This window comes from Streptomyces sp. NPDC090994 (assembly GCF_044768905.1).
GTDB lineage: Bacteria > Actinomycetota > Actinomycetes > Streptomycetales > Streptomycetaceae > Streptomyces.
Window position 1 is genome coordinate 55,247 of sequence record NZ_JBIVWS010000020.1, and the last position, 57,310, is coordinate 112,556.

The 57,310-nt window shown below is 70.9% G+C and carries 52 protein-coding genes and 3 pseudogenes (2 of these 55 cut by a window edge); 22 read left to right on the top strand and 33 right to left on the bottom strand.

Annotated elements, in window-relative coordinates:
- The 23 genes from ACIQR3_RS30220 to ACIQR3_RS30330 all read right to left on the bottom strand — a co-directional run.
- Positions 1-563: the 5' portion of an NAD(P)-dependent oxidoreductase gene (locus ACIQR3_RS30220; protein ID WP_403543818.1), read on the bottom strand. Its footprint begins 382 nt before the window's first position; 563 of the gene's 945 nt are visible here — the first part of the coding sequence; it begins with the start codon at positions 561-563; its stop codon lies beyond the left edge, outside the window.
- Positions 560-1,252, bottom strand: a complete 693-nt coding sequence (locus tag ACIQR3_RS30225) for a TylF/MycF/NovP-related O-methyltransferase (RefSeq protein WP_403543819.1) — start codon at positions 1,250-1,252, stop codon at positions 560-562. Before ACIQR3_RS30225 ends, ACIQR3_RS30220 begins: the two co-directional genes overlap by 4 nt.
- A 2-nt stretch (positions 1,253-1,254) precedes the next feature.
- Positions 1,255-1,725 carry an NUDIX domain-containing protein gene (locus tag ACIQR3_RS30230; RefSeq protein WP_403543820.1) on the bottom strand — a complete coding sequence of 157 codons (471 nt, stop codon included), beginning with the start codon at positions 1,723-1,725 and terminating at the stop codon, positions 1,255-1,257.
- Between the two features lie 112 nt (positions 1,726-1,837).
- Positions 1,838-2,713 carry an isocitrate lyase/phosphoenolpyruvate mutase family protein gene (locus ACIQR3_RS30235; RefSeq protein ID WP_403543821.1) on the bottom strand — a complete coding sequence of 292 codons (876 nt, stop codon included), beginning with the start codon at positions 2,711-2,713 and terminating at the stop codon, positions 1,838-1,840.
- Positions 2,710-3,375, bottom strand: coding sequence for a dTMP kinase (locus tag ACIQR3_RS30240; RefSeq protein WP_403543822.1), 666 nt, complete (start codon positions 3,373-3,375; stop codon positions 2,710-2,712). The genes ACIQR3_RS30235 and ACIQR3_RS30240 overlap by 4 nt, the downstream gene beginning before the upstream one ends.
- Positions 3,376-3,379: 4 nt before the next feature.
- Positions 3,380-4,519 carry a hypothetical protein gene (locus ACIQR3_RS30245; protein WP_403543823.1) on the bottom strand — a complete coding sequence of 380 codons (1,140 nt, stop codon included), beginning with the start codon at positions 4,517-4,519 and terminating at the stop codon, positions 3,380-3,382.
- A gap of 34 nt (positions 4,520-4,553) precedes the next feature.
- Positions 4,554-5,381, bottom strand: coding sequence for an NUDIX domain-containing protein (locus ACIQR3_RS30250; protein ID WP_403543824.1), 828 nt, complete (start codon positions 5,379-5,381; stop codon positions 4,554-4,556).
- A gap of 411 nt (positions 5,382-5,792) precedes the next feature.
- Positions 5,793-6,743, bottom strand: coding sequence for an NUDIX domain-containing protein (locus tag ACIQR3_RS30255; protein WP_403543825.1), 951 nt, complete (start codon positions 6,741-6,743; stop codon positions 5,793-5,795).
- 131 nt (positions 6,744-6,874) lie between these two features.
- Positions 6,875-8,821, bottom strand: coding sequence for an ATP-binding cassette domain-containing protein (locus ACIQR3_RS30260; protein ID WP_403543826.1), 1,947 nt, complete (start codon positions 8,819-8,821; stop codon positions 6,875-6,877).
- A gap of 203 nt (positions 8,822-9,024) precedes the next feature.
- Positions 9,025-9,918: an endonuclease/exonuclease/phosphatase family protein gene (locus ACIQR3_RS30265; RefSeq protein WP_403543827.1), complete on the bottom strand. Its 894-nt coding sequence runs from the start codon at positions 9,916-9,918 to the stop codon at positions 9,025-9,027.
- A 70-nt stretch (positions 9,919-9,988) separates the two neighbouring features.
- Positions 9,989-11,137, bottom strand: coding sequence for a GntR family transcriptional regulator (locus ACIQR3_RS30270; protein WP_403543828.1), 1,149 nt, complete (start codon positions 11,135-11,137; stop codon positions 9,989-9,991).
- A 5-nt stretch (positions 11,138-11,142) separates the two neighbouring features.
- Positions 11,143-11,790: a hypothetical protein gene (locus ACIQR3_RS30275; protein WP_403543829.1), complete on the bottom strand. Its 648-nt coding sequence runs from the start codon at positions 11,788-11,790 to the stop codon at positions 11,143-11,145.
- Positions 11,787-12,263 (bottom strand): DNA-binding protein, encoded by a 477-nt coding sequence (locus ACIQR3_RS30280; protein WP_403543830.1) that lies wholly within the window; start codon positions 12,261-12,263, stop codon positions 11,787-11,789. Before ACIQR3_RS30280 ends, ACIQR3_RS30275 begins: the two co-directional genes overlap by 4 nt.
- Positions 12,260-13,510: a GntR family transcriptional regulator gene (locus ACIQR3_RS30285; protein ID WP_403543831.1), complete on the bottom strand. Its 1,251-nt coding sequence runs from the start codon at positions 13,508-13,510 to the stop codon at positions 12,260-12,262. The genes ACIQR3_RS30280 and ACIQR3_RS30285 overlap by 4 nt, the downstream gene beginning before the upstream one ends.
- Complete coding sequence (locus ACIQR3_RS30290) at positions 13,507-14,253, bottom strand: hypothetical protein (RefSeq protein ID WP_403543832.1); 747 nt, start codon at positions 14,251-14,253, stop codon at positions 13,507-13,509. The genes ACIQR3_RS30285 and ACIQR3_RS30290 overlap by 4 nt, the downstream gene beginning before the upstream one ends.
- 129 nt (positions 14,254-14,382) lie before the next feature.
- Positions 14,383-15,639: an acyl-CoA dehydrogenase family protein gene (locus tag ACIQR3_RS30295; RefSeq protein ID WP_403543833.1), complete on the bottom strand. Its 1,257-nt coding sequence runs from the start codon at positions 15,637-15,639 to the stop codon at positions 14,383-14,385.
- 90 nt (positions 15,640-15,729) lie between these two features.
- Complete coding sequence (locus tag ACIQR3_RS30300) at positions 15,730-16,317, bottom strand: GAF domain-containing protein (protein WP_403543834.1); 588 nt, start codon at positions 16,315-16,317, stop codon at positions 15,730-15,732.
- 47 nt (positions 16,318-16,364) lie between these two features.
- A complete protein-coding gene (locus tag ACIQR3_RS30305) occupies positions 16,365-16,952 on the bottom strand; it encodes a GTP-binding protein (RefSeq protein ID WP_403543878.1) in 588 nt (195 codons plus the stop codon).
- A gap of 49 nt (positions 16,953-17,001) precedes the next feature.
- Entirely contained in the window at positions 17,002-17,409 is a 408-nt protein-coding gene (locus ACIQR3_RS30310; protein ID WP_403543835.1) for a DUF742 domain-containing protein, read from the bottom strand.
- A complete protein-coding gene (locus tag ACIQR3_RS30315) occupies positions 17,406-17,930 on the bottom strand; it encodes a roadblock/LC7 domain-containing protein (protein WP_403543836.1) in 525 nt (174 codons plus the stop codon). Before ACIQR3_RS30315 ends, ACIQR3_RS30310 begins: the two co-directional genes overlap by 4 nt.
- A gap of 72 nt (positions 17,931-18,002) precedes the next feature.
- Positions 18,003-19,502, bottom strand: a complete 1,500-nt coding sequence (locus ACIQR3_RS30320; protein WP_403543837.1) for a sensor histidine kinase — start codon at positions 19,500-19,502, stop codon at positions 18,003-18,005.
- An 8-nt stretch (positions 19,503-19,510) separates the two neighbouring features.
- Complete coding sequence (locus ACIQR3_RS30325; protein ID WP_403543838.1) at positions 19,511-21,442, bottom strand: glycoside hydrolase family 15 protein; 1,932 nt, start codon at positions 21,440-21,442, stop codon at positions 19,511-19,513.
- The gene (locus tag ACIQR3_RS30330; RefSeq protein ID WP_403543839.1) at positions 21,439-22,047 is read right to left on the bottom strand and encodes a hypothetical protein; all 609 of its coding nucleotides are present in this window, start codon (positions 22,045-22,047) and stop codon (positions 21,439-21,441) included. Before ACIQR3_RS30330 ends, ACIQR3_RS30325 begins: the two co-directional genes overlap by 4 nt.
- Before the next feature lie 420 nt (positions 22,048-22,467).
- Between ACIQR3_RS30330 and ACIQR3_RS30335 the strand changes: the two genes are divergently transcribed.
- Both ACIQR3_RS30335 and ACIQR3_RS30340 read left to right on the top strand, forming a co-directional pair.
- A complete protein-coding gene (locus tag ACIQR3_RS30335) occupies positions 22,468-23,247 on the top strand; it encodes an aminotransferase class IV family protein (RefSeq protein WP_403543840.1) in 780 nt (259 codons plus the stop codon).
- 9 nt (positions 23,248-23,256) lie between these two features.
- Positions 23,257-24,177, top strand: coding sequence for an SUMF1/EgtB/PvdO family nonheme iron enzyme (locus ACIQR3_RS30340; RefSeq protein ID WP_403543841.1), 921 nt, complete (start codon positions 23,257-23,259; stop codon positions 24,175-24,177).
- 62 nt (positions 24,178-24,239) lie between these two features.
- Here ACIQR3_RS30340 and ACIQR3_RS30345 read toward each other — a convergent pair whose 3' ends face one another.
- Together ACIQR3_RS30345 and ACIQR3_RS30350 are read right to left on the bottom strand one after the other, a co-directional pair.
- The gene (locus tag ACIQR3_RS30345; RefSeq protein WP_403543842.1) at positions 24,240-24,437 is read right to left on the bottom strand and encodes a DUF5999 family protein; all 198 of its coding nucleotides are present in this window, start codon (positions 24,435-24,437) and stop codon (positions 24,240-24,242) included.
- A gap of 45 nt (positions 24,438-24,482) precedes the next feature.
- Entirely contained in the window at positions 24,483-25,175 is a 693-nt protein-coding gene (locus tag ACIQR3_RS30350) for an ATP-binding protein (RefSeq protein ID WP_403543843.1), read from the bottom strand.
- On the opposite strand from ACIQR3_RS30350, the pseudogene ACIQR3_RS30355 reads away from it, so the two are divergent.
- The 5 genes and pseudogenes from ACIQR3_RS30355 to ACIQR3_RS30375 all read left to right on the top strand — a co-directional run.
- Positions 25,103-25,330 (top strand): annotated as a pseudogene (locus ACIQR3_RS30355) (helix-turn-helix domain-containing protein); the annotation flags it as partial. The gene ACIQR3_RS30350 and the pseudogene ACIQR3_RS30355 overlap by 73 nt on opposite strands.
- A gap of 156 nt (positions 25,331-25,486) precedes the next feature.
- The gene (locus tag ACIQR3_RS30360) at positions 25,487-26,506 is read left to right on the top strand and encodes a hypothetical protein (RefSeq protein ID WP_403543879.1); all 1,020 of its coding nucleotides are present in this window, start codon (positions 25,487-25,489) and stop codon (positions 26,504-26,506) included.
- A complete protein-coding gene (locus ACIQR3_RS30365) occupies positions 26,503-27,384 on the top strand; it encodes an aminoglycoside phosphotransferase family protein (protein WP_403543844.1) in 882 nt (293 codons plus the stop codon). The genes ACIQR3_RS30360 and ACIQR3_RS30365 overlap by 4 nt, the downstream gene beginning before the upstream one ends.
- A 1,211-nt stretch (positions 27,385-28,595) precedes the next feature.
- Positions 28,596-29,086 (top strand): annotated as a pseudogene (locus tag ACIQR3_RS30370) (winged helix-turn-helix domain-containing protein); the annotation flags it as partial.
- 227 nt (positions 29,087-29,313) lie between these two features.
- Positions 29,314-29,754, top strand: coding sequence for a nucleotidyltransferase domain-containing protein (locus ACIQR3_RS30375; RefSeq protein ID WP_403543845.1), 441 nt, complete (start codon positions 29,314-29,316; stop codon positions 29,752-29,754).
- A 10-nt stretch (positions 29,755-29,764) separates the two neighbouring features.
- Here the strand turns inward: ACIQR3_RS30375 and ACIQR3_RS30380 are convergent, their stop codons facing one another.
- Positions 29,765-30,331, bottom strand: coding sequence for a transposase (locus ACIQR3_RS30380; protein WP_403543880.1), 567 nt, complete (start codon positions 30,329-30,331; stop codon positions 29,765-29,767).
- The gene (locus ACIQR3_RS30385; RefSeq protein ID WP_403543846.1) at positions 30,247-30,786 is read right to left on the bottom strand and encodes a winged helix-turn-helix domain-containing protein; all 540 of its coding nucleotides are present in this window, start codon (positions 30,784-30,786) and stop codon (positions 30,247-30,249) included. Before ACIQR3_RS30385 ends, ACIQR3_RS30380 begins: the two co-directional genes overlap by 85 nt.
- Before the next feature lie 1,398 nt (positions 30,787-32,184).
- Between ACIQR3_RS30385 and ACIQR3_RS30390 the strand changes: the two genes are divergently transcribed.
- From ACIQR3_RS30390 to ACIQR3_RS30400, 3 genes and pseudogenes are all read left to right on the top strand, one after another.
- A complete protein-coding gene (locus ACIQR3_RS30390) occupies positions 32,185-34,281 on the top strand; it encodes a recombinase family protein (protein WP_403543881.1) in 2,097 nt (698 codons plus the stop codon).
- Positions 34,176-35,132 (top strand): annotated as a pseudogene (locus ACIQR3_RS30395) (amidohydrolase family protein); the annotation flags it as partial. The gene ACIQR3_RS30390 and the pseudogene ACIQR3_RS30395, both read left to right, overlap by 106 nt.
- 11 nt (positions 35,133-35,143) lie before the next feature.
- Complete coding sequence (locus ACIQR3_RS30400; RefSeq protein WP_403543847.1) at positions 35,144-36,139, top strand: TIGR03842 family LLM class F420-dependent oxidoreductase; 996 nt, start codon at positions 35,144-35,146, stop codon at positions 36,137-36,139.
- Positions 36,140-36,238: 99 nt separating this feature from the next.
- Here ACIQR3_RS30400 and ACIQR3_RS30405 read toward each other — a convergent pair whose 3' ends face one another.
- The 6 genes from ACIQR3_RS30405 to ACIQR3_RS30430 form a co-directional block, all read right to left on the bottom strand.
- The gene (locus tag ACIQR3_RS30405; RefSeq protein ID WP_403543848.1) at positions 36,239-36,904 is read right to left on the bottom strand and encodes a hypothetical protein; all 666 of its coding nucleotides are present in this window, start codon (positions 36,902-36,904) and stop codon (positions 36,239-36,241) included.
- Positions 36,905-37,098: 194 nt separating this feature from the next.
- Positions 37,099-37,932, bottom strand: coding sequence for a triphosphoribosyl-dephospho-CoA synthase (locus ACIQR3_RS30410; protein ID WP_403543849.1), 834 nt, complete (start codon positions 37,930-37,932; stop codon positions 37,099-37,101).
- 142 nt (positions 37,933-38,074) lie between these two features.
- The gene (locus tag ACIQR3_RS30415) at positions 38,075-39,052 is read right to left on the bottom strand and encodes a dioxygenase (protein ID WP_403543850.1); all 978 of its coding nucleotides are present in this window, start codon (positions 39,050-39,052) and stop codon (positions 38,075-38,077) included.
- A gap of 154 nt (positions 39,053-39,206) precedes the next feature.
- Positions 39,207-40,718, bottom strand: coding sequence for a sensor histidine kinase (locus ACIQR3_RS30420; RefSeq protein ID WP_403543851.1), 1,512 nt, complete (start codon positions 40,716-40,718; stop codon positions 39,207-39,209).
- Positions 40,712-41,452, bottom strand: coding sequence for a response regulator transcription factor (locus ACIQR3_RS30425; protein WP_403543852.1), 741 nt, complete (start codon positions 41,450-41,452; stop codon positions 40,712-40,714). Before ACIQR3_RS30425 ends, ACIQR3_RS30420 begins: the two co-directional genes overlap by 7 nt.
- 72 nt (positions 41,453-41,524) lie before the next feature.
- Complete coding sequence (locus tag ACIQR3_RS30430; RefSeq protein ID WP_403543853.1) at positions 41,525-42,589, bottom strand: biotin/lipoate A/B protein ligase family protein; 1,065 nt, start codon at positions 42,587-42,589, stop codon at positions 41,525-41,527.
- Positions 42,590-42,771: 182 nt separating this feature from the next.
- Here ACIQR3_RS30430 and ACIQR3_RS30435 point away from each other — a divergent pair, with 182 nt between their 5' ends.
- From ACIQR3_RS30435 to ACIQR3_RS30490, 12 genes are all read left to right on the top strand, one after another.
- A complete protein-coding gene (locus ACIQR3_RS30435; protein WP_403543854.1) occupies positions 42,772-43,623 on the top strand; it encodes an inositol monophosphatase family protein in 852 nt (283 codons plus the stop codon).
- A 219-nt stretch (positions 43,624-43,842) separates the two neighbouring features.
- Entirely contained in the window at positions 43,843-45,252 is a 1,410-nt protein-coding gene (locus ACIQR3_RS30440) for a phytoene desaturase family protein (protein WP_403543855.1), read from the top strand.
- Complete coding sequence (locus tag ACIQR3_RS30445) at positions 45,249-45,758, top strand: O-acetyl-ADP-ribose deacetylase (RefSeq protein WP_403543856.1); 510 nt, start codon at positions 45,249-45,251, stop codon at positions 45,756-45,758. The genes ACIQR3_RS30440 and ACIQR3_RS30445 overlap by 4 nt, the downstream gene beginning before the upstream one ends.
- 133 nt (positions 45,759-45,891) lie before the next feature.
- The gene (locus tag ACIQR3_RS30450) at positions 45,892-46,434 is read left to right on the top strand and encodes a PadR family transcriptional regulator (RefSeq protein ID WP_403543857.1); all 543 of its coding nucleotides are present in this window, start codon (positions 45,892-45,894) and stop codon (positions 46,432-46,434) included.
- 557 nt (positions 46,435-46,991) lie between these two features.
- A complete protein-coding gene (locus ACIQR3_RS30455; RefSeq protein ID WP_403543882.1) occupies positions 46,992-47,795 on the top strand; it encodes an ABC transporter ATP-binding protein in 804 nt (267 codons plus the stop codon).
- 1 nt (position 47,796) lies between these two features.
- The gene (locus ACIQR3_RS30460; RefSeq protein ID WP_403543858.1) at positions 47,797-49,575 is read left to right on the top strand and encodes an FtsX-like permease family protein; all 1,779 of its coding nucleotides are present in this window, start codon (positions 47,797-47,799) and stop codon (positions 49,573-49,575) included.
- A gap of 96 nt (positions 49,576-49,671) precedes the next feature.
- Entirely contained in the window at positions 49,672-51,258 is a 1,587-nt protein-coding gene (locus ACIQR3_RS30465) for an ABC transporter substrate-binding protein (protein WP_403543859.1), read from the top strand.
- A 20-nt stretch (positions 51,259-51,278) separates the two neighbouring features.
- Positions 51,279-52,247, top strand: coding sequence for an ABC transporter permease (locus ACIQR3_RS30470; RefSeq protein ID WP_403543860.1), 969 nt, complete (start codon positions 51,279-51,281; stop codon positions 52,245-52,247).
- Positions 52,237-53,118, top strand: coding sequence for an ABC transporter permease (locus tag ACIQR3_RS30475; RefSeq protein ID WP_403543861.1), 882 nt, complete (start codon positions 52,237-52,239; stop codon positions 53,116-53,118). The genes ACIQR3_RS30470 and ACIQR3_RS30475 overlap by 11 nt, the downstream gene beginning before the upstream one ends.
- Positions 53,119-53,168: 50 nt before the next feature.
- Positions 53,169-54,119, top strand: coding sequence for an ABC transporter ATP-binding protein (locus ACIQR3_RS30480; protein ID WP_403543883.1), 951 nt, complete (start codon positions 53,169-53,171; stop codon positions 54,117-54,119).
- Positions 54,112-54,822, top strand: a complete 711-nt coding sequence (locus ACIQR3_RS30485; RefSeq protein WP_403543862.1) for an ABC transporter ATP-binding protein — start codon at positions 54,112-54,114, stop codon at positions 54,820-54,822. Before ACIQR3_RS30480 ends, ACIQR3_RS30485 begins: the two co-directional genes overlap by 8 nt.
- A gap of 143 nt (positions 54,823-54,965) precedes the next feature.
- Positions 54,966-57,310, top strand: partial view of a glycoside hydrolase family 2 TIM barrel-domain containing protein gene (locus ACIQR3_RS30490; protein ID WP_403543863.1) — the 5' portion only. Its footprint extends 1,549 nt past the window's final position; only the first 2,345 of its 3,894 coding nucleotides appear in the window; its start codon is at positions 54,966-54,968; its stop codon lies off the right edge, out of view.

A 57,310-nucleotide genomic window follows, 5' to 3' on the forward strand; every position in this document is an offset into this window, starting at 1 on the left:
CCGGGTCGTGAGGGCAACGTGTCCGGCAGGCTCGGCCGGGCGGCGAAGGCGACCTCGGCGGCATGCGGGGCGAGGGCCTGCGCGCAGGCCCGGCCGACCGGCCCGGCGCCCCAGACCGCTGCCCGCATCCGGGAGAGGGGCGGGGCGAGGCAGTGCTGCTTGCCATGACGCCCCTGAAGCAGGGTGGCGTGCCCGTACGGGATCCGGCGAGCGAGGGACAGCAGCGCGGCCAGGGCCCATTCGGCAACGGCACCGGCCGCTGGCTCCGGGTTGCGGTGCACGCTGATGCCCCGCGCGGTCAGGCCGTCGACGTCGATGCCGTCCAGCCCGGAGCCGGCCCGGATTACGTGCCGCAGCGCCGGCCACCCGCTCAGGCGCTCGGCGTCCAGGCGGTGCCCCGACCGCAGCACCAGCACTTCGGCCCGGGCGGCAAGGCTTGGATCCACAGTGGCGAGCGCGGTGATCTCCCGGATCGCGCAGCCGGGCAGGAGTTGCTGCAGCAGTACGGTGTCGGCCGCTCCCCGCACGCTGACAAGGAGCGGAGCCTCGCGCACGGCGCTCACTGCTCGGTCCCGGTGGCGGGCGCGGTGTAGCGGCCGAAGGCGAGGTCCCCGGCTCCAGTGATGACCTGAAGCGGCGCGGGGGCGCGGAAGAAGTCCTCGCAGGCTGCCTTGACGCCGGGCAGCCCGTTCCATGCCTTCGGGTTCGCCTCCAGGTCGGCGTAGTCGTCGACGATCAGCGTGCCGCCGGGGGCCATGCGCGGGACACACGCGGTCAGGCAGGTGTGGATGGAGTCGTAGTAGTCGCCGTCCAGGTAGGCGAAGGCGATCTGGTCCGGTAGTTGGCTGGGGAGGGTGTCGGCGAACCATCCGGGGTGGATCGTCGGCGGGGTGCGGCCCCAGCGGTCGTGGAGGGCGAGCACCTGGTCCGGCTCGGCGCGCAGGTACCCGGTCTCGAACAGGTCCGGGTCCTTCGTTCCGCGTTCGGGCAGGCCCTTGAAGGAGTCGTAGACGTGGACGTGCCGCTGGTGCTGTCCGGTGGCGTCGAGGACGGCGCGCATCCACAGCGCCATGGCGCCCTGGTAGCAGCCGAGTTCCACCACGGCGCCGGGCACCTTGCGGGCTGCGAGCTGCTCAAGTTCAGTGCGGATGGCGGGCAGGCGGTCGGCGTCCACGGTGTCGCCGTGATGTTCCAGGAGCCAGTCGTGCAGTTCCGCGAGGCTCAGCACGGTGGTGGCAGGACGGGGGTGCATGATCACCACCGGTCCACGAGGACGTCGCGGTCGGCCGGGTTCCCGGCGAGGGCATCGAGCAGCTGCCGGTTGACCCGCGGCAGCAGATACTTGCCGCCGAACTCCTCCAGGGACACCCACTCGAAGCCGATCTGGATCGGGTCGGGCGGATCGGACTTGCGCGGGGTGGTGTTTTCGTCGATGAGTTCGGCGAGGAAGTTGTGCTGGGTCTTGTGGACGGTGCCGAACTCTTCGTTGTACTGCTCGGGGACGTACTCGACGACGAACAACAGCCGTGAGGTGCGCACCCGCAGGCCGGTCTCCTCCTTGACCTTGCGCACGACCGCGTCGCGCAGCGGCTCGCCCACCCTCGCCTTGCCGCCGGGCAGGTTGTAGTGGAAGCCGGAATGGTCGTCGTAGGACATGAGCAGGATGCGGCCCTGGTGGACGATCGCGGCCTTGACCGACACGCTGATGCGGGGCAGAGGTGTCATGGCGCGGTGTTCCTTCCCTCGTCGAGCCCGCCGCGGCCGACTGCCCGGCGGATGCTGGTGGTGCGGGCTGAAGCAGAGCGAAAGGCTGTGGAGCGGCGGAGCCTGGCACCTTCTACAGGCAGGCGCGGGCGGTCGGGTCAGCGATCTGGAGGAGGTCGGCGACGTCGGCCAGTGGTGTTCCGCCGGCAGTGAAGGAGCCGGTGGTCTGGAAGGAGGCTGCGGCGCGGCGCATGGCGGCGAGCGCGGCGCGCGAGAGCTGGTTGGCGTAGATGGCCAGGGCGATTCCGGCCGCGCCGAGATCGTCCGGGGCCAGGTGCGGAAACGCGGTTGGGACGGTCACCAGCGGTACCGCGCCCGGCCAGGCGGCTGCCGTGGCCAGGGCTTGCTGCCCGGTGGGGTCCTTGGAGTGGATGAGCACCGCGTCCGCGCCGCAAGCCGCGTACGCGGCGGCCCGCTCCACTGCCTCCGCTACACTCCCGCCGCAGATCAGGGCCTCGGTCCGCGCGATCAGGGCTGACCGGGTGCCGGCGACATCGCGCATCGCGGAGAGCTGTTCGGTCACCGTCTCGATGCGGGCGAGCGACTGGCCGCGGTGCAGGGCGAAAGAGTTGACCTTGGGGTAGGCGCTGTCCTCCAGGCAGAGGGCGGCGGCTCCGGCGCGGGTGAGGTCTCCGGCGAACCGGCGGGCCGTGGCCGGTGTGCCGCCGGCGTTGTCGATGTCCACGATCACCGGCAGCGCCGCCGTACGTGTGAGGGCGAGGACGGTGTCGGCCAGGTCGCGCGGTCCCAGCACGTTCTCGTCCGGCAGCCCCAGGGCCGTGGAGACCTCCAGCCCGGACACCCACAGGGCGTCGAAGCCGGTCTCCACGGCGACCCTGGCGGCCACCGCACTCGCGGCGCCGATCGCCCGCAGCGCACGGCGGGCGCCCGCCGCGGCGGTGAGCCGCGCAGCGAGCGGGGCTATGCCGGCCTCGGTGGGAGTGGTCACGATGTGGCTCCTTCACGGTCGGGCAGCAGGCCGTGCTGGTCCAGGGCCTTCCAGGCGGTGTGCAGGACGGTGGCGCGGTCCTGCGCTGCGTTGATGCGGACGACCTCTCCCAGAGCGGGGAACACGCCAGGAGTGCCGACCACGGACTGATAGACCTCCCGGACCCTGGCCTGAACCTCCATCACGTCCCAGTCGGGGCGAGTGGCGTCCCCCGGGCGGTCGGCAGCCCGTTCCATCGCCGTCTCCGGCGTGATGTCCAGGACGAGCGTGAGGTCGGGCACCAGGCGGAGCTGCTCGGTGAGACGGGCATACGTCTCCTTCGGGGCGCGGTCGTGCTTGACCGCGAAGAAAGCCAATTCGGACAGCAGCCACCGGTCCGCGATGACCGGCCGGGTCGGCAGGCCAGGGGCGATCAGTCGGTCGGCGGTGGCCTGTTTGTCTGCCGCGAGTGCCGCCAGGTAGCGGTCCCGGTTCTCCTCGGTGGGCTGGTACTTGCCCTCCACCAGATCCAGCGCGACTGCCGCGTCGAGGAAATTGGTTGTCAGCACGGCGAGCGGCGTGATGCGGAACAGGCCCTCGAAGAGGCGGAACAAGCCCTTGCGGAGGGTCGTCTTGCCGGTGCCGTCCAGGCCCTCGACGACGATAAAGGGGTAGCGGTCCATCGGCTTACTCCACCTGCCCCGCGCCGGTGCCCCCGGCGTACTTCGTGAACCGGCCACGCCACGGGATCGACGTCGATACCAGGTCGGCCAGCCGCAGCTCGCCCAGCTCGTCCAGCAACTCGGGAAGTCGGCTCTCGACGACGATGCTCTCGGTGATCGCGCGGCAGTAGGCCATGCGCACGGCCTCGTCCGCCGAAGCGGTGCGCAGCTGTTCGGAGAGGATCCGCTGGGCGGTGCCGAGGGCCACGATGCTCGTCGCGCCCTGCAGCGTCTTCAGAGTGATCGCGGTATCGACGGGCTGGAGGGAGGTGTGGTGGACGCCGAGGTGACGGATGACAGCGAACGCGCCTGTCCACCAAGCCGACGCAGTGCACACAGCGGCCACCGCAGCGCGGACAACCGGATCGGTGACGCCCCTGAGCAGGGTGTCGGCGACCTGGTCGGCGCTCACCGCCAAGGGGTTCGTCCCGGCTTCGATGGTTCCGTATTCGGCCGGCAGGTGCAGCCAGTGCTGAAGTCCGGCCTGGTCGATCACCGCCTCGGCCAGCGGGTCGGCGAGCGGGGCGGGGCGCGCGGTCAGCGCGTTCGGCGTGAACGAGGCGGTGCTGCTGGGCGGTGCGAGGAGTTGCTCGCGCAGTTGCGGCAGGTGCAGGGCCAGGCGCTGGACCTGCAGTCCGTCGACGAGCGTCTCCCAGGACGCGTACAGGTTCGGGCCGGATGGGGAGAGGGCCACACGGGCTCCTTTCTCGGGGATGAGGACACCCCTACTGGAAGTGTCAGAACCGGGCGCGACACAGCGCCCGCGATCACGGCGCACGGCCGCGTGCAGCCCGGGCAACCGGAGACCGAGACCGGGCAAACGGTCCTGATTCTCGGTTCTGCGGGAGGACGCCACCGAAGTACGAGAGCACGCGACCCCGGTGACCTGGGCGCCGTGGGCCGGCGCGAGACAGACGGCGTGATGGCCGGCCCCGGAACCGATGCCCAGGACGCGGCGGTCGCTGATGTCACCGAGGATGTGAGCGCCCGGTCCGACACCTTTCCAAGGCGTCCAGAACATCTGATCAGGAACCGGCGGCATGTAGGCGCGCGCCAGTTGTCTCTGGCCGTAGAGCGTCCCGGCCTGCGCGTTGATGACCTCCATGGGCATGGTGCCTCCTGCGTAGGTGCGGCTGCGGTCAGGTGTGCGTGATGAGGCAGGCCGGTCCCTCGCCGCGCCGGGCACGCTCGATGGCGTCGAGCCGGGCGAAGGCGCGCGGTGCCATTAGCTTCTGCCAGGCGGTGAGGTCGTGGACGGCCCACATGTCGTGCTCGGCGGGATCGAGTCGAATTCGGCCGAGCTGGTCTGCGGTCAGTTGCCCTCCGTCGAAGATGAACCCCACCTTGTTCAGCGGCTGGGCCGGTCCGGCGTGCAGGAAGTGCGTCAGGAGCAGTCTCGGCGTGTCCAGAGTGAGGTCGAGGCCGGTCTCTTCAACCGCTTCACGCCGGGCTGTCTCGAGCGGGTCCTCGCCTTGGACATCGAGGTTGCCGCCCGGGAACTGCCAGAGCCGCGAGCCGTAGACCGAGCGCAGCTGGACCGGCCGGTCGTGCTCGTCGCGGACGTACAGGCACCCGTACACCGTGTGGTGGGGGACGGTCTGCGCGTACTGCGTGGGTGTCATCGGCAGCGGGCGGCCCGGACGCGCAGGGCGGTGGTCGAATTCGAGGGCGAGGACGCCGAAAGCTTCCTGCGCTGGCGGGTAGATGCTGCGGAGGCGGGGGAGCAGTTCTTCGGGCGGCCCGTCCGGGTCGATGCTCGTCGGCTTCTCCGAGCCGAGCAGATCCTCGAAGGTGGGGTAGTGGGTGATCCGCTGCACGATGACGTCGAGTTCCCGGCCCGTGTCCCGGTCGTGGAAGACGACCGTGTCGCCGGCTGCGACAGCTTGCCTCTGCGGAGTGGCCACCCTGACCTCGATCGTCTTGCGGCCTGCTTCCACTTGCCGGTAGTGCCGCGGGAGCAGGTGCATGTGGTGCTCTTGCGGTTCATCTTCCGCCGCCGGACTAGGGACGGTTGAGACCGCCTGAGGGGTGTCGTCAGGCACGTGTGCCTCCGATCGATGCTGTGGCTGGTCCGTTGCTGTCAGGGGGCCCGCGCAAGACAAACGGGAGCGGCGGTTCACCCGGCGCGGCCCGGTCGTTCGTGTCAGCTCAGCCGCATCCCCTCCGCAAGGGCTTCCGAAGGTGGGACGGGAGAGATCACGTGGCTCTGCCTTTCACAACGGTGGACGGGCGCGCTGAGGGGCGGTACCGGCGGCCTTCGGCGTAGCCGGTGTTCCAGTCGTTCGGTGTCGCGGACACGAGAAGGCCGGTCCTTCCGGGAGGCGGTTGGCGGGGGCGACTGCGGTGCCGGTTGTCCGGCAGGGGACCGGGCTGCCGGGTCAGTCCCAGCCCATGGCGGTGTAGGCAGTGCCGCGGGAGATGCCGTCCAGGGCGGTGCGGGTGTAGTCCACCGTGGGATCGGGCAAAGCGGTCAGCGGCCAGAAACGCCACTGGGTGCACCGGTCGGGTTCCAGGACGGCCGGCTTCCCCTGCCAGCGCGAGGCGGCGAAGAAGAGCTGGAGGCGAGGGACAGGGCTGGTGGGTCCCAGGAGGTCGACGGTGTGGACGAGGGTGAGGTCGCTCTCGGTGATGATCAGTCCGGTCTCCTCCGCGGCCTCCCGGACGACGCAGGCCATGGCCGACTCGCCTGCCTCGCGGTGTCCGGCCGGCACGTGCCAGGTCGACGGCGCGTAGGCGCTGTCGGGGTGGCGCTTGCCGAGCAGGACGGTCCCGTCCTGAATGAGGACGAGGTGGGCGCCGACGACGCTGCGCTCCCGGTGCGTGCCTGGCTCCCGGACTCGTACGACGGGCAGCCGGCCGGTGGCGTCGCGGCGGGGGTGCGGGGCGGCCTGGTGTGCGGCGATGACGGCCGCGGTACCGGGGTCCATGGTCAGGTGGGCGGTTTCGGCTGCGTGCGTCCACCGCAGTTGGATGCCCTCGTGCAGAGGGATCTCGTGCGCGGGCCGGTTCAGGGTGCCGAGGTAGACCAGGACCTGGTCCACAAGTGCGCCAGCCAGGTCGAAGGTCTCCACGGTGAGGAAGGGGACCAGGCCGGGGATGGTGAGACCGGCTTCTTCCATCAGTTCGCGGGCGATGGCCTGGTCGCACGGCTCGCCGGGCTCGGTGCCCCCGCCCAGCAGCCCCCAGTGCCCAGGACGCCAAATTGGTTTGTTCGCGTCACGCAAGTGCAGGAGATACCGGCCGGCGTCATCGACCAACAGGGCCGCTGTGCCGGGATGACTGGCCAGCTGGTGGGGGAGCGAGGCGGTGCCGGATACGTTGACGGTCATGACAAGGTGCCTCTCGTGTGATGGACACGGCGGTCGGTGAGGTGCGTGCTGTGCCGCTTCTGCGAGGCACGTGCGGGAGGTCCGAAGCGGCGGGTTCCCTCTCGTCGGCGTGTGGGAAGCCTGGGGGAGGATCACCGGTCGTCACTCGGCTCGCCTCCGGTGCGCTGCTGCAATTCCCACAGGGAACGGAACAGTCCGGGTTCGCTGGTGAGTTGCGCGTATGTGCCTTCCTGTACGATCCGTCCCTCGTCGAGGACGATGATCCGGTCGGCCACGGCGACATTGGCGAGCCGGTGGGTGATCAGCAGGACGGCCCGGTCCTTGGCCAGGTCCCGCAGGCCGGTGAAGATCCGGTGCTCCGCCCGTGCGTCCAGGGCGGCGGTGGGTTCGTCCATGACCAGCAGGGCCGCCTGCCGGTGGAAGGCGCGGGTGAGGACGACGCGCTGCCACTGTCCGCCGGAGAGCTGCTGCCCGCCGAACCACTCCGAGGTCAGCAGTGTGTCGAGTCCCGAGCGCAGGCCGGGCAGCAGGTCGGACGCGCCGGACGCCTCGCAGGCGGCGAGGACGGCGGAGTCCGTGGTGTCACCCTGTCCGAAGGTGATGTTGTCGCGCAGGGTCAGCGGAAGGTAGGTGTACTTCTGCGGGGCCAGCGCGACGTGACGCCACGCCTCCCACGGCGCCAGCCGGTCGGTGGCCGTGTGGTCCCAGGCCACCTGGCCGGAGGTGGGCAGCAGCAGGCCGCACAGCAGCCGGGACAGCGTGGACTTGCCCGAGCCGTTCTCCCCGACCAGCGCCACGATCTCCCCGCGCCGTACCTGCAGCGACACGTCGCTGAGGCTGTCCGTGTCGGCGCCGTCGTAGCGGTAGGTGACCTCGCGGACCTCGAACCGCTCCGGCGCCCTGGGCAGCGTTGCGGTGCCCCGCGAGGCCGTCATGGCCTGCCCGTGGGCGTTGTCGAGGAAGTTCTGCCAGTCCTGGACGTACCAGCCGGTACGGACCAGGCGTGCGCCTGCGTTGATGATGCCGCGCACGGACGTGGTGGCGGTCTGCAGCGCGAAGACCGCGCCGCCTCCCGCGGCGAGGTCCATGCGGCCGGAGGCCAGAAGCCACAGCAGCGCCGCCCACACCGCGGCCGAGGCCACTCCGCCGGCGAGCGCGCCGGCCAGCCCCATCCACACGCCCCGGTCGGCGGCCTTGCGCTCGGCGGCGTTGACCGAGGCGGCCAGCCGCCGGTACCGGGCCAGCAGGAAGGGACCCGCCAGACAGGCCCGCATCTCCTCGCTCGACTCCATGTACGCCATGTGCCAGCGCAGCTTGTACAGCATGCGCCGCCGCCCCGAGGTCTCCAGCGCCGCGAGGTACAGCTCACGGGCCGCCCGAACATAGGCGGCGGCCTGCGGCAGACACGCTACGAGGAGCAGGGGCAGGAGGGCCGGGTGGAGCACGGTGAGCACGGTCGCGCCGGCGGCGAGCGTCGCCGTGGCGGCCAGCACGTCCTGGGTCTCGGTCACCAGGTCGGGAGTGACCTGGGCACCACGGTCGGCGATGTCGTAATAGTCGTTGTAGCCGGGCTTGTTGTTCGCGGCCAGCTCCGCGCCGAGCGCCGCCTCGATCATCGTCAGCTCCGCCGCCCGGGCCAGCACCGGCCGCAGCCGCCCCGTCAGCCACGTCACGATGATCCCCAGCAGCGCGCGCAGCCCGGTGGCCCCGGTGATCACCGCCAGCTGCGGAGCCGCCTCCCACAGTCGGTCACCCACATCGCCGGAGGAGACCAGCGCGGTGATCGTCCCGGTCACCGCGAGCAGCCCCAGCGCGGCGAGCACCCCAGTGGCCACCTGGCACGCCAGCAGCCCCATCGTCGCGCCCCGGTCCACCCGCCACGCCATCTTCAGTGACCGCAGGACCAGGGCGGGCAGCCGCCGGGCCATCGTGCCGGTCGTCATCTGCGCGCCGGCCTTCAGCCGGGAGGGATCGCGGTACAGGTATTCCTCGTCCTGGGCGCTGCTGTCGTTGCCGGCGTGCGTGTCTGCGATATCGGGATCGGAAGTCGGCTGTTGTTGAGTGCGGGGCGAAGTCAACGTGGTCCCCCTGAAGAAACTGGTGGCCTGCTCGTGAGGGTCAACGACACGACCCGGCTGGCGAAAGCACGCGTTTCGGCCGGGTCGGGCAGCTTGCGTGGGGATGCGTGGGGCGGAGTCGGTCGTCACCGGCCGTTGTGCACGGATCCAAGCTCGTCTGCACGGGTGGTGCCGACGCTGTGCGGTGGCTGGAGTCAGGGCACTTACGAGAGGATGCGGTGCACTTCGGTCAGGGTGAAACGGGCGACCACCATCGCGTGGTCCGTCACGCGCCGGACGTCCCCCGAGTCGACGACTTCGACGCTGCGCAGCGCGGGTACCAGGTCCGGTGTGGCGAGGAGGGTGTCGATGCGCTGTGGTGGTCCCTGATCGGTGCGCCGCAGACTGGCCGTGGGCTTCAAGGCGTCTGGCTGGTTCAAGGCGGTGCCCGCATGGTGGGCGAGGTCGATGAAGATTCCCTTGCCTCCGGTGAGGATTTCACTGGGCCGGGTGTCGGGGACGCGGGCACCGTTTCGCTCGATGGTGCGCTGCTGGTAGTGGACGGGATCTTCGATCTTTTCCCAGCCGATGGGCTCGGTCATGATTTCGTCGGCTGCCCGGTGGGGGTAACTGTTGGCGTCCATTCCGATGAGGGCTGTGCGGCCGTGGTCCGCTAGATCGGTCAGCCGGGCGGCCTCTACCGCGCGCAGTTCGGGGGAGAAGTGGCACAGGTGAGCGGATGCCAGCTGGAGCGGCTTGGTGCAGCCTTTGAGACGGACCTGTAGGTGGCAGATCTGTTTCCATGGCAGGTCGTGATCGGTGTGTGCGTCCATTTCGAAGAGTCGAGGGTCGAACATCACTCCGACTGGTTTGCGGCTGCGTCCGTCCTTCGGGGCGGACATGTAGGCGCTCAGGCCGCCGAGCGCCTTGGCCTCTTCATACAGGTCCCTTTTACCGTTGCTCCACGCGTCGGCTAGCTCCTGCCGGAATACTATGTGTGGCTGATACCGGGCCATGATGCGATGTGCCAGAAGACGGTTTTCCTCGTTACCTTCGCGTCCCCTCCCGTTGCGTTCGAGATTCCAGCAGATGAGCCTCAGTTCGTCGTCAGTGTTCAAGTATCTCTCCTTTACGCGGTGTCGGCGGGGTGATTTCTTCGGTCGAGGGCACGACGGGGGAGGCAAGGGTTCAAGATCTGCCCGTTCGGTCGTGGCAGGATCGACTGGAACGAGTACTTTCACTAGCCTGGCCGGCTTCTTCGGAATTGGGTTCCGCTGATCTCCGTCCAAGTTTTTTGTTGTCGTTCGGAATGTAATAGCCAACGCCGGAATGATAGGCGAGCAGACCCTCTTCATTCAATTCGCAGAGGATGTGAAGGACGTGTTCTTCGAGCAGGTTCAGGCGGAGAGAAAGGTCAACGGAGGAGATGACGTGTCCTGGCGGATAGGTTCCATCGGCGGCACCGGTCCGGATGGTGTTCTTCAGTCCGGTCGCCTTGTCTCTGCCTGTAAGCGCGCGGCCATTGGGCGACTTCGGTACGTCGTTGGCGTTACGCCGGGCTCGGATCGTCTTGGGCGTTTGTATCGCTAATTCAAGATCCCATCCGTAGAAATACCGGGTGTATAACACTCGGTGGTCGACGAGGCATCGGGGATCCCGTACCCACTCTGCCAGGGAGCGCTGTTCGCCGAAGGCGAGCAGTTTCGCTCGGCCGGGTTTGCGGCGTACAGGAGGGCGCAACAAGTTTTCCGGCGGCATCTCGGCCACTGATGGGGAGACGATTCTGGTGTTGGCGTTGCGAAGTTTCAGCAGCCCCTGCTCCTGCATGGCTCGCAAGGCTTTGCGGACTGTCGCATCGGACACCTTGAATTCGTCTGCTAGGGCGCGAATAGACGGGAAGCGATCTCCAGGCTTGTAGAAGCCCTTGTGGAGCTGATGTTTGAGCACCATTTCTATGTGCATGTCGTGGGGGAGGTTCGGCTGGTCGCCTTCTGGACTCCACGACTTTCCTTTGATGCATACCCGTATGCCTACGCGCGGGCGGGACTCAAGAAGCCCTTCCTGGCGGAGCGTGACAACGGCTGGGACTGAGACATGGGGGGTTTGGTGCATTGCCAGACTAAATTCCTCGGCCAGTTGAGCGTGGCTGAAAGTGTGGCCCGGCGGCCATTCTCCGGTCTGTATGCGCATGCGCAGGATATCCGCCAGTTGCCGTGCCTTTTCTCTGGCCGGTCCGGTCAGTGTCCGTTCCTTTGGTGGTTGCTCGTCGAGAGCGCGGCGCTGCTCGGAGTCACGGCGGCTGTTTGTGTTCGAAAGGGTGGCCTGCTGCGACTTCACGTTACTCATTGGCTGTACCGCCCACTGCCGTTGAGGACGGGCTGGCGGGGCAGGGGCACGGAACAGTCGATCAGTGATGTGAGCCCTGGCCGCAGCTCGGCCGCGAGTTCGAGGCGTGCCACTCGTTCGCCGTCGGTTCCGGGACCCGTGCCGCGAACTGTCCAGCCCATATCCTCCAGGCGGTCGAGGAAGGGGCGTATCGGGTCGATGCTCAGGTCGCGGCGAGCGAGGGCCTCCGCACGGACGCAGGGCAGGTTGAGTCGGGCGGCGTGGTCGGAGGCCCACAGGGTGATCAGGCGCACGGCGTCGTCCGGGTGGGCTGGGAGCGTGTGCACGTGGCCGAGAAACAGGGACGGTCCACCGTCGCGGCCCCAGTGCCCCAGAGCGGGGTCGGAGTCCAAGATCAGGCACGCCAGCAAGACATCGTCCTCGAACAGGCCCGCCGTTTTGCGGCACGCACTGCTTGCCTCCCGGTACACGTCGGGGATGTCCGGACGCATCGGTACGGGCAGGCCACGCAGGGTGAGCCAGCGCAGGCGGTCCTCGACGAGCGCGCCGGCCTCGGTCCGCTCGGCATCGGTGAGAAGCAGGCGCATCTCGTACGGGGCAGCCACCGGCGGCGTGCGCTTGAACCTGGAGGTGGTGTTGCTCATCGTGCCGCCCCTGTTGCGGTGCTGCTGTGGCCGGCGTTCAACAGGTCCCATGCGTGGGCCAGGACGATGAGCTGGGTGACGTCCCTCGCCCTGGTCTTGGCAAGTAGTGCGTTGAGGGCGGAGGGGAGATATGCGGGCGCGATGCCGGAGGCGTTGGCGATGTCGGCGGAGTTGCTGTTCTCGGCGACGGCCTTCAGCAGCCGGTGCTCCTGGAGACGTAGTTCCGGCGCCGGCCGGCCCGTTGCGGGAGGCGGCAGCTGTCGGGTGGCGAGAAGGGCGTGCACGATGACCGGCGGCTTGCTGCGGGGCGGGCAGTTCAGGTGCTCGCGGAGTTGACGCAGGTAGTGGCGGATGGTCTCCGCTGTAAGGCACGTCTTGGCGGCGATGTCGCGGGGGGCGGTTCCGTCCACGAGGTGCTGGGCGACGCGGAGCAGGGCCGGCGGCAGGGGGGTGAGGGGAGAGTTGGTCGTCATGTCGAAGGTCCAAGCTGATGTCCGGCGCGGAGGTCTGCCGTCACCGGCGAGGCGGCGGCGGGGGCCTGCAGCTGCGGGCGGGGGGTGGTGTGGAGAAGGTGGAGGTCGCGGACGAGGGCGCCCAGGCAGGCTGAGCGCCAGGTCCGCTCCCACTCGGCCGTGGGTTGTGCGGTCAGCGCGGTGACGGCCGTCTGCCGGAGCAGGGCCTGCATGTCCCGGTGGCCAAAGGGCCGGGTGATGGCCTGGTCCACCAGGCCGGCGCAGGCGGTGATCAGGGTGGTGAAGTGGACGTCGACTTCCCGGCGCGGTGGGAAGGCCCGGCTGGACCACCAGGCGTGGGTCTGCCGGCAGGCGGCCAGGACGGTCTCGGCGGTCGGCGGCGGGCCGGGTGCGGCACGCTCACGCAGTTCGCGGGTGAGGCCGTCAAGGTCCGGTGGATTCGCCACGGGGAACGGCAGGGTGGTGCGGACCACAGGGCGTCTGCCGTGGCGGACCGCCAGCACCTGCTGGTCGGCCAGCAGACGCAGGGCGCTGACCACGTCAGGTGTTGAGGAGACCAGGCTCCGGGCCAGCGTCTGCAGGCACGGCAGGGCCGTGCCGGGCGGGTAGACGCCCGAGCGGATGAGGAAGCGCAGCCAGACCGCGATCTGCTCCGGTCGGCTCTGGGTGACCGTGCTGCCGGTCACCCGGGTCCGTCGGGACGGGCTGATGGTGACCAGTCCTTCGCACTGGAGGTCTTGCAGGGCCAGCTCGACGCGTTCGAGGGTGGTGGCGGCGGTGTCCTGGGCGACGCGGCGCAGGGGCAGCGTGCTTCCGGAGGGGTAGTCGCCGTCGTGGATGGCGCGGCGTATTCTCTCGGCGATCTCGTGGACGCCGGGACCGGGCCGCTCGGCTTCCATCAATGCGCGCAGCAGACGTCGTGCCGCGCTGACGAGCAGGACCATGTCGGGCTGCGGCAGGATGCAGTCCTTGGTGGCCGGGCGGCTGGCTTCCTGGATGTTCGTGCGCCACCGTGCCTGGTCGCAGGGAGAGTGCTCCGCCTCCCTCAGTCGCTGCTGGGCCAGCGGCAGCCACGGGTCGATCGCAGCCCATACGGTCTCGCGGTCCCGGGCGAGGCCGGCCGGGGTCTGGCCGGTGAACCGAGCGGACTTGCTGTGCAGGGAGTGAAGCGCGCGGCGGAGTTCGCGGTAGCGGCTCTCCGCCAAGCCGGTTGCCGCGGAAGCCGGGGTGAGGGCGGGCCTGGTCATGCCGTTCCTCCGGCACCCGTGGGGCCCGCTGACCGGTCGGCACCGGTGGTGGTGCCGTGGTCTTCGCCGGCGGGGCGCAGGCGTTGGGTCAGGCTCTGGGCCTGGTCGAGGGTCAGGTCGAGTGTGATGAGGTCGGGGGAGTGGGCGCATTCCGGGGTTGCTGCCGTGTGGACGGTGCTCCCTACGGTGCCGGTCACCAGCCACTGGAGCCGCTCGGCGAGCCGGCGCATCCCGCGAGGACGGTCCAACGTGAGCCCCGCGTCGATGCCGGCGGCACCGAGCCGGTCTGCGAAGCGGACCGTCGTACTCAGGTCGTCGTCGGCCAACGTGACCTCGATGGTGCTCGTTCCCTGCAGGCGGACGTGGTGGGGCAGCCCGTGGGCGGACAACAGCTCGGCCAGGTTGTCAGCCGTGGTGTGGGCGCGGATGCGCGGCTCCAGCAGGACGGCGACGAGCCGGTGGATCGCGGTGGCCGTGGGTAGCGTGAGGACGATGTCGTACGCCTCGTTGAAGGTGGCGGTGCCGTCGATGCCGGCGCTGGACAGCCAGGTGGTGGCGGCCTCGATGGTGCGGTCGAACGGCGTCTGGCTGCTGAGCATCGTGAGCTGGAGTGCTGCGCCGTCGGCTGCCAGGTTGGCCCGCGCCGCGAAATGCGCCCGGTGGAGCGCGCCTTCGAGGTGCTGTTCCAGCGCGGCGGCCGGTTGCGGTGCTGTGGGCGGTGCCGACTGGGTCCTGGTGGTCACGGGTGTCTTCCTCGGCTGCGTTGACGGTCGGGTAGGGAGGGGTGTCGTCGGCCCTCGCGAGGGACGAGGGCCGACGACACCGGCCCGCACGCGGCGGTGTGGATGCACGGGGTTGCCGTGTGCGGGGGCTTATGCGGCGGTGGGGCCGGGGTGGGCCCAGGTTGTTTCGGCGGCGAGGCGTTGGGACCACTGGACGTGGGCCTCGCCCAGGGCGGCGTCGGCCAGGCGTATGCGCTGGACTTCCCCGGTGCCGGCGGGTGGGTAGGTGTGCTGGATGTCGCGCCACGGCCGCTGGAGCGGGTAGTCGGTGTCCAGGGCCTGGGCGCCGTGCAGTTCCATGGCGTCCTGGACGGACTGTGCGGCCCACTGGTGGCCGAGGTACTTGGCGTTGATCAGGTCGGCGTCGTCGCAGGGCAGGCCCTCGTCGAGGAGGTGCACGGCCTGGTAGGCCAGGATCCGCGCGGCCCGCAGGCGGGCCTCCATCTCGCCGATGCGGTCGCGCAGGGCGGGCAGGTCGGCCAGCGAACCGCCGTAGCGCGGGCGGGTGGTGAGGTAGGCGGTCGTGGTGGTGACGGCGGCCTCGTGGATGCCGAGGCTGAGGGCGGTCAGGTTGGGGCGGCCGTAGAGGATGCTGCTGCCCTGGGCCACGTGCAGGCCCTGGCCGACTTCCCCGACGATGTTGTCTGCGGGGACGCGGACATGGTCGAGGTCGAGGCGGCCGGCGGAGAAACCGTGCAGACCGAGTCCCGGCCGGTGGCCGGCCACGGTCAGCCCCTTGCGGTCGGACTCCACGAGGAACGCGGTCAGCGCCTGCGAGCTGGAAACCCCGGCTTCGGCGGTGCGTGCGACGACGAGGTGGGCGCCGGCGAGGTGGCTGTTGCCGATGTGGACCTTGCTGCCGGTGATCACCCAGTGTTTGCCGTCCCAGGTAGCGGTGGTTTCGATGCCGCCGATGTGCCCGCCGGCGGACGGCTCCGTCACAGCGATCGACAGCAGCAGCGAGCCGTCCGCCACCCGCGGCAGCCAGCGCGCCTTCTGCTCGTGGGACGCGAAGAGGGACAGACCGCCGACCGGGATCAGCGTGGCCTGCAAGATGGCCGCGGCAGCCGCCGAGACGCGGGCGATGCGGTGGACCAGCACGGTCTTGGCGACGTGACCGGCGCCCAGCCCCCCGAAGCCGGCGGGGACGGTGACGGCGAACCAGCCGCGCGCCGCCATCAGCTCCGCGACCTTGCGCTCCACCCTGCCGGGAGCGGCTTCCATCCGCGCGGTGCGCGGTGCGACGTGTTCGGCCGCGAACGCGTCGGCCTCCTGCCACAGCAGTTCGTGACGGGCGGTGAGGTAAGGGCGCAGCGCCGGGGGCGGCGTGGTCGGCGTGGCGGTCATGGTCGTCTCCCTCTCCCTGGGCGGTAGTCGCACGGTGGGGCGGCCGGGGATCCGTGGGGCGGTTCCCGGGCGTGGGTGGCGAAATCGGGGTCAGCGCGAGGGGGCGCGGGTGCGGGCGATGTGCCGCATCACCTGGTTGCCGGTGTCGATCACGATGTCCCGCAGGCGGCGGGCGTCATCCAGGGACCGCTTGTCGGGGTCGATGACGCACACCGTGCCCAGGGTGATGCCGCTGGAATGGATGAGGGGGGCGCCGAAGTAGGAGCGGATGCCGACCGCGTCGACGACGTGGTTGCCGCTGAAGCGGGGACTGGCGTGGACATCGGGCAGCGGCAACGCCTTCTGGCGGGCAACGACCTCCGGGCACCAGCCGTGCTCCAGACTCATGGTGCGGCCGACGATGACGTATCCGCTGTCCGGGGGCGGCTGGTGCAAACCGATGAACGTCTGCTGTTCCAGGAAGAGGTTGACGAAGCCGTACAGGAAGCCGGTCCGCTCGGTCAGGTCCTCGGCGAAGTGGTCGAAGTCCTGGTGCGCGCTGGTGGGCAGGCCCAGGCGCTGGATCAGGTCATGCCGTGCATGGAGTTCGGCATGCTGCTGCGCGGGTGGCCTGCCAGGCTGGGACCGGGTGGTGGACAGCCGAGCGGGGGAGTCGGCCAGGCGTCGGGGCAGGAGCATGGTGGGCCTGTCCGTGACAGGGGGAGGGAAGGCCGGAGGCTGGTGGGTCATGAGACGTCCTGGAGGGCGGTAGGGGAGACGGGGTGCGGGAGGCCGGCCGGTGCCCTCGTGAGGGCCTGGCTAATCAGGGTGAGCAGGACTCCGGCGACGTGGTTCGGGTGCCGGGCGTCGCAGGTGACGACCGGGACACGGTCGGTGAGTTGGAGGGCGGTGCGGACCTGGTCGGGGTGGTAGCGGTGTGCGCCGTCGAACTCGTTGACGGCGACGACGAAGGGCAGGCCGAGGTCCTCGAAGAAGCTGACGGCGGTGAAGCTGCTGTCCAGGCGGCGGGTGTCGACGACGACGACCGCGCCGACCGCGCCCCGGGCGAGGTCGTACCAGAGGTCCACGAACCGGTCCTGGCCCGGCGTGCCGAACAGCAGCAGCTCCATGGGGACGGGATCGGTCAGGGTGAGGCGGCCGAAGTCGAAGGCGACCGTGGTCGTCTGTTTGGCCTCTACGCCCGCGAGGCTGTCCACCTGGGTGCCGGCCTCGGTCAGGTATTCCTCGGTGCTCAGGGGGGTGATCTCGCTGACGGCCGCGACGGCGGTGGTCTTGCCCACGCCGAACCCGCCGGCGATCACGATCTTCAGCACGGCGGGCACGCCGGAATGCTGCGCCGGGGCGTCGAGAGGCACGGCGGGATCAGCCGGCCTGGGGGTAGGCGATGGCATCGGGCCACTTCCTTCTCAGGCCCGCGGACAGGGCCTCCAGCAACTGGGGGGACGGTCGGGCGCCCTGTTCGGACGGGGTGTAGACGTCGGTGACGGACACGAGGAGGGCGCCCGCGTCCAGGAGGTCGGAGACGAGGATCTTGGCCGCGGTGACGGGCCGGCCGAGCAGGCCCGCCAGCTCCGCCACCGAACGCCGGTGATCCCGGCACAGAGCGACGATCTGCTGGCATTCCTCGGCCTGGCCTGGGCCGGGCCGCCTGGGCCCGGTCTCCAGCACCGTCTCCAGGGCCAGCCGGTGCCGGGGCCGGGTACGGCCGCCGGTGAGCGTGTAGGTCCGTACGAACCCGGACTCCTGCTCCGCGCTGCCGTGTGCGCTCACCGGGGCTCCACACCCGCGGTGCGTACGGGGATGTCCATGTACGGGGCGAACCGGTCGACCAGGCGGCTCATCTCGAAGCCGACGCCGCCGACGTCGGCGTCTGCGGTGGTGATGACGGCCAGGATCGTGTCCACCACTCCGCGCACGTTGCCGGGGTGGTTGGGGAACGCCGAGCTGCTGCCGGCGTTCTGCACGAAGAACAGGCAGTCGTCCCGCTCGATGATGATCTGTCCCGCCGGGCGTTTCGACGAGGTCGGTCCGGTGATGTTCGCCGAGATCGATGCGACTCCGCAGATCGCGGCGGCCAGCTCGTCCGCCCAGTCCTTGTCGACGCCGCTGTCCACCAGCCGGATTCCGTCCCGGGACAGCAGCACGGCGTGCGTGACCCCGGAGGTGTCGGCGGCGAACTGCTCCAAGAATCCGGCCAGGTCGCTGGCCTGGCTGCCCGGCGCGGTGGCGGACGCGGGCAGAGCATGGCTGCCGGTGAGGTGACTGGTCTCGGTCTCACGGGTGGTGGTCATAGGTATCGCTCCAGAAGAGGGGGGAAGGGCCGACGGACGTGGCCGGCCACCGGGAACGGGGGACCGGACGCGTCAGGGCTGGCGCGCGGTGGAGGGCAAAGGCGTGCCCCTGCCGGCTCGCTGACCGCTGCGGAAGGCCGCCGCCAGACCGGGTGTCGCGGCCGGAACCTGCGGCTGTTCCTGTTCGGCCGACGGGCGGAAAGTCCCGGGCCGGCGCTCACGCTGGGGGAGATCCGGCACGTTGTCGTCGGCTGCCCGCGCTCTGACCGGCAGGGGCCGGGCGGCGGGAGAGGCGGAGGAACGCGGCTGGGCTGTTGAGGTGTTGCCGTCCGCCGCCCCGGCCGGGGGCTGGGGGACGGCGTCGCGGAGCGGGCCGCTGGACTCGCGGGTGGGAGTGATCGGGACCAGAAGCTTGGCCGGCACGACCACGAGGGCAGTGGTGCCTCCGGTCGGGTTCTCCTGCAGCCGGACCGCGATCCCGTGCCGCTGGGCGATCTTGGCCCCGACCAGCAGGCCCAGTTGCCCGGCCCGGACCTGGCCGCTGACATCGACCTGGTCAGGCTGGGCGAGCAGACCGTTCATCCGCTCACGCATCTCCGGCGGCATCGGAAGCGCACGGTCCTCCACCTCGATCGCGAGCCCGGCCGACACCCGCTGCGCCCTCACGGTCACCTTGGTGGCCGGGTCGGAGCACTGACACGCGTTCTCGATCAGCTCGGCCAGCAGATGGGTGAGGTCCGGACCCACATGGCCGGGCAGCCCCAGCTCCGCCCCGACGGATCCCGCCGCGACCGCGACACGCGGGTACTGGATCACTTCCGAGACAGCACCGCGCAGCACGAGGGTCACCGAGACCGCCTGCCGCATCTGCCGCAGGGACTGACCGCCCAGGACCGCGGTGCTCTCCACCTGCCGGCGGATCCGGGTCACCAGGTGGTCGATCTGGAAGATCGTGTCCAGCAGCTCCGGGTCGTCGGTCAGGTTTTCCAGCCGACTCAGCGCCTCCAGTGCCTTGCCGACCAGCGCGTGCTCGCGCTGGGCCAGGCGGCGCAGCACTTCCAGCAGGACCATGGACTGCGACGCGTCGTGGACGCGGATCAGTGACGCCACGGCCTGGAACTGCAGTTCGCCAAGGGCGGTCTCGATCCCTGCGGCTGAGCCGGCCGACCGCGGCGCCTGCTGCTGGGGAACCGGCGGTCGCGCTCCGCGGCACAGCTCCTCCGCCGACCACAGCAGCATCTTCTCCGCGGCTGCCACCGCGTCCGAGACCACGGACAGCTCCGCCGCCTGCGCCTTGACGGCCGCCACGTGCACCCTCCCGGCGGCGGCACGGACTTGGAGGACGGCCACCGCAGCCACTGCCGGCAGCCCGCACGCCAGGCCGCTCAGGATCCAGCCATGGGACAGGCCCATCAGCCACAGGGCAAGCGCGGCGCCTGCGAGTGCGGTGAGCAGCAAGAGGGGTATCAGTACGGCCCGGCGGATGTGCAGGAGCTGGGCCCGGTCGCGCTCAGGCCGTCGTCTGCGGTGACCGTGCGAGACCGGCCGGGCGGGGACAACGCTGTCGGACATGAGGATCCTCAACGATCAGAAACGGAAGAGATCTGGGCGAGCTGGCCGTTGGGCGGGTCGCTGCTCATGCGCTGGGCGCGCCATGCGCGAAGCGGAATGATCGGGTCCATCGGTATTCCGTCCGGGGCTGGGGACGGGGCGATCGCGAGCTGCGTCAGCAGTTGGGCGGACTGGACTAGCCCGATATGGCTGAACGCCTGCGGGAAGTTGCCGAGCTGTCGCCTTCGGGAGGAGTCGTACTCCTCGGCCAGGAGTCCCAGATCGGTGCGCAGCTCCAGGAGCCGGTCGAACAGCGCGCGGGCCTCGGTGCGGCGGCCGGTCAGCGCGAGGGCGTCGACCAGCCAGAAGGCACAGAGGACGAACGCCCCCTCGTCACCGGCCAGACCATCCACCCCAGCCCGTCCCCCGGCCGTCTGATACCGGTGAACCAGCCCGTCGTCAGTGGCAAGTTCGCGGCGCACCGCGTCTACCGTGCCGGTGACGCGCGGGTCGTCGGGCGGGAGGAAACCGACCCGGGGGATCAGCAGTAGGGCGGCGTCCAGCTCGCGGGAACCGTAGGACTGGGTGAAGGTGTTGCGTACCGGGTCGAAGCCCTTCGCGCACACCTCGCGGTGGATCGTCTCGCGCAGCGCGATCAGGGGCTCCACGTCGACGTCGAGGGCGCCGGCCTCGGCCAGGCGGACCGTCCGGTCGACCGCCACCCAGGCCATCACCTTCGAATGCACGAAGTGCCGGCGCGGCCCGCGGATCTCCCAGATGCCCTCGTCCGGCTCCTGCCAGCGCCGCACCAACTGCTCGACCAGCTGCCGGTGCAGGACCGCGGTGTCGGCGCAGGGAGGCAGGCCGCCCTGGTGGGCGAGGTAAAGGGCCTCGATCACCTCGCCGTACACGTCGAGCTGCAGCTGGTCCGCGGCCCCGTTTCCGACCCGGACGGGCGCGGACCCCTCATACCCCGGGAGCCAGGGCAGCTCCCGCTCCGGCAGGTCACGCTCCCCGGTGACCCCGTACATGATCTGCACACGCTCCGGGTCACCGGCCACGGCCCGCAGCAGCCACCGCCGCCACGCCCGTGCCTCGTCCCGGTAACCGGCCCCCAGCAGGGCCGCCACCGCCATCGAAGCATCCCGCAGCCAGGTGTAGCGGTAGTCCCAGTTCCGCCCACCGCCGATCTCCTCGGGCAGCGACGTGGTCGGCGCCGCGACCATCCCCCCGCTCGCCCGGTGCGTCAGCGCCTTCAACGTGACCAAGGACCGGACGACAGCCCCCTGGTGCGGCCCCGTGTAGGTGCCTTGCCGCTCCCAGTCCCGCCAGAACGCGTGCGTGGCGCGCAGCGCGGCGTCGGGGTCCGGGACTTCAGGCGGAGCTGCGTGGGACGGAGCCCAGCTCAGCACGAACGCCACGGTCTGCCCGGCGGCCACGGTGAACGAGCTGACGACCGCGCCGTCCTTCTCCACCTGTTCCACGGAAGTGTCCAGCCAGAGGGCGTCCGTGCCGGCCACGGCGGCCATCCGCCCGCCCGCCTCGAAGATCCAGGGGCTGACACGGCCGTAGCCGGGGCGCGGGCGCAGGCTGGAGATCATCGGTACGGTGCCGAAGGCACCCTCGATGATCCGGATCAGCCGGGGCGGCCCTTCGTCCGGCGGCATGAAGTCCGTGACCCACACGGTGCCGGTGTCGGTTCGCCACTCCGACTCCAGTACCAGCGAGGGACCTTGGTACTGCCGGGTGGTAGCTGTCCGGGGACCGGGGGCGGCGGCGGCGGAGGCGGGGGCTATCCGCCAGGTGCCGTGCTTCTGCGTGCCGAGCAGGCCGGCCAGGACAGCCGGTGAGTCGAAACGGGGCAGGCACAGCCAGTCGACCGAACCGTCATCGCAGACCAGGGCGCCGGTCTGCATGTCGCCGATCAGGCCGTACTGCTCGATATGAGGGGAGCGCTTCATCGCGTCAAGTTCTCCGTAGCACTTGCCTGCTGCGTGGGGATGAGCTCGCGCTCCGTGCGGAACGGATCGGTTCCGCCACCGGGCTGGGTGGCAGGGGCGATGACCGGCCGGCCGTTCACTGCGGGGACACGAGGCGGAGGCTGGGGTGGTCTGTGGCCGAGCGCGAGCAGCACCGTCAGTACACCGACGATCACCGCCACCCACGCCGTGCCGCTGGCGGCTGTCTGCGCGGCAGCGTCACGCGGAACGGACGCGGCCATGACCACCGTGCCCAGCGCCAGCGCGAACACCGCCAGGCGCACGGCGTGACGATTCGGCCGTGCCCACGGGCAAACCGGAGCTGAGGTGCTGACCTGCACGCTGTGCCGGGCCTCCTCGGCCAAGTGCTGGACCTCCTCGGCCAGCCGCACCAGATGCACCCGCGAGGGCACGTACTCCTCCGGGGTGGCGGACGCGCTCATCCGCTGGGCGTGCGTGAGCACGGGACTGCCCGCCGGGAAGAACGGACCGAGCTGCACCACGTGCCCTCGCAGCCGGCTGACGAGGTCCTCGACATCGCGGGCGGTCTCGGGCAAGGGCGCGTCCTCGTCGAGAACCAGGGCCACAGTCTGGTCCGCCGCAGCACACGCCGCTGCCAGCCTGTCCTTGGGGGACACCGGTCCAAGGCGGTCACGGCCCGCCCCGCGACGGCACTGCCGGCGACGGCCCACCACTGTGGCCATCAAGGGGATCATCACGTAACTCCTGTGTGGGACTGGCAGAATCGGTGTCCCGGCGACGCGGAACGCGCTCGGGGAGAAGGACGCCTCGACGGCTTGCGCAGCGTGGGCCATGGAAGGCACACCGATGGCTGAGCCGGACCGCCAAGCAGTCCGCACTCTCCCCCCGGTCACCATGCGTGTCCGGAGGGTGACTAGAGAACACCCGAGGATGGCGCCATGGGAACGACCTACAAGAGACGTTGACCCGTCAGTAACCTCTGTTCCAGTGCTCCTGACGGTGGTCCTCCTGTCATCCTGGGCGGCATGGCGACACTCAACGGAACGTCCGTCACCACCGACGACCTGCTGGCCCTGGCCCTGGTCAACGTCGGCCACTTCACCTCGATGCGCGTCGACGACGGCCAGATCCGCGGCCTGGCCCTGCACATGGAACGCCTGACCAAGGACTGCAAGGCGGTGTGGGGCGCCGACCTGGACACCGAACGCGTCCGCACCTACGTCCGCCAGGCCCTGGAGGGACGGACGCAGCCCTGTGTCGTCCGCGTCACCGTCTACGACCCGACCGCCGACCTGGGGCATCCCGCCGGCAACGGCGAACCGGGCGTCCTGGTGACCGTGCGCGCCGTCGGCGCCATGCCTCCGGCGCCTCTGCGGGCCCTGAGCACGCCGTATGAACGCGACCTCCCCGAGGTCAAGCACGTCGGTCTCTTCGGCGCCCTTCAGGCCCGCCGCGCCGCTCAGCTCGCCGGCTACGACGACGCTCTGTTCGTCGGCCGCGACGGACTCGTCAGCGAAGGCGGCACCTGGAACATCGGCTTCGTCGACCAGAACGGCACCATCGTGTGGCCGCAGGCCCCCGCACTGTCCGGAGTCACGATGGCGCTGCTCCAGCAGCGCGCCGAGCACCGGTTCGCCACCGTCACCCTGGAGCAGGCCAAGGGCATGGCCGCCGCGTTCGCGACCAACACCAGCGTCGGCGTGCGCGCCATCGCCGCGATCGACGACACCCCCATGCCCACGGAGCACCTCGCGCTGGACCAGCTTCGGCAGACCTACCTGTCCATCTCCGGCGAGAGGCCGTAAGGCGGAGCCATGGCGGCGGTGGTCATCAAGTGGACCGGTCGCGAGGCTGGCCTGCTGCGTAACGCGATGCGCCTGAACGCGCGGGAGTTCGCCGATCTGGTCGGCGTCCATCCACGCCAGATCAGCCGATGGGAGGGGCGGTCCGAGACCGTGACCCTCAGCCTGCCCAACCAAGCCGCGCTGGACACGCTGCTGGCCAGAGCCGAACCCGACACCCAGCAGCGCTTCGCCGAGGCACTGACCGAACGGGCAGCGGCCGAGAACGACGAACACGTCGAAGAACTCCTCCGCCGCGACCCGGGCACCAGCCGGCACCCCGGCGACGGCAAGCTCATGGTCCTCGTCGAGGAGGGCATCCACCTGGCCGGCGCCGACAACCGCTCGCTGTGGCTGGACGCGTTCCGCATCGACGTCTACCCCACCACCAACAGCGACTACGAACGCTTCGTGAAGGCCACCGGGCACCGCCCACCCCGGCACTGGCCCAACGGCCGCTGCCCCGCCGACCTGGCCACCCACCCCGTCGTGTGGGTGAGCTGGCACGACGCCACCGCGTACGCACGCTGGGCTGGCAAGACGCTGCCCACCGCCCAGCAATGGGAAAAGGCAGTCCGCGGCCCCAGGGGACGGATCTACCCGTGGGGCAACGAGCCCACGGCCGCCAAGTGCAACGTCGCCGAGACCGGCATAGACACCACCACGCCGGTCTTCCGGTACCAGTCCGGAGCGAGCCCGTACGGCGTCTTCGACATGTGCGGCAACGTCTGGGAATGGTGCTCCACGGAGGAAGGACACGGCAGCGGCCGGTACCACCTGAAGGGTTCCGCGTTCACATCCCCGTTCCAGCGAGCGACGCCGGCCCTGCACAACACGGCGAGCGCCGCGATGCAGGACAACGACACGGGCTTCCGCTGCACCACGCCGACGTGACATGGGCGTTGAGACAGGCCAGCCACATTGGCGCCGATGGCCGCGAGATACCGACTCGCTCATCAGCATGCCACCTGCGGCAGGGGAGCCCGAGACGGTGGAACGACCGTTCCATCGGGGAGCAGCTCACCGGTGTCTTCGAAGAACAGCACCGCGTTGCACAACAAGCTCCAGCCCTGATCTGGATGGTGCGCGATGGTCCGCGCAGCCTCCCGGTCGGCTGCCTCGGCCGTGGGACACGGTGGGAAGTGCCGGCACATGCTGCTGTTCCTTTCGGGATCCGTTTGGAAAGGGGGTAGCTGGAGCTACGCCGTGCGCAGGATGGTGGCCCAGACGTCTTTGCCATGCGTGGTGGCGGAACAGCCGTATCCGTCGCTCAACGCTTTGACCAGCCTCAACCCGCGCCCGCTCTCGTCTTCGTCGTCGGCGAATACAGGTGCCGGGTGCTGAGGGTGAGGGTCGCTGACGCTGAGAAAGATGCCGTCAGGGGTGCAAGTGAGGACCACTCTCACGGGAACCGAGTCTTCGTCCTCCCTGCGGGCGTGCTGGAAGGCATTGGTCAACAGCTCGGACGCGGTAAGACTGACCCGCCACTCAAGCTCGTCCAGGCCCCAAAGACGTAGGCACGCGCTCATGAGGTCTCGAACGCCCGAGACGACCGCGGCTGTCAGAGCAACGTCAACTTCGCAAGTGCCCGAGCGCATCCGAATCATCGCGCTTGCGCCTGACGCGATGGGCTGTCGCGCCCTCATCAGGTCTGCCATCACGGGGGAGCCCCTCGTTCGACGAAAGCTTGCCAACGGGCACCAGAGGCGGTGTGTACTGGGGTGGCGGCCGTCAGCAACCATTGAGCCAGGCCGACAGAACCGTGTGCAGATCTTGATTCGGAAACCGAGATCTTCCGTTTCGCAAGCGAGGACAGCCCATGCCAAGACCCGAGAAGCAGTTGACCCCGGAGGCGTCCCCACGCGATTGGTTCGGCCATGAACTGCGGACATGGCGAAAACTGCGCGGCCCTCTCACGCACGCCGAGTTGGGTGTGAAAGTGCAGGTCAGCGGTTCACTTCTGGAGAAGATCGAGAAAGGAACTGCCACCTGTTCGAAGGACTTGGCCGAGCGCCTCGACCAGGTCTTGGAGACGGGGGGTGTTCTCAGCAGGGCGTGGGGGATGGTCTTCGGGCAAACGGAAAAGCGTCAGCATGAAACGGAAAGTTCGTCCCCTGGAAGGTCGGATGCGTCGGTTCAGGTCCATGGAGGCCGCACCCTGGACGGAGGTAGTACCAGACCTCCAAGTGGGAGCCCTGCCTCTGTGGACCGTCGCGCCTTCCTTGCCACAAGCGGCCTTGCCGCCATCGCCCCCATAGATCTCGTCCGCCTCGTCACCCCAACCGCTGCCCGGGAGGTCCCGGCGCAGATCAGCTCGCGCGAGATCGCGCAGTTGAAATCACTGGCGGACGTCATCCATCGCCAGGACAACGAGTACGGAGGCGGCGGAGCGGTACGAGAACTCGCTCGCGCCGCCATCACATGGGGCGCCAGTTTGCTGCCAGCACCCTGCCCCGAGCCACTACGGCTCGAACTGCTGGCTTCCGTATCCCGGCTAGGAATCGTTGTCGGCGCCTCGCAGTTCGACGCGTACGCCCACGACGATGCGCGCGTCAGCTTCCGGCTTGCCGCCGAGTGCGCGGAAGAAGCCGGTGAGTGGCACCTGCGTGCCAAGACGTACTCGTTCATGGCCCGGCAGGAAATCTGGATCGGGGACCCCGACACAGGACTCACTCACGCGGAGAAGGGCCTGGTGCGCTCCGACCGGCTGACCGCGACCGAGCAGGCCATGCTGCACACCGCCCGGGCCCGCGCCTTCGCCAAGATGCATGACGTGGCCAACACCCTGCGTGCCGTAGGAGAAGCCGACGCGGCATTCGAACGGTCCAACCCAGCCGAGGATCCTCCGTGGATGGCGTACTACGACTACGCCCAGCACCATGGGGACACCGCGCACGCCTTGTTCGATCTCGCAATTCACGCAGACGAGGATCCGGGGCAAGCGGCTCGCCGCTTCAACATCGCGGTGAAAGGGCACGGCAACGCCTTCGCCCGCTCGCGGGCCATTTCCCAGACGAAGCTCGCGTCCCTGATCATGGCCAAAGGCGACGACCCACGGCACGCGGTCGTGCTCGGCCATCACGCGTTGGACAACGTCGGCAAGCTAACCTCGTGCCGGGCCGCCGACGACCTGCGTGAACTCGCCCGGTTCGCCGGACAGCACCGGCGCCTCTCCGAGGCTGGTGATCTACGCGAACGCATCGCGACTACGGTGCAGGCGTGACCACATCGAACACGCCCGTCGAAAAAGCGCTTCAGGAGGCGTGCCTCACCGCCGGCCTCGACGCGACCGACGCCGAACCGATCCGAATCGCCGAGAACGCCGTCTGGCGTCTCCCCGGCGGAGTAGTGGTGCGTATCACCCGGCCGGGGCAGTCCGACGCCGCCGCACGCGAGGTTCAAGTGGCCCGCTGGCTGGACGACCATGGCGTACCGGCCGTACGTGCCCTCGATCTGCGGCAGCCGATAACGGCAAACGGGCACCCAGTGACCTTCTGGCAGGAACTGCCACCGCATGACATCGGCACCGTTGCCGATGTCGTCGTGCTCCTCAAGCTCCTGCACGCCCTTCCGCAACCAGACCTGCTGCTGGGCGAGCTGGACCCGTTCGTCCGGCTGACAGAGCGCATCGACGCAGCGAGCAGTCTGTCCGACAGCGACCGGCAGTGGTTGCACGGTCGACTCGATGATCTCCAGAGCCAGTGGGCTTCAAGGCCGAAGGGCCTGCCGGAGTGCGTAGTCCACGGAGATGCATGGGTCGGCAATGTAGCGCGCACAAAGGCTGGCCCCATACTCATGGACTTCGAACGCGCTTCGTTCGGCCCGCCGGAATGGGATCTGGTGTCGACCGCAGTGAAGCTCACCACGACCGGAGCGGTGTCCGCCAAGGAGTACGCCGCATTCTGTGAGTCCTACGGCACCGATGTCACAGCGTGGGAAGGGTATGACCTCTTCGCTGGTGCACGCCAGTTGCGGATGGCAACCTATGCCGCTCAGCACGCCGCCACCCGCCCGGAGTGGCGGAGCGAGGCGCAATACCGCGTTGACTGCCTGCGGGGCCGGGCTGGGGCGCCGCCGTGGCGCTGGAAGGGGATTATGTAGGCCATTGACAGGGTTGCTCGGGTGGTGTGCCCCTTAAAACCGAGACCAGTGTCGGTGGATCAGCGGTGGTGCTCGAGAAAGACGCGGGCGCGCTCGTCCAGCTCCGCCGTACGGGAGTAGACGGTGGCCGTGTGCGGGGCCCACGCCAGGGCCCAGAACGGCACCTCATCCCAGCTCCTCGCGCCGGCCGCCGACGCGGGGCTGCCCGCTTTCGGGACTCGGCCAGCTTCCCGGCCGCCCTGTGGCCCTCCCGCCAAGGCGGGGGTGCCCTGCCGACGGGACCGTTACAGCCCGCGGTTCCTGCTCCCCGCGCCTGCGGGGCTTCTCCGCCGACGCGGAGATCCTGGAGAATCCAGGGTGCGGCACCCCAATGAGATCGTTTCATCTTGAACTCGCAGGTCGGGCCGCTGGTGTGGCTGGAGATTGACGCGCTCGTGCTGGTCTCGGACGTGATCATTATTGATCCGAAACGGTTTGGGTTCTGGGTCTGTGACTGAGTGCTTCAGTTGGCCAGTTGAGCTTCCCGGTTGGCTTCGGGCATACCCCGATCGGGGTATGCCCTGACCTTCGGTGCCTGCACGGCCTTTTCCATCCCTAGTCTTTCCATACGGACGACGGGGCACCGGGGGGAGGGGCTGGGTGACTCAGCTGAACAGGGGAGCCATCGATCAGGCGGCGCTGTGGTCAGCCGCCCTCGCCGCAGTGATCACATTGTCCTTGGGTGATGGACGCTACGACTGGCTGAGCTTCGCTCTGGGGACTGCGCTGGCGCTGCAGATCGCTGCCTTCTACCGTCCCGCACCTCATCAGCCGGACGGTCGGTGGGACCGCTGCACGGCAGCGGGCAGTTTCGGAGCGGTCAGCGGGCTGGTCGCCACGATGGTCCTGGCCTGGCCCGTGCAGGCAGCGATCGGGACGCCGCCACGGTGCCGTGTGGACGGGGTCGATCCAGACGACTGTGCTGGAGACGTGGCGTACCCGTGGTTGGGAGTGGTGTGGATTACGACCGCAGTCGCCCTGTCCTGCTGGCACTTCTCAAAAGTGGTCCTACGGCCCGCACCACAGCCGTCTTGAGCACTTCGTGCCCGGAGCTCCATCTGCCGTGCTCACTGGCCAACTGAAGTGCTCAGTCACAGGGTCGTTGGTGGAGTGTGAGCGATCTGGTGGGGGACGCGCGGCATCTGTCGCCGTCGGCGCAGGAGGCCCTGCGGTTGCGGGCGGTGGCCGCGTTGGTGGCGGGCGGGACCGTGAGGACGTGGCGGCGGTCTTCGGGGTGTCGTTGAAGGCGGTCGACAAGTGGTGGGCGAAGTGGCAGGCGGGCGGCCGTGAGGCGCTGGTCATGCGGCCGCGGGGCAAGCCGGTGGGCGTGCACCAGGTGCTCGGGGAGGCCGAGCAGGCAGCCGTGCGGCAGGCGGTGCTCGATCATCGACCCTGCGACGTCGGCCTGAGCGGGCAGCTGTGGACGCGGCGGCTGGTCGGCGAGCTGATCGTGAAGCTGTACCGGGTGCGGCTGACCGATCCCGGGGTGGGCAAGTATCTGAGGCGGTGGGGGCTGTCCTTCCAGCATCCGGACAAGCGGGCCGTGGAACAGGACCCGGAGGCCGTACGCCGCTGGCACGAGGAGGCATGACCGGCGATCCGGGCGAAGGCGAAGAGGGACGGCGGCGAGGTTCTGTTCGCCGACCAGGTCGGGATCCGCTCCGGACTGTCGATGGTCACGCAATTCCCCACCGCTGTGGTCACGTAATTCCCCAGGCCGTGGGCCGTTGCATTGCATGATGTGGAGCGATTCCGTCGGCTTGGGCCTGCGCCATCGTGGCCTCTGCTGGCGCCGGTGGTGGCTGTCGCGGCGCCAGCCTGAGAAGCTGTCCGATGTCGGTGCCGGCTATTCGGTGAGGGACATTCGAGGTGCATCGCGACGATCAGTCAGTGAACCTTTCGACCGCACTGTCGCCGGAGCGGGTCGCTGAGATCAACGAGGTCATCGACCGGATCACACGCTGGGCGCGGGGCCGCGAAGACATCGTCGGCCTGCTTTTGGTGGGATCGTGCGCCCGCAACACCGCGCGACCGGACTCGGACATCGACGTCGTCCTGCTCACCACGGACGAGTCCCGATATCTCCGTGAGGTTGCCTGGACCGTGGAACTCGGCCTGGGCGAACTGATCCGCACCCAGCCGTGGGGACCGATCACAGAACGACGCTATTCCACGGCCTCCGGCCTGGAAGTCGAGCTGGGCATCGGCTCTCCGACGTGGGCAAAGACAGATCCCGTCGATCATGGGACGCATCGTGTCGTCACCGACGGTGCCCGGGTTTTGCACGACCCGGCAGGCATCCTTGCCGACCTTCTCGCCGCCTGCTACTGACTTCAGCTCGTCAGGGTGAGGCCGGATCGTCGAGGGTCAGGCCGGTTCCGGCTATGAAGCCGTCGAGGGTGGCGGGGCGGTACTGAAGGCGCTTGAGCCGGGTACGGACGAGGGCTTCGAGCCGGTCGAGCGCGACCACGGCGAGGTTGGCCAGGCTGAGCTTGACGTGCGCCCATACCCACTCGACCGGGTTGAGGTCGGGTGAGTAGGCGGGCAGCAGGAACACCGTCAGCCACTCACGCTCGGCGATCAGCTCACGCATGGCGTGGGAGACGTGGGTGTTCAGACGGTCCCACACCAGCACGATGGGCGCCTTGACGAGCTGGTGGACGCCGTCGACGAGTGCGATGAAGTCCCGCTCGCCCATGCTGCGACGTTTGCCTTTGCCCGCTCGGTGGGTGCGCAGACGGTGGCACAGTCGGGTCCGGGAGCCGGGCCGCATCGCGATCAGCCCGGCCACCGACAGCCGTCCCGAGCGTCGTCCGCTCACCGTCACGACCGGGGTGTGGCCGCGCCGGCCCCAGGTGCGTCCCCTGGGCGGTCGGCGGGGGAAGCCTGCCTCGTCCTCGAAGCAGATGTATCCCCCGCAGGCCGCCCGGACTCTTTTACCTCCGCCCAGGTCGCCTCCTTCCACACGGTGACAGCCCTCTCGTCGCGCTCGGCGACCCGCCGCGCGGGGACCTGCGGACTGAAGCCGAGCCGGTGCATCAGCCTCGTCGCACCCGAGACGCTGTACGAGACGTGAAACTTCCGGCCGATTAGCGTGGCCACCCGCGTCGCGGTCCACACCTGATCCTCCACCCAGCCGTGCGCGGCCGGACCCTGCTCGAGATACCCGGCGAGCTTCTCCAAGCAGCGCGCCGACAGACGGCATCGCGACCCGCTCGGGCCACGGGAGGCCAGAGCCTCACAACCGCCGTCCCGCCACAGCTGATGCCACTGGTAGGCCGATTTCGGGCTCACCCGCAAACGCCGTGCCACCTCCGGCGGCTTGATCTTCTGCTCGAACAGCTCGGCCGCCTGCATCCGCACCGACTCCCGGCGCCGACGTCCCGCAGCGGTCAGCCCGCCCCCATCCGCATACCTCACACACCACGGGATACAGCCACCGCTCCAGCCCCATCAGGGACTTCGTCAAGATTCACCCTGACGAGCTGAAGTCAGTAACGCATTGGCGTTGCCGTTTGGTGGTGTAGGGGATCAAGCGTTACGCATTCCGGTACGAGGCCCTGGCGATCTCCGCGTAGGCGACGGACAACGAGGCACCCTGCTGAGGCGAGTTGGACACCCCGGCTGGCGGGATCACCGAACTTGACCTGCGAACTCCGGCCCCTTGATCGGCTACACCACCGGGCGGGACGCCATCGGCACGAGCCGGGGGTGTCAACTCGTTGAAGCAACACCTTCGGTCAGGGCTCGTCGCAAGGCTTCTTGTGGAGTGAGGCTCCTCGCGCTCCTCGAGCGTCAACGGTCCCCGCATTGCCACGAGCACCCCTCTCGCCTGCACTGTTGCTACGAGGCAATGACACCGTCAGCGAGGCATTCGCCGACGGCAGACAAGAAAGAATGCCAAAAGACTGGATGGCTGCGCTACAGCTATGTCAACGTACAACGTCTCGCAAAATACTAGGTCGGAGTGTGCTCGTTATCGGCGATGATCAGGGTTTCCGAAATTACTCAACTGCACACACGGGAGCAAAAGTAACCGACCTCAAAGGGGAGACCGTCGACAGGCACACGCGGCACGGCATCCCGGCGCCCCAACCCGGCAAGTCACACAGGCGCTCGGGACTCTCGAGCGCTGCATCACAGCGAATTTGGCCCGGTTCGCGGGCGACGGTCCGCTGACGGTCGCCTCGGACAGCGCGCCCAGAGCCCGGACAGGCTTGCGCCCCAATGAGTGGCCGGCCTTCGGCCGGCCTCGGCCGCCCGACGGGGGACGCAACATAGCGCAGAATCGCCGGTTAGCCTAACCGGCGAATCCGAAGACCATGGATGTGTTCGCGTTGGCAGCACTTGGCGGTGGAGCTGACGTGAACCCCGATGTCGCCGTGCGATGAGGCCGGCCATCGGTCCCAGAAGGCCGACCATATGCTGCGGCGAGGCTCGTAATCGTCGAGCAGTGCCGCAATGGCTGGCCTCCATCGCAGGCGCTGCTGTGCGCCGTGAACCGAGGATATTCATGATGAAGGAAACGCATACGCATGGGCATGTTGTCCAGGGGTCCTCAATAAGAATCCGTTGGGTGCCACGCACTCTCACTCCAGCCGAACGTCGGCGTCTCGCGGCATTGCTCTTTTGTTCCGGTGGTCCTCGGAGTGGGAGTCCTGGCCGTTAGCGAAATGGGCTACGGCAGGTGAACTCTCGCGTCATCTGTCTAAATGTCAACCTTCTGCCCGGAAAATGGAGGCAACTTCGAATATGCGCAAGATGGTGCTGCCTAGGCGATCGCGAAAAATCCGTGTCGCCATCTACCTGCGCGTATCCACCGTAAAGCAGCTCAAGGGCTACGGGCTTGAGGTGCAGCTTGACGAGTGCCTTGCCTGGTTGGACTACAAACTGGGGAAGGATTCCTATGTCTACGAGGTCTACACGGACGGAGGTATTTCGGGAAAGCTGGCCCGCCGGCCGGACCTCGATGCCCTGAACGCAGACCTGGCGGCCCTGCGCTACGACCTCGTGATCTTTGGCAAGCTTGACCGTATTGGTCGGACGATGCGCGACATCCATCGCTGGGTCTACGACACCACGGACATCGAAGTTGTCGACGGGGGCGAGGTCCGCGTTGCGACCGCGGACGGTCGGATCGACAGCGAAGATGAGATGTTCGGCATCCAGCTCAGCCTCCTGGCCTACATGGCAGAGCTGGAACACGCCATGATCCTCGATCGAACGATGGGAGGGCGTGAGAAGAAGCTCGCCCAAGGCGGGTGGCCTGGGGGTGTCGCTCCGTTCTGGCTGGAGCTGCCCAAAAAGGGCGTGAACGGGCCCCCCACTCTTCGTGAGAGTGGGGTCCGGATTCTTGAAGTATCGGCTCGTCTTCTCGCAGACGACCTGCTTCCAGCTGAGGAAGCCGCTGTGGCCCTCAATGCGCTGGGGCACTTGACCGCGCGGGGGCTGCCTTGGACTGGTGCGAATCTGATCCGGACGTGGATGCAGACGGCGTTGGACGGATACATCATCTATCGCAACGTTGAGAGCGGGCGAGGCTCTGTGCGTCTCGACCCCGACGGAAATCCGCTCTACGGCGAGACTGTCCACATCCCGGTGCCTGTGCCCTTGCCGGCCTCTCGAGTTCGGGAGGTGAGGAAGGCGCTTGCTCGGCGCTCGTTTACCAAGGAGAACCACAAGGACTACCTACTGTCTCGACGCGTGACCGCGCTCTGTGGTGCCCACTACATTGGCGCCCATCGCGAAGCGCGGGGGAGGACCTCGTACCGGTGCACGGGACGCCGTTCCGATCCGCCGTGCGACTGTCAGGAAATCCTCGCTGGCCCCCTGGAGGAGGTGGTGTGGCGAGAGGTCACACGCACGCTCGGGGACCATGAGAAGTTGCGCGCTCTCGCCGAGGAGTGGCTTGGAGACGTTCCCGGCGAGGTGGAGGAGTACGAGGCGCGTCTCGCGGCCCTCGATGATGAGCTGGAGCGCAGCCAGCGTATGCGGAAGAGGAAGCTCGTTGCCTTGGCTGAAGCCATGGCAACGGATGAAGACGGGGACGCCGAGGTGGAGCTCGAAATCAAAGCATCCATTGAGGAGGTGAAAAGGGACTTGCAGAGTAAGGAGCGGCGGCTTCGTGACCTTAGGGCTGATGCCGCTGAGCGCCTCCTAGAGGTTGAGCAGCGTGAGGCGCGGGTTGCCGAAGTTATCGATCAGGCCCTTGACGTGACCCCTCGGCTTGGCGTGCTGGAGTTCACTGAACGCCTGGAGCTGCTTGACCTCGTGGATATCGAGGTCCGTGTTACGAGTCATGTGCCGGGGATGGTGCGCAACGCTGGCTGCCCGTTCGAGGGATGGTTCCAGGAGCGGGAGATGCTAGTGCCTCCGCAGCTGACGGATGATGATTGGCGGCGGATCGAAGGGTGCTTTCCGGCTCCGAAGAAGAAGACCCGAATAGTTCCGCCCCGAGTCGCGTTTGAGGCATCCCTCTACAAGGTGCGTCATGGCGTGCAGTGGAAGGACCTTCCTGATGAGGTCCTGCAGGGGCACCGGCCCAACAGTATCTACCAGCGGGCCCTGGGGTATCTGAAGGACGGCGCGTGGGAGGCCGCGGTACGTGCCCTCGGCGACTACGACGGGACTCCGGTGCCCCCCTTGTACGTCCTTCCTGACCTCGACATCAGCGGCACCTTCGACCCTGACCTCACAACCCTGCCCGAACCGCGTTTGACCTGCGATGATGGCCAGGCTACGTGTGACGGTGCGGCGGAACGAACATCAAGCTGTTCATGGCGTACCCCGGGGTCTTCTACTCGGACGACGGCAAGATCCTGCGCGCCATGCAGCGGGCCGCCGGCAACGGCGGCCTGATCATGATGCACGCCGAGAACGGCATCGCCATCGACGTCCTCGTCGAACAGGCCCTGGCCCGCGGCGAGACCGACCCCCGCCACCACGGCGAGGTCCGCAAGGTGCTGCTGGAGGCGGAGGCCACGCACCGCGCCGTCCAGCTCGCCCGGGTCGCGGGCGGTGCCCCGCTGTACGTCGTCCACGTGTCGGCCGAGGAGGCCGTCGCCGAGATCGCCGCCGCCCGTGACAAGGGCCTCGACGTCTTCGGCGAGACCTGCCCGCAGTACCTCTTCCTGTCCACCGACAACCTCGCCGAGCCCGGGTTCGAAGGCGCCAAGTACGTGTGCAGTACGCCGCTGAGGCCGCGCGAGCACCAGGCGGCACTGTGGCGGGGCCTGCGCACCAACGACCTCCAGGTCGTCTCCACCGACCACTGCCCCTTCTGCTTCACCGGGCAGAAGGAGCTGGGCCGCGGCGACTTCTCCAAGATCCCCAACGGCCTGCCGGGCGTGGAGAACCGCATGGACCTCCTGCACCAGGCCGTCGTCGACGGACACATCAGCCGCCGGCGCTGGATCGAGATCGCCTGCGCCACCCCGGCCCGGATGTTCGGCCTCTATCCGAAGAAGGGCACCATCGCCCCGGGCGCCGACGCCGACATCGTGATCTACGACCCGCACACCGAGCAGGTCATCTCGGCCCAGACCCACCACATGAACGTCGACTACTCGGCGTACGAGGGCAAGCGGGTCACCGGACGGGTCGAGACCGTCCTCTCCCGCGGCGAACCGGTCATCGCGGACCGCCGCTTCGTCGGCCGGGCCGGACACGGCGCGTACACGCCGCGATCCACCTGCCAGTACCTGAACTAGGAGCCCCGGCCATGGACTTCGGACTCGTCCTGCAGACCGACCGTCCCGCCTCGCGGGTCGTCGGACTCATGCGGCGCGCGGAGCGCAACGGCTTCCGCTACGGCTGGACCTTCGACTCCGCCGTGCTGTGGCAGGAGCCCTTCGTCATCTACAGCCAGATCCTCGAACACACCCGGAAGCTGATCGTCGGCCCGATGGTCACCAACCCGGGCACCCGGAGCTGGGAAGTGACCGCCTCGACCTTCGCCACCCTCAACGACATGTTCGGCAACCGCACCGTGTGCGGCATCGGCCGGGGCGACTCCGCCATGCGCGTCGCGGGCCGCAGGCCCGACACCCTCGCCCGCCTCGGTGAGGCGATCGACGTCATCCGCGACCTGGCCGAGGGCCGCGAGGCGCTCGTCGACGGCACACCGGTCCGCATCCCCTGGGTGACGGAGGGCCGGCTCCCCGTCTGGATGGCGGCGTACGGCCCGAAGGCCCTCGCCCTGGCCGGGCGGAAGGCCGACGGGTTCATCCTCCAGCTCGCCGACCCCTTCCTGACGCGGTGGATGGTCGACGCGGTGCGCGGGGCCGCCGAGGAGGCCGGCCGCGACCCCGCCTCGATCACCATCTGCGTCGCCGCGCCCGCGTACGTCGGCGACGACCTGGCGCACGCGCGCGAGCAGTGCCGGTGGTTCGGCGGCATGGTCGGCAACCACGTCGCCGACCTGGTCGGCCGGTACGGCGAGCGCTCCGGGCTGGTGCCCGAGGATCTCACCTCGTACATCAAGGAGCGCGAGGGCTACGACTACAGCCACCACGGCCGGACCGGGAACCGGTCCACCGATTTCGTCCCGGACGAGATCGTCGACCGCTTCTGCGTGCTGGGCCCCGTCGACGCCCACCTCGCCAGGCTCCGCGAACTGCGTGCGATCGGCGTCGACCAGTTCGCCCTCTACGCCATGCACGACGCCCAGGAGACCACCATCGACGCCTACGGCACCGGAATCGTCCCCGCGCTCTGACCTGGTGTGCCGCGGCGGACGCGGGTGGTGGCCGGAAGGGACGGCCGGTCCGGGCCCCGCCGCACCTGGCGCGGACGCCGCCCGCGTACCGCCCCGGGTTCAGCCCTGACCGTCCGCCAGGGAGGCCAGGGCTTCCTTGGCGGCCTTGATGGCGCCCTTGTTGATGGTGTCGGTGTCGGGCGCCTTCTTCGACTCGAAGTCGCTGCCGTTGTAGGTGATGACCACCAGGGCGTTGGCGGTACGGACCACCACGGTGCCCTCCCGGGTCTGCTGCTTGTCCTCGGTGGTGAGGTTCACGACCGAGTACGCCGCGTCCCCGAGCCCCTCGACCGCGCCGCCGCCGCTCTTGTCGGTGAGCCGCTCCTCGTACGCCTCCTCGGCCGCCTCGTCCGACTCGGTCACCTCGTAGGAGACGTCGAGCCAGCGGTAGTCGTACCCCTTGAGCGCGTTCCACGAACAGGTGCGGCGGACGTCGGCGTCGGTGGAGGCGATCTCCTTGCCGGCCGTCTTGGCGCCCGGCACCAGCGAGGTGATCGTCTTCTTCGCCAGGCCGGTGCAGGGGTCGGGGGCGGTGGCGTACGTCTTCGTCGCCGCCTGGGTCGCGGCAGCGGAGGCGGTCGGTGTCCCGGACGCGGTCGCCGTCGCCTCGGGCCCGGCGGCCGAGGTGGTGTCGGACGGCGACGACAGTGCCCAGCCCGCCGTGGCGAGCACGGCGACCGGGGCCAGGCGCGCGGTGAGGGCGAGCGGCAGGGGTAGCGAAGGCACGGCGCACTTCTCGTGGGGGACGGTGCGGAGAGGGGTCCGCACAGCGGACGGGACGACAGTGTCACATGTCTCCCTGTGGGGCGGAAGGGCGAACTCGGTGCGTGGCCGGCCGGTGACACAGCGGCCTGGCGGAAGGCGGTACGACGTCCCGCGCCGCGGCCGGCCACGCCCCCGGCACGACGCCGGACGGGCCGTCAGGACCCGTACGTCCCGGCGCGCGTGGGCAGGGCGTCCAGGAAGAGCGCCCCCGCCAGGATGCCGGCGCTGCCGCGGGGGCTCCAGCCGCGGCGGTGGAGGTCGGTGTCGAGGGCGGTGAGTGCCTCGGCGCCCGCCGGGGCCGCGGTGCCGCCGGCCTCCAGGACGGCGCGGGCACCGGCGTGGACCTGGCGCAGGCCGAGCGGCCCGGCCACGTAGAGCAGTTCGCTGTCGCGCAGGGACGACATCACGGTCAGCAGGGCGTCCAGGCGTGCCTGCGCCTCGGTGGCACCCGCCGCCCGGGCCGCGGCCAGCGCCGTGAGCGCGCGGCGCACATGGGGAAAGCCCGCACGGGCCTCCCCGCGCGCACCGGCCGCGCCGTACTTCACCGCCATCGCCGAACCGCGCGTCGCCCTCAGGGGCGCTGTGCGGTCGGTGTGCGCGACGATGCGCTTCGCGGTCTCCGTGATCCCCTCGCCCGTCGCGGACGGGTCGAGCGCGGCGCTCGCCACCAGCAGGCCGAGGGTCCACAGAGCGCCGCGGTGACCACCGCCCGCCAGACGGAGCGAGTGCTCGGCGCACCGGCCGATCGAGCCGAGTTCCGCGCGCAGCGGGGCGGTGGGCCGCCCGGTGCGGCGGGCCGCGGCGGCCATCGCCGTGAGGCCGGGGGCGAGGGCCTTCGCCGACCAGCGCAGGGCCCGGTGGTCGGCGCGGGTGGTGCGTGCCGTGAGATCACGGAGGTCGGGCAGACCGGGTTTCGGGGTCAGGACGAGCTGTGCGGTCAGGGCCGACACCGCGGTGTCGGCGAGTACGGCGTCGCGGGGGTCGGTCATGGCGCCTGCCGGGGGGGAGATGAAGACGGGGGACTGCCGGGGGAGGCGAAGGGGGCAGGGGGCTGCGGGAGTGGCGCGGGGCGGTTCCCGCTCGCCGCCGGTGGCCCACCGGCGGCGAGCGGTCGGCCGTCAGCGCTGCCCGCTACGAAGACGCGGACGGCGAGGCCGACGAGGCGGAGGCGCCGGGCATGACGGCGTCGTCACCGTCATGGGTGGCGTCCGGGTCCACACCCACCGTGATCGACGCGGCGACACCCTTGGAGATCTTCTTCTTGTCGTACCGCAGGGTGAGTAGGCCGCCCGCGGCGCCGCTCTGGTCGTAGATCGTGTCCTCGGTGAGGGTGGTGCGGGGGGTCGTGCTGGTCGAGTACGGCTCCACCTCGGCGGAGTCCAGGACGGCCGCCTCCTCGAAGTAGAACTGGCCGGTGTGGCAGGTGTGCCCGCCCTCGTAACCGTCGTCGGTCCACGTCCCGTCCACGTGCACCTTGGTGTGGATGTGCACGGCCCGGCCCTGGTACCAGCCCGGGAAGACGGTGGTGAAGCGGACCTTGCCCTGGCGGTCGGTGCGCCAGGTGCCGCGCAGGTAGCGCTCGTCGTCGGTGGGTTCCACGTGCATGCCACCGCCACCGCCACCGCCGTCCGTCGGCATGGCGGTGGGGGTGCCGGTCGGGGTGCCGGAAGGGGCGCCGGAGGGGGCGCCGGAGGGGGCGCCGGAGGGCATGCCGCCGCCCGTGCCGACGGACTCGTAGCCGGAGTAGACGCCCAGCGCGTCGCAGTGCCAGATGTCGACCGCCGCGTTCCGCACCGGTGTGCACGTGACGGAGTCGATCACCTTGATGGTGAGGGTCATCGGGATGCCCTCCCGGTCCTCGGTGATGTCCGTGCGGATCTTGTCGGCGTCGATGTAGTACGGCCCCTCGATCGCCTCCGAGCTGAGCCGGTAGCAGGACTCGGCGTCGCTGGAGTCCGTGCTCCGCGTCTCCTGCGACGAGTCGTCCGCGAAGGCGGTGGAGGCCAGGACGCCCCCGGCGCCGACCACGGCCACCGCGGCACCGCCGGCCACGAGCACCTGCCGCCGGGAGGTGGTGCTCTTCTCGTGCTTCGGGTCTTGCTGAGGCATCGCCGTCTGTTCCCTTCGTGGGGGGCCGGTCCCCTGCGACCGGCCGGGGCGGCTCACCTTTGTGCGCCCACCTGAAACGAAACTGAAACGGACGGCGATCCGGCACCCGACGACCCGCGCACACCTCCCGTGACCTGCGCGTATGTAAGGAAGCTTAAAGTTCGCGGCGGTGTGTGGCGGGCTCGGGGGAGGTGGGCCGTGCCCGTGGCAGCGTCACCGTGAACTCGGTGTCGCCCGGTGCGCTGCGCACGTCGAGCCGGCCGCCGTGCGCCCGGGTGATCGCGGCGGCGATGGCGAGACCCAGCCCGGCCCCGTCCTTCCGGTCGCCGGCCCGGGACCGGGAGGCGTCGGCGCGGGTGAAGCGCTCGAAGACCAGGGGGAGGAGCGCGCCGGGAATACCGGGACCGTCGTCGTGGACGCGGACGGCGCAGTGCGTGTCCGTGGCCTCCGCGGTCACCGTGATCTCCGTGCCGGCGGGGGTGTGCGCACGGGCGTTGCCCAGCAGGTTGGCCAGCACCTGCTGGAGCCGGGCCTGGTCGCCGGTGACGGTCACGGAGGCGTCGAGGCGCAGGAACACCCGCCACGACCGCTCGCCGCCGGCGGCACGGGCGTCCCAGACCGACTCGGCCACCAGGGTCGCGACGTTCACCTCCGTCATGGACAGCGGACGGCCCTCGTCGAGACGGGCGAGCAGCAGCAGATCGTCCACGAGCCCGGTCATCCGGGCCGACTGCGCGGTGATCCGCTGCCAGGCCAGCTCCGGTGTGATCCGCTCGGTTCCGCCCGCCATGAGCTGCGCGTATCCCGTGATCGAGGCGAGCGGGGTACGCAGTTCGTGGCTGGCGTCGGCGAGGAAGCGGCGCATGCGCTCCTCCGTGCGCTGCCGCTCGACGAGGGACTTCTCCACGTGCTCGATCAGCCGGTTGAGGGCGAGGCCCACCTGACCGGCCTCCGTACCGGGATCGGTGTCCGCCTCGGGGACCCGGCGCAGCCCGGTCACCTCGCCGCGGTCCAGCGGCACCCGGGCCGCCTCGGCGGCGGTGGCGGCGACCCGGCCGAGCGGGCGCAGCTTGCGCCGGACCACGACCGCGCAGACCGTGCCGGCGAGGGTGAGCCCCGCCGCGGCGATCACCGCCTCGACCGCCATCAGAGCGCGGGTCACCCGCTGCACGTCGGCCATGGGCAGGCCGACGAGCACCGGCACCTTGCCGTCCGTGAGCACGGTCAGCCGGTAGTCGCCGAGCCCGGGGAGGGTCCGGGTGTGCGGCTTGCCGTCCGCGGCGACCTCGGCCACGGCGGCGCGCTGCGCGGCCGAGAGGAACCGCGGGTACCCGTCGTCGGCGATCACCGTGGCGGTGACGACGTCGCCGTTCCCGTCGAACCGGGCGGCGACCGTCCCGGCGGTCTCGCCGCGGACCTTGGGGGCGCCCCGCCGCCGGGGACCGTCGGGGTACCGGTCGACCACCTGCCGGCTGCGTTCGGCGGCCTCGGCGACCTGCTCGTCCAGGTCCCGCAGCAGCAGTTGCTGCTGGACGAGCGCGGTCGCCGCGGCCGTCGTACCGCAGACGAGGACCAGCACCGCGGACATGAAGACGACCAGCCGGGTCCGCAGGGACCGGCCGCGCGCGCGGGGCTGTGCGGGATCGCGGTCACGCCGGCTCAGCATGTCCCGTCGTCCGCCGGCCGGAGCGTGTAGCCGAGGCCCCGCACCGTGTGGATCATCGGCGCCCGCCCCTTGTCGATCTTCGACCGCAGGCTGTAGACGTACACCTCGATCAGATTGCCCGCACCGTCGAACGAGCTGTTCCAGATGTGATCGAGGAGCTGTGCCTTGCTGAACACCTGCCGGGGGCTGCCCATGAGGAACCACAGCAGGTCGAACTCCTTGGTGGTGAGCTTCACCGGCGTCCCGCCGCGCCACGCCTCCCGGCTGTGCTCCGACAGCACCAGGTCGCCCAGTCGCCGCACGGCCTCCTGCGCGGCGGGCGGCTCGGCGGCCGTCCCGGCCCCGGCGCGGCGCAGCAGCCCGCGCAGCCGCAGCATCACCTCTTCCAGGGCGAACGGCTTGGTCACATAGTCGTCGGCCCCCGCCGACAGACCGTCCAGCCGGTGGGCGAGGGCGTCACGGGCGGTGAGCATGAGGACGGGCAGCCGGTCGTTGTCGTGCCGCAGCAGCCGCAGTACGTGCAGACCGTCGAGGTCGGGCAGCATCCAGTCCAGGACCACGGCGTCCGGCGCGCACGCCCGCGCGAGCCGGACCGCGCCGTGCCCGTTCCCGGCGGTGTACGGCTGCCAGCCGGCGTCGGCGACGGCGGCGGACAGCAGTGCGGACAGCTCCGGTTCGTCGTCGACGATCAGTACCCGTACGGGGCTGTCCTGAGCGGCACCCTTCGCATCCATGCCCTCATGGTCCGACCCGATCCTGTCCCGGACCTGTGAGGACCAGGACGGGCGGGGCGGCCGCGGCAGGGGTCAGGGCACCCGGGCCGTCCACTCCGGGCTGCTGAACTTGGACTCGGCCAGCTCCTTCGCGCGGGCCGCCTCCTCCTCGGTGACACGGCCCTCGGTCAGGCCGTAGCGGTTGCGGAAGGAGGTGAGCATCCGCTCGATGACGGCCTCACGGGGCAGACCGGTCTGGCGGCGGAGGGGGTCGACGCGCTTCTTGGCGCTCCTGGTGCCCTTGTCCGACATCTTCTCCTTGCCGATGCGCAGCACTTCGAGCATCTTGTCGGCGTCGATGTCGTAGCTCATGGTGACGTGGTGCAGGACGGCACCGGGGCCGCCGTCGGTGGCGACCATGCGCTTCTGGGCGGCGCCGCCGACCTTGCCGGCCTCGGTGGCGATGTCGTTGAGCGGCTGGTACCAGGCCTTGATGCCCATGTCGGCGAAGGCGCCGAGCACCCAGTCGTCCAGGTAGGCGTAGGACTCGGCGAAGGACAGTCCCGAGACGAGGGACGCGGGCACGGACAGCGAGTACGTGATGCTGTTGCCGACCTCCACGAACATGGCGCCGCCGCCGGAGATGCGGCGCACCACGGTGATGCCGTGGCGGGCGGCTCCCTCGGGGTCGACCTCGTTGCGCAGGGACTGGAAGCTGCCGATGATGACCGACGGCTGGGCCCACTCCCACACCCGGAGGGTGGGGCCGCGGCGGCCGGCGGCGACCTCGGCGGTGAGCACCTCGTCGAGGGCCATGTGCAGGGCGGGGGACTGGGGTTCGTCGTGGATGAGCTGCCAGTCGTGGTCGGTCCAGTCCGTCGCCCTGGCCAGCGCACGGCGCACCGCCACGGCCACGCCCTCCGACGTGAGGCCGTACATGACCGTGCCCTCGGGCAGGGCGGCGTCGACGCGGGCGGCGAGGCCGGCGGTGTCGGTCTCGGCCGCGGCGCCTTCGAGGGCCCGGTCGATGGCGGGCAGGGCCTCGTCGGGCTCCAGGAAGAAGTCGCCCGACACCCGGACGTCGCGCAGCGCGCCGTCGGCCACGTCGAGGTCGACGACGACCAGCTTGCCGCCCGGGACCTTGTACTCCCCGTGCATCTTTCCTCCATTTGCCGTTTTCCGGATACACGGTAACGCGCGGCACGATCACCGGTCCGCGCGGTCGTCGCTCGCGGAGCGGTGGCGTGCGGGCGGCGGCGCGTGCCGCATGTTCGTCCCGATTCCACCTGGAGTACGCCACCGCGGTGGGGATTGTCAGTGGCGCGTGCTCTCATGGACGCATGATCGAGAACAACGAAACCATCGACGAGTTTCTCGCCCGGCACGCCGACGACGTGGAGGAGGCCGTCCGCAAGGCGGCCGCGCAGGAGGTCATGCCGCGCTGGCGGCGGCTGGCCGCCCACGAGGTGGACGAGAAGACCGGGCCGCACGACCTGGTGACGGACGCCGACCGCGACGCGGAGACGTACCTCACCGAGGCGCTGGTCGCCCTGCTGCCCGGCTCGGTCGTCGTCGGCGAGGAAGCGGTGCACGCCAACCCGGTCAGTTACGAGGCGCTGCGCGGCGACGCGCCGGTGTGGATCGTCGACCCCGTCGACGGCACCCGGCAGTTCGTCCACGGCGACAGCGGCTTCTGCACCCTGGTCGCCCTCGCCCGCCACGGCGAACTGCTCGCCTCCTGGACCCACGCGCCGGCCCGCGACCAGTTCGCCACGGCGATACGGGGCAAGGGCGCCTTCCTGGACGGCGAGCGGCTGTACGCCGGTCCGTCCGAGCCCGGCCACGACCTGCGGATCGCCACCTCCCACCCGGACTTCACCACGGACGAGCAGAAGCGCGTCCTGCGGGCCCTGGAGGTCCCCGGCATGGCACCCCGCCCGTGCGGCTCGGCCGGACTGGAGTACCTGGCCGTGGCCCGCGGTGAGCTGGACGGCACGGTGTTCGGCTGGGAAGCGGCCTGGGACCACGCGGCCGGGCTGCTGCTCGTCGAGGAGGCCGGCGGCACCCACCTGACCCTGACCGGCGAGCCGTTCCGGATCACGGGCGGCAACGAGCTGCCATTCACCGCCGCCCGCGACGCGGCCACCGCCCGGCGGACGATCGCCCTGCTGTCCGGCGGCGGCGCGGCCTGACGCCGCCGCGCCCGGGGCCGGGGGCCGCCGGTGCTCTGGGGGGGGCGGGGGACCGCCGGTGCTCCGGGGCGGGGACCGCCGGTGCCCCGGGGGGCGGGGGGCCGCCGGTGCTCCGGGGCGGGGACCGCCGGTGTCCCAGGGCCGGGGGCCGCCGGTGACCCTGGGCCTATCCTGGTCCCAGTGGCCATCGGCTGACGAAGGGGTCCGAAGGTGCCGTCGATGCTCGATGCGGTCGTGGTGGGTGCGGGGCCGAACGGACTGACCGCCGCCGTGGAGCTGGCCCGGCGCGGCTTCTCCGTCGCCGTCTTCGAGGCCCGCGACACCGTGGGCGGCGGCGCCCGCACCGAGGAGCTGACCCTCCCCGGCTTCCGGCACGACCCCTGCTCCGCGGCCCACCCGCTCGCCGCAAGCTCACCGGCCTTCCGCGCCCTGCCCCTGGACCGCTACGGCCTCCAGTGGCTGCACGCCGAGCTGCCCATGGCCCACCCGTTCCCCGACGGCTCGGCCGCCGTGCTCTCCCGGTCGGTGGGCGAGACCGCCGCCTCACTGGGACCGCGCGACGCGGGCACCTACCGCAGACTGGTCGAACCGTTCCTGCCGCGCTGGGACACCCTGGTGCGGGACTTCATGTCCCTCCCGCTGACCGCGCTGCCCCGCGACCCGGTCACCCTCGCCCGCTTCGGCCTCACCGGGCTGCCCCCGTCGACCTGGCTGATGCGCCGCTTCCGCGACGAGCGGGCCAGGACCCTGCTGGCCGGTCTCGTCGCGCACGTCATGGCCCCGCTCGGCGGCCTCGCCACCTCCGCCATCGGCCTGGTCTTCCTGCTCGCCGCCCACGCCCACGGCTGGCCGGTGGCCCGCGGCGGCTCGCAGGCGATCTCCGACGCCCTCGCCGCCCACCTCACCGACCTCGGCGGCACGGTGCACACCGACTACGAGGTCAAACGGCTGGACGACCTGCCGCCCGCCCGCGCCTACGTCTTCGACACCTCACCCACCGCGCTGGCCCGCATCGCGGGCTTCGGCCGGGCCTACGACGGCTACCGGTACGGCCCCGGCGTCTTCAAGATCGACTACGCGCTGGACGGACCCGTCCCGTGGACCGCCCCCGAGGCCCGCGCCGCCGGCACCGTGCAGGTCGGCGCGGACAGCGCCGAGATCGGCACCGCCCTGCACGACGCCTCCCGCGCCGGACGCGCGCCCGAGCGGCCGTTCCTGATCACCGTGCAGCCGAGCGTCGTCGACCCCACCCGCGCCCCGGAGGGCAAGCACGTCTTCTGGGCGTACGGCCACGTCCCCAACGGCTGGACCGGTGACCTCACCGACGCGATCGAACGCCAGCTGGAGCGCTTCGCCCCCGGCTTCCGCGACCGCGTCCTCGCCCGCGCCACCGCCGGTCCGCCCGAACTGGCCGCCCGCAACGCCAACTACGTCGGCGGTGACATCGCCTCCGGCGCGATCAGCGGCCTCCAGGTCCTGCTGCGCCCCAAGCCGTCCCTCTTCCCGTACGCCACCCCGCACCCGGCCGTCTTCATCTGCTCGTCGGCGACTCCGCCCGGTCCCGGGGTACACGGCATGTCGGGACACAACGCGGCGAAAGCGGTGTGGCGGAGACTGAGGCAGGCATGACCGGCATCACCCTGGTCCAGGGCGACATCACGCACCAGCGGGCCGACGCGATCGTCAACGCGGCCAACTCCTCCCTCCTCGGCGGCGGCGGCGTCGACGGCGCCATCCACCGCCGGGGCGGCCCGGCGATCCTCGACGCGTGCCGCGACCTGCGTGCCTCGCGGTACGGCAGGGGCCTGCCCACCGGCCGGGCGGTCGCCACCACCGCGGGCGAACTGGACGCCCGCTGGGTCATCCACACCGTCGGCCCGGTGTACGACGCCGCCGGCGGCGATCCGTCCCTGCTGGCGTCCTGCTACCGGGAGTCGCTGCGGGTGGCCGACGAACTCGGGGCCCGTTCCGTCGCCTTCCCGGCGATCTCGACCGGCGTGTACGGCTGGCCGCTGGACGACGCGGCGCGCATCGCGGTGGACGCGGTGCGCGGCGCCGACACGGCCGTCGAGGAGATCAGGTTCGTGCTGTTCGACGACCGGGCCTACGAGGCGTTCGCCGCGCGCCTCGGCTGACCGCCGTACCGGACCGGCCGCGCGCCGGTCCCTCTCCTGTCCGTCCGACTGACCCGCACCCCTGCCGGGGCACCCGTTTGACGCCCCATTGCATAACCGCTATCTATATGTGGGTCGTGGAGGAGGGCAGCCCGTGCAGGACGTGGTGCTGGCGCTGCTGGTCAAGGAGCCGTCGCACGGGTACGACCTGCGCAGACGGCTGGCGGAGGCGCTCGGGCCGCTGGGGGAGACGCTGAATGCGGGTCAGGTCTACGTGACGCTCACCCGGCTCGAAAAGGCGGGCCTGGTCGTCCAGGACCGCGAGGACGTGCCGGTGCGCGGCCCGCGGCGCAAGGTGTACGCGCCGACCGCTGCCGGGCACGAGCGGGTGGCCGCGTGGCTGGCCGAGGGGGCCGGGCCGCGAGCGGACGTGGCGGAGTTCCACCTGAAGCTGGTGGCCGCCGCGGAGTCGGGTCTCGCCGATCCGCTCGCGCTCGTGGAGGCGCGGCGACGGGAGCTGATGCGCGGCCTCGCCGAGACCCAGCGCGCCGTCCTCGCCCAGGACACGGACTCGGAGGCCGGACTGCTCCTGGAGGGCATCGCCCTGCGGGCGCAGGCCGATCTGCGGTGGTTGGAGGCGTGCGTGCGGACCTGGTCCGCCCGCGCCCCACGTGGGAAAGGCGGAGGGGTCGGATGACGAGAGACGGTCGGCGGGGCGGCAACCGGTGGCGCGGGGACCGGTTACGGCGGAGGAGCACGAGCACGGATGACCGGCCGGTCACGGGATCGCTCCCGGACGGCGGTGCGGGTGCGGGTGCGGGTGCGGCGTCGGGCGGTGGCTCGGGTGCGGGGGCGGCGTCGGGTGGTGGTCTGGGCGGTGGTCCGGGTGCGTGGCCGGTCTCGGAGGGTGGCTCGGGCGTGGGGCGGGTGCCGGGTGATGGCTCGGGCGCGAGGTCGGAGCCGGCTGACGACCCGGTCCCGCGGCCGGTCCACAGCGGTGCCTCGGTCAGCAGCCCGGGCGGCACGCCAGCCGGTGTCCTGGGCGGCGCCTCGGTCAGCAGCCCGGGCGGCACGCCAGCCGGTGTCCTGGGCGGTGCCTCGGTCAGTGGCCCGGGCGGCACGCCAGCCGGTGTCCTGGGCGGTGCCTCGGTCAGTGGCCCGGGCGGCACCCCGGCCAGTGGCACGACCGGCACCCCGGCCAGTGGCCCGGGCGGCGCCCCCGGCACCGGACCGGTCCCGGGCGGCAGCCCCGGCGTGCGGTCGGCCGGCGGCCGTACCGGGGAGGGTGACGCGTCCGGGCCCGCGCTGCGCGCGGTCGGGCTGTCGCGGACGTACGGGCACGGCGAGAGCCTGGTACGGGCCGTCGACGGCGTCGACCTCGCTGTCCCGGCCGGGCAGACGCTCGCCGTGACCGGACCCAGCGGCTGCGGCAAGTCGACGCTGCTGCACCTGCTCGGCGGACTCGACCGGCCCACCGACGGCGAGGTCTGGCTCGGCGGGCGGCGCATCGACGACCTCGGCGAACGGGCGCTGGCGCGGTTGCGCCGCCGTGCCGTCGGCTTCGTCTTCCAGGACTTCCAGCTGATGGACGAGCTGACCGCGGCGGAGAACGTCGAGTTGCCCGCACTGCTCGCCGGCGCCGCGCCGCGCGCCGCCCGTGACCGCGCCGCGGCCCTCCTCGACCGGGTCGGGCTCGCCGACCGGTCCCGGCACCTGCCCGCGGAGCTGTCCGGCGGGCAGCGGCAGCGGGTCGCCATCGCCCGCGCCCTGGTCAACGAGCCGCTGGTGGTCCTCGCGGACGAGCCCACCGGGAACCTGGACAGTGCCGCGACCCACGACATCCTCCGCCTCTTCGGTGAACTGCGCGCCGCGGGGCAGACCTTGGTCGTCGTCACCCACGACGAGCGCGTCGCCGCCACGGCGGACCGCGTCGTCTCCCTGCGCGACGGGGCGCCGGCCGACGACACCCGCCTGACCGGCCCCGGCCACACCGGCCCCGGCCACACCGCCCACGGCGGCCCCGGGCTCGGCGCGCTGCTGAACTGGGAGGAGGACTGACATGGGACGCCTGCTCCTGCTCTGGCGGCTGATCGCCCGCGACCTGCGCCGCCGTCCCGGCGAGGCCGTCATGTTCCTGCTGGCCGTCACGGCCGCCACCACCTCCCTGGCCCTCGGCATGGCGACCGACGACGCCGTGGGCGCCGCGTACCTGAAGACCCGTGACGCCACCGCCGGTCCCGACGTCACGGCGATCACGACGGCCGCCGACCCGTCCGCCGTGGCCGAACGCCTCGCGGGGACGCCCGGTGTGGTCGCGCACTCCGACCCGGTCTTCGCCTTCGACACCACGGTCCGCGCGCACGGCCGCAGCGCCCGGTCGGCGGTCGAGGGGCGCGACGGCGGACCGTCCGCCGTGGACCGGCCCCTGGTGACCTCCGGTACCTGGGTGCGCCCCGGCGGTGTGGTGGTCGAGCGCAGCTTCGCGCAGGTGCTCGGGGTGGACGTCGGCGACCGCGTCACCCTCACCGGCCGCGACTACCCGGTCGTCGGGATCGCCCTCAGCGTGGCCACCGGCGTCTACCCGGGCAGCGACTGGGCCCAGGGGCCCGGGACGTCCGACTACGGCGGCAGGGTCTGGCTCACCACCGCCGACACCCGCGCGGCGGCCGGGGACACGCCCGGTGTCCATCTGATCCACCTGAAGCTCTCGGACCCCGCCGCGATCACCCAGTGGACCGACGCCGCCTTCCCGCAGGACGACCGGGGAGGCGACTGGGTCAACGTCCGCTCCTGGCAGGACGTCCTCGACCAGGACACCAAGTTCATCATGTTCGCCCGGCCCGCCCTGGTCGTCGGCGGCTGGCTGCTGGGCGGGGCCGCGGTCGTCACCCTCGCCGCACTCACCGCCCTGCGGGCCGGCCGCGACGACCGGCGGGCCGGACTGCTCAAGGCGGTCGGCGCCACGCCCGGCGCGGTCGCCGCCGTACTGCTGGCGCAGCACCTGCTGCTGACCGCCCTGGCCGCCGCCCTCGGGCTGACCGCCGGGTCTCTGCTCGCCCCCGAACTGGCCGACCCCAGCGCCGGGTTGATCAACACCGTCAGCCCGCCGGCCACCGACACGGTCGTCGGCACGGTCCTCCTCGCCGCCGTGGTCGCCGGCGCCGGTGTGCTCGGCCCCGTGCTGCGCGCCGCCCGGACCAGCACCGTCGACAGCCTGGCCGACCCGGCGCAGCCGCCCGTCCGGCACCCGAGGCTGAACGCCGTGACGGCGTACCTGCCCACCTCGCTGCTGATCGGCGTCCGGCTGCTCGCCCGCCGGCCCGGCCGCGCCGTTCTGACCACGGTGGGCGCGGGGGTCACCAGCGTCATGGTGACCGCGCTGCTCACCCTGCACGCCGTACCCGACGTCGAGATCGAGTACGGGCTGTCCCATCCCGGCGGGCTGCGGGACATCGTGACCGTCCGGACGGTGACCGGTGTCACCTACGTACTCGTGGCCCTGTCCGTGCTCAACACGGTGTTCCTCGGCTGGAGCACCGCGGTGCGGGCCCGGCGCGCCCTGACCGTCACCCGTACCCTCGGCGCCACCCCCGGCCAGGTCGTCACGGCCCTGTGCACCGCCCAACTGCTGCCCGCCGCGCTCGGGGTGGCGGTGGGCACCCCGGCCGGACTCGTCCTCTACAACCTGTTCAGCCGCGTCGTCATCGTGCCCCCGGGGTCGTGGCTGCTCCTCGCCGCGTCGGCCGTCCTGCTGACGGCCGGCGTGCTGACCGCCCTGCCCGCCTGGGCCCACACCCGGGGTCCCGCCGGACGCGCCCTGCACGCCGGACCCGCCTGACGTCACGGCGGGCACAGGTGCGCCCGGCCTCCGGTTGACGCTTTAATTGCGACTCATGTGCAATAGCTCATCCGCGTCAACTGCTCAGGGGGACACATGAGGACCCGTCGGATACGAGGCGCCGCCGCCGCGGCCGCACTGGCCGTGGGCGCCGGCGCCTGCTCCGCCCCGGGAGGCAGCGGCGACGGGAAGGGCGGGGCCGAGTCCGTCGTGATCGGGGTGGCCTCCGAACCGGACACCCTCAGCCCGCTGCTCGGCTACGGCAAGGACGGCAACTCCAAGATCTTCGACGGGCTGCTCGCCCGCGACACCGACCTGAAGCTGAAGCCCGCGCTGGCCAAGGCGCTGCCCGAGATCGGCGACGGCGGGCGGACGTACACCTACACCCTGCGCGAGGGCGTGAAGTTCAGCGACGGCGAGCCGCTGACCGCCGAGGACGTCGTCTACACGTACGAGACGATCCTCGACCCGAAGACCAACAACACCGCCCGCAGCGAACTGGACGCCGTCGAGAGCGTCCGGGCGAGCGGTGACGACCAGGTCGTCTTCACGCTCAAGTACCCCTACGCGGCCTTCGCCGCGCGCACGGTGCTGCCCGTCGTCCCCGAGCACGTCGCGGGCGGCCAGGACCCCAACACCGGCTCCTTCAACACCGAGCCGGTCGGCACCGGACCGTACACGCTCGTGAAGTGGAGCAAGGGCGAGAAGCTCACCTTCAAGGCCAACCCCGACTACTGGGGCGGCGAACCGGCGGTGAAGTCGTTCACCATGGCGATCATCGCCGACGACAACGTCCGCGCCACCCGCCTGCGCTCCGGCGACCTGGACGGCGCCGTCCTGCCGCCCAACCTCGCCGCCACCTTCAAGGACGACGACAGCAGGCGCACGTACGACGCCAAGACCTACGACTTCCGCGCCGTCACCCTGCCCACGGCCGGCCCGGTCACCGGCGACCGAGCGATCCGGCGGGCGCTGGACGCCGCCGTGGACCGCGAGGCCCTGGTCGACAAGATCCTCGACGGCGCCGGCCTCCCGGCGTACGGCCCGCTGCCCACCGACGACCCCTGGTACACCAAGGACATCGCCCGCGACCAGGACCTCGCCGAGGCCCGCCGCATCCTCGACCGGGCCGGCTGGAAGACGGGCGGCGACGGCATCCGGGCCAAGGACGGACAGCGCGCCGCGTTCACCCTCTACTACCCCTCCGGCGACAAGGTCCGCCAGGACCACGCCCTCGCCTACGCCTCCGACGCCAAGCGGGCCGGCATCGAGGTGAACGTGGAGAGCGCCACCTGGGAGGTCATCGAACCCCGGATGGGCCGCGACGCGGTCCTGGCCGGCTTCGGCAGCGTCGGCGACCCTGACTTCGGCCTCTACACCCTGCTGCACTCCTCCCTCGCCGGCGACGGCTTCAACAACATGGCCCGCTACGACAACCCGGCCGTCGACCAGGCCCTCGACACCGGCCGCCGCAGCCAGGACCCCGACGAACGCCGCGCCGCCTACGACACGATCCAGCAGGAGCTCGTCGAGAACCCCGGTTACACCTTCCTCACCCACATCGACCACCTCTACGTCCTCGCCGACCGCTGGGAGGGCCTCACCACCCAACTGGAGCCGCACGAGCACGGCTTCGCCAGCGGCCCCTGGTGGAACATCGAGACCTGGCGGCCCAAGGCATGAGCGCGCTCCCCTGGGGAGCGATGGCACGGCTGACGGGACGGCGGGCACTGTCCGCCGTCCCCGTCCTGGCCGTCGTCACCTTCGGCGTGTTCGCCATCGCCGCCGCCTCCCCGTTCGACCCCGTCAAGGCGTACGCCGGCACGGCCGCGCTCGGCGCCGACCAGGAGACCCTGGACCGGCTGCGCGCCAACCTCGGCGTGGACGAGCCGTTCGTCACCCGCTGGTGGCACTGGCTGACCTCCGCGCTCTCCGGCGACCTCGGCCACTCCAGCGTGCTGCGGCAGCCGGTGGCCCAGGTCATCGGCGAACGCCTGGCCTGGTCCGCGCTGCTGTGCGCGGTCGCCTTCACCGCCGCCGTCCTCGCCGGCACCCTGCTCGGCGTGCTGGCCGCCCGCCGCCCCGGCTCCCTCCTCGACCGGGCGGTGACCTCCCTCGCGTACGCCCTGGAGGCGGCCCCGGTCTTCTGGACCGCGCTGCTCGCCGTCTGGCTGTTCGCCCTCCAGTGGGACCTCCTCCCGGCGGGCGGCCTCACCGACACCGCCAGCGAACAGGTCACCTTCGGCCAGGTCGCCGGCCACGTCGTCCTGCCCGCCGGGGTCCTCGCCGTCTCCCAACTCCCCTGGTTCACCCTCTACGTCCGTCAGGGCGTCGGCGACGCCCTCGCGGAGGACCCGGTGCGCGGCGCCCGCGCCCGCGGCCTCGGCGAAGGCACCGTCCTGCTCGGCCACGCCCTGCGCTCCGGGCTGCTGCCGGTGCTCACCCTGATCGGCTCCCGCGTCCCCGAACTCATCACCGGCGCCCTGCTGGTGGAGACCGTCTTCAGCTGGCCCGGCATCGCCGCGGCCACCGTCGAGGCGGCCACCGCCGTCGACTTCCCGCTGCTCGCCGCGCTCACCACCCTCGCCACCGCCGCCGTCCTCGCCGGAAACCTCCTCGCCGACCTGCTCTACGGACTCTTCGACCCGAGGGTGAAGCTCAGTGACATGTGACGCCCCCGCCCTGGAACAGTGGCGGTCCCACGGCACCGCCCGCCGCTCCACCCGCGCCCTGCGCCTGCGCGTCTCGGCCGGCCTGCTGGCCCTGACCGTCCTCGCCGTGCTGCTCGTACCGCCGTTCGTCCGGCTCGACCAGCAGGCCGTCGACCTCGCCGCCAAGCTCCTGCCACCGAGCGCCACCCACCCCTTCGGCACCGACGACGTCGGCCGCGACCTGCTGCTGCGCTGCGTGTACGGGCTGCGCGTCTCGCTGCTGGTCGGGGTGGCCGCGGCGCTGACCGCGACGGTCGTCGGCACCGCGGTCGGCGCCGCCGCCGGGGCGCTGGGCGGCTGGTTCGACCGCGCGCTGATGCGGGTGGTCGACGCGTTCTCCTCCGTACCCCACCTGCTGCTCGGCGTGTTCATCGTGGCCATGTTCCGGCCGGGTGTGTGGCCCGTGGTCGTCTCCGTCGCCTCCACCCACTGGCTGTCCACCGCCCGCATCGTCCGCGCCGAGGTGCTCTCCCTGCGCTCGCGCCCGTACATCGACGCCGCCGTCTCCGGGGGCGCCTCCCGGTGGCGGGTGACGGTACGGCACCTGCTGCCCGGCGTCCTGCCGCAGGCCGCGCTGGCCGCCGTACTGATGGTGCCGCACGCCATGTGGCACGAGTCGGCGCTGTCCTTCCTCGGGCTCGGCCTGCCCACCCACATGGCCAGCCTCGGCAACCTGATCCAGCAGGCCCGCGGTTCGCTGCTCGCCGGGCAGTGGTGGCCCACCCTCTTCCCGGGACTGTTCATCATCGTCCCCACCCTCGCCGTCGCGGGCCTCGCCGGGGCCTGGCGGGAGCGGATCAACCCCCGGCGGCGATCGGAGCTGATGCTGTGAACGGGCGTGCCCCTGTGCTGGAGGTCCGCGGTCTGTCCGTCCGCTTCCTGATGCCGGGCGGGCGGCGGATCGCCGCCGTCACCGACGTCCGCTTCGACGTGGCGGCCGGGGAGTGCCTGGCCCTGATCGGCGAGAGCGGCTGCGGCAAGTCCGTGCTGGCCTCCGCCCTGCTGGGCCTGCTCCCCGGCAACGCGCAGACCGCCGGCACCGCCCTCCTCGGCGACCTGGACCTGCTCACCGCGGACGAGCGGACCCTCGCCCGTACCGTACGGGGCCGCCGGATCGGCCTGGTCCCGCAGAGCCCCGCCGCCCACCTCACCCCCGTCCGCACCGTCCGCTCCCACCTGGCCGAGACCGTCGCCGCCCTCACCGGCCTGCGGGGCCGTGCCGCCCTGCGCGCCGCCGCCGAGGACGCCGCCGCCCGCGCCGCGTTCCCGGCCGGCCACCTCGACCGCCACCCGCACGAACTCTCCGGCGGCCTCGCCCAGCGCGCCGCCACCGCCCTCGCCCTGGTCGGTGACGCGCCCCTGCTGCTCGCCGACGAACCGACCACCGGACTCGACCGGGACCTGGTGGACCGTACCGTCGACGAACTGCGCCGCCACGTCGATGCGGACGGGGACGCGGAGGGGGAGGGCCGGGCGCTGCTGATGATCACCCACGACCTGGCGGCGGCCGAACGCATCGCCGACCGGGTGGCCGTCATGTACGCCGGCCGCATCGTCGAACTCGCCCACGCGGACGTCTTCTTCGGCACCCCCGGCCCCCGCCACCCCTACAGCCGGGGCCTGCTCCAGGCCCTGCCCGACCGCGCGTTCACCCCCGTTCCCGGCCTGCCCCCGGAACTCGGTGACCTGCCCGCCGGCTGCGCCTTCGCCCCCCGCTGCGCCCGCGCCACCGACACCTGCGGCACGCTGCCGGAGCTGTCCGGCACGGTCGCCTGCCACCACCCGCATCCCCACCCGCACACCACCGCCGACCCGGAGGCCGCCCGTGCTTGAACTGCGCGCCGTCACCGCCGGATACACCCGGGGCGCCCCCGTCCTGCGGGACGTCTCGCTGACCGTCGCGCCGGGCGAGGCGGTCGGCCTGCTGGGCCCCAGCGGCTGCGGCAAGTCGACCCTCGCCCGGGTCGCCGCCCTGCTGCACCGCCCCGACGCCGGCACCGTCGTCGTCGACGGCGAGCCGGTACGCCGCTGGCGGCACCGCGCGCCGCGCGAGCTGCGCACCGCCTTCGGCGTCGTCTTCCAGCAGGCCCGGCTCTCCGCCGACCCCCGGCTGCGGCTGGCCGACCTGATCGCCGAACCGCTGCGCGCCACCGGCCGCCGCGAGGGCCTGGCCGCCCGGGTCGCCGAACTGGCCGCCACGGTCGGCCTCACTGGCGACCTGCTGGGCCGCCGCCCGCACGAGGTCAGCGACGGCCAGCTCCAGCGGGCCTGCCTGGCCCGCGCCCTGGTGCTGCGCCCGCGCTGGCTGGTCTGCGACGAGATGACCGCCATGCTGGACGCGTCCACCACCGCCGCGCTGGTCGCGGTGGTCGAGGAGTACCGCGCCGCCACCGGGGCGGGCCTGCTGGCCGTGGGCCACGACCGGGTCCTGCTGGAGCGCTGGTGCGACCGCACGGTCGACTGGGGACGCCCGGCCGGGCAGTCGACGCAGCACAGCCCTCCATCCCCCAGGACCGCACAAAGCCCGACGGGGTGATTGATTCGATTGTGTTGGGGTCCTAGGGTGACCGTGTTTCAGTAGTCGCTCCCTCACCGGCAGTTGCCGGGCACCGCCCCCGTAACCGCCGTTAGCGCACCGTGCGTTGAGCCGCCCACCGAACCCCACGGAAGGCCACGGTCATGCCGCACCCGTCCCTCTCCTCCGTCGTGCCCCCGGTCGTCAGCCGCCGCCGCCTCCTGGAGGGCGGCGCCGCCGTCCTCGGCGCGCTCGCCCTGTCCGTACCGCCCGCCAGGGCCCGCGCGGCGGCGGCCACCTCCGACGGCCCCCCGCAGTGGAACGACTTCGGTGTCTTCCGGCTCGGCACCGAGCCGCCGCACACCACGCTCATGCCGTACGCGGACGTCCGCCAGGCGCTGGCCGCCGACCGCACCGACTCCCCGTACCGCCTCTCCCTCGACGGCACCTGGAAGTTCGCCTACGCCGACCGCCCCGAGGACCGGGACGCCGACTTCCACCGCACCGACCTCGACGACGGCGACTGGGACACCATCCCGGTCCCCTCCGTCTGGCAGCTGCACGGCCACGACCGCCCGATCTACCTGAACATCACCTACCCCTACTGGGGCCCCAACGGCCTGGGGGAGGAGCCGCAGCCCCCCACCGCCCCCACCCGCCGCAACCCCGTCGGCCAGTACCGCCGCACCTTCACCGTCCCCCGCGACTGGGACGGCCGCCGCACCTTCCTCCACTTCGAGGGCGTCAAGTCCGCGCACTACGTGTGGATCAACGGCGAACTGGCCGGGTACGACGAGGACTCCTACACCCCGTCCGAGTACGACATCACCGACCACCTCAAGCCCGGCACCAACCAGATCGCCGTCGAGGTCTACCGCTACGCCGACGGCGACTGGCTGGAGGACCAGGACATGATCCGGCTGAGCGGCATCTTCCGCTCGGTCCACCTCTACTCCACCCCCGCCGTGCACCTGCGGGACTTCCGCCTCGACACCCCGCTGGACGGCACCTACACCGACGCCGAACTGGCCGTCACCGCGCACGTCCGGGCGTACGGCGGCGCCGGCGCCGGCCGGTACACCGTCGAGACCCAGCTGTACGACGCCCGCGGCCACGCCGTCTGGTCCCGGCCGCTCCAGGCCACCGCCGACCTGGGCACGGCCGGCGCCGGCGAGGACGTCACCGTACGCGCCACCAGGGCCGTACCGGCGCCGAAGCTGTGGTCGGCCGAGCAGCCGAACCTCTACACGGCCGTGCTGCGCCTGCGCGACCCCGCCGGAAAGGTGACCGAGACCCTCTCGCACCGGGTCGGCTTCCGGGAGTTCGCGCTCAAGGACGGCCTGATGCGCATCAACGGCAAGCCGGTCTCCCTGCGCGGCACCAACCGCCACGAGATGCACCCGGACCGCGGCACCGCCCTCAGCCGCGAGGACCTGGTGAACGACATCACCCTGATCAAGCGGCTCAACATGAACAGCGTCCGCACCTCGCACTACCCGAACAACCCGCTGTGGTACGAACTCGCCGACGAGTACGGCCTCTACCTCGTCGACGAGACCAACCTGGAGACCCACGCCATCCGCGACGAGTACCCCGGCGACCACCCCGAGTGGACCGCGGCGTGCGTGGCCCGCGCCCAGAACATGGTGCACCGCGACAAGAACCACCCCTCGGTGGTGATCTGGTCACTGGGCAACGAGGCCGGCACCGGCTCCACCTTCACCGCCATGCACGACTGGATCCGCTCCTACGACACCACCCGCGTCATCCAGTACGAGGGCGACGACCGGCCGGGGATCAGCGACATCCGCTCCGAGATGTACGACACCCCCCAGCGCGTGGAGCAGCGCGCGAAGGACACCTCCGACACCCGGCCGTACGTGATGATCGAGTACGCCCACTCGATGGGCAACTCCACCGGCAACTTCAAGAAGTACTGGGACGTCGTCCGCCGCTACGACGTGCTCCAGGGCGGCTGGATCTGGGACTTCGTGGACCAGTCGCTGGCCTGGCCGGTGCCCGCCCGCGTCCTGCTGCGGGAGACCGGCCCCGCCGGGCTGCGCGGCGAGATCATCAACCCCAGCGGCTCCTTCGACCGGGAGAAGGGCCTGTCCGGCGGCACGCTGTTCGCCCGCGACGAGAGCCTGGACCTCACCGGCTCCCTCACCCTGGAGGCGTGGATCACCCCGGGCTTCCTCGGGTACCACCAGCCGATCGTGGCCAAGGGCGACACCCAGTACTCCCTGAAGCAGAACAACCGGAACCTGGAGTTCTTCATCTACTCCGGCGGGCAGTGGATCACCGCGAACTGGGCGCTGCCGGACGACTGGACCGGCCGCGAGCACCACGTCGCCGGTGTCTTCGACGCCGACGCCGGCACCCTGACCCTCTACGCCGACGGCGTGGCCAGAGCCGTTCGCACCACCACCCGGCGCCCCGAGGTGAACACCGCGCCGCTCGCCCTGGCGACCGACGCCGACAACCAGACCCGCGAGTTCAGCGGCACGAT

Bases quoted from the DNA above. Each gene is read 5' to 3' on its own strand.
- ACIQR3_RS30225 (WP_403543819.1), bottom strand. From the start codon at position 1,252: ATGCACCCCCGTCCTGCCACCACCGTGCTGAGCCTCGCGGAACTGCAC.
- ACIQR3_RS30230 (WP_403543820.1), bottom strand. From the start codon at position 1,725: ATGACACCTCTGCCCCGCATCAGCGTGTCGGTCAAGGCCGCGATCGTC.
- ACIQR3_RS30240 (WP_403543822.1), bottom strand. From the start codon at position 3,375: ATGGACCGCTACCCCTTTATCGTCGTCGAGGGCCTGGACGGCACCGGC.
- ACIQR3_RS30245 (WP_403543823.1), bottom strand. From the start codon at position 4,519: ATGGAGGTCATCAACGCGCAGGCCGGGACGCTCTACGGCCAGAGACAA.
- ACIQR3_RS30250 (WP_403543824.1), bottom strand. From the start codon at position 5,381: ATGCACCTGCTCCCGCGGCACTACCGGCAAGTGGAAGCAGGCCGCAAG.
- ACIQR3_RS30255 (WP_403543825.1), bottom strand. From the start codon at position 6,743: ATGACCGTCAACGTATCCGGCACCGCCTCGCTCCCCCACCAGCTGGCC.
- ACIQR3_RS30275 (WP_403543829.1), bottom strand. From the start codon at position 11,790: ATGAGCAACACCACCTCCAGGTTCAAGCGCACGCCGCCGGTGGCTGCC.
- ACIQR3_RS30280 (WP_403543830.1), bottom strand. From the start codon at position 12,263: ATGACGACCAACTCTCCCCTCACCCCCCTGCCGCCGGCCCTGCTCCGC.
- ACIQR3_RS30285 (WP_403543831.1), bottom strand. From the start codon at position 13,510: ATGACCAGGCCCGCCCTCACCCCGGCTTCCGCGGCAACCGGCTTGGCG.
- ACIQR3_RS30295 (WP_403543833.1), bottom strand. From the start codon at position 15,639: ATGACCGCCACGCCGACCACGCCGCCCCCGGCGCTGCGCCCTTACCTC.
- ACIQR3_RS30300 (WP_403543834.1), bottom strand. From the start codon at position 16,317: ATGCTCCTGCCCCGACGCCTGGCCGACTCCCCCGCTCGGCTGTCCACC.
- ACIQR3_RS30315 (WP_403543836.1), bottom strand. From the start codon at position 17,930: ATGACCACCACCCGTGAGACCGAGACCAGTCACCTCACCGGCAGCCAT.
- ACIQR3_RS30320 (WP_403543837.1), bottom strand. From the start codon at position 19,502: ATGTCCGACAGCGTTGTCCCCGCCCGGCCGGTCTCGCACGGTCACCGC.
- ACIQR3_RS30325 (WP_403543838.1), bottom strand. From the start codon at position 21,442: ATGAAGCGCTCCCCTCATATCGAGCAGTACGGCCTGATCGGCGACATG.
- ACIQR3_RS30335 (WP_403543840.1), top strand. From the start codon at position 22,468: ATGGCGACACTCAACGGAACGTCCGTCACCACCGACGACCTGCTGGCC.
- ACIQR3_RS30340 (WP_403543841.1), top strand. From the start codon at position 23,257: ATGGCGGCGGTGGTCATCAAGTGGACCGGTCGCGAGGCTGGCCTGCTG.
- ACIQR3_RS30345 (WP_403543842.1), bottom strand. From the start codon at position 24,437: ATGTGCCGGCACTTCCCACCGTGTCCCACGGCCGAGGCAGCCGACCGG.
- ACIQR3_RS30350 (WP_403543843.1), bottom strand. From the start codon at position 25,175: ATGTCCGCAGTTCATGGCCGAACCAATCGCGTGGGGACGCCTCCGGGG.
- ACIQR3_RS30390 (WP_403543881.1), top strand. From the start codon at position 32,185: ATGGTGCTGCCTAGGCGATCGCGAAAAATCCGTGTCGCCATCTACCTG.
- ACIQR3_RS30400 (WP_403543847.1), top strand. From the start codon at position 35,144: ATGGACTTCGGACTCGTCCTGCAGACCGACCGTCCCGCCTCGCGGGTC.
- ACIQR3_RS30410 (WP_403543849.1), bottom strand. From the start codon at position 37,932: ATGACCGACCCCCGCGACGCCGTACTCGCCGACACCGCGGTGTCGGCC.
- ACIQR3_RS30415 (WP_403543850.1), bottom strand. From the start codon at position 39,052: ATGCCTCAGCAAGACCCGAAGCACGAGAAGAGCACCACCTCCCGGCGG.
- ACIQR3_RS30420 (WP_403543851.1), bottom strand. From the start codon at position 40,718: ATGCTGAGCCGGCGTGACCGCGATCCCGCACAGCCCCGCGCGCGCGGC.
- ACIQR3_RS30425 (WP_403543852.1), bottom strand. From the start codon at position 41,452: ATGGATGCGAAGGGTGCCGCTCAGGACAGCCCCGTACGGGTACTGATC.
- ACIQR3_RS30430 (WP_403543853.1), bottom strand. From the start codon at position 42,589: ATGCACGGGGAGTACAAGGTCCCGGGCGGCAAGCTGGTCGTCGTCGAC.
- ACIQR3_RS30435 (WP_403543854.1), top strand. From the start codon at position 42,772: ATGATCGAGAACAACGAAACCATCGACGAGTTTCTCGCCCGGCACGCC.
- ACIQR3_RS30440 (WP_403543855.1), top strand. From the start codon at position 43,843: ATGCTCGATGCGGTCGTGGTGGGTGCGGGGCCGAACGGACTGACCGCC.
- ACIQR3_RS30445 (WP_403543856.1), top strand. From the start codon at position 45,249: ATGACCGGCATCACCCTGGTCCAGGGCGACATCACGCACCAGCGGGCC.
- ACIQR3_RS30460 (WP_403543858.1), top strand. From the start codon at position 47,797: ATGGGACGCCTGCTCCTGCTCTGGCGGCTGATCGCCCGCGACCTGCGC.
- ACIQR3_RS30465 (WP_403543859.1), top strand. From the start codon at position 49,672: ATGAGGACCCGTCGGATACGAGGCGCCGCCGCCGCGGCCGCACTGGCC.
- ACIQR3_RS30470 (WP_403543860.1), top strand. From the start codon at position 51,279: ATGGCACGGCTGACGGGACGGCGGGCACTGTCCGCCGTCCCCGTCCTG.
- ACIQR3_RS30480 (WP_403543883.1), top strand. From the start codon at position 53,169: ATGCCGGGCGGGCGGCGGATCGCCGCCGTCACCGACGTCCGCTTCGAC.